At 72.3% G+C, this 56,587-nt stretch carries 52 protein-coding genes, 1 tRNA gene, 4 pseudogenes and 1 riboswitch (1 of these 58 cut by a window edge); of the genes and pseudogenes, 33 read left to right on the forward strand and 24 right to left on the reverse strand.

All coding sequences use genetic code 11. The features are described 5' to 3' along the window. The 4 genes from BJF79_RS24045 to phoU all read right to left on the reverse strand — a co-directional run. Positions 1-887: serine/threonine-protein kinase (locus BJF79_RS24045; RefSeq protein ID WP_143220122.1), on the reverse strand; the 887-nt coding region annotated here is incomplete at its 3' end. Beyond that, the gene (locus BJF79_RS24050; protein ID WP_075900652.1) at positions 874-2,139 is read right to left on the reverse strand and encodes a PQQ-binding-like beta-propeller repeat protein; all 1,266 of its coding nucleotides are present in this window, start codon (positions 2,137-2,139) and stop codon (positions 874-876) included. The genes BJF79_RS24050 and BJF79_RS24045, both read right to left, overlap by 14 nt. 101 nt (positions 2,140-2,240) lie before the next feature. Next, positions 2,241-2,816 (reverse strand): protein kinase domain-containing protein, encoded by a 576-nt coding sequence (locus BJF79_RS51420; RefSeq protein ID WP_187357048.1) that lies wholly within the window; start codon positions 2,814-2,816, stop codon positions 2,241-2,243. A gap of 212 nt (positions 2,817-3,028) precedes the next feature. Continuing rightward, complete coding sequence (gene phoU, locus BJF79_RS24065; protein ID WP_075900658.1) at positions 3,029-3,691, reverse strand: phosphate signaling complex protein PhoU; 663 nt, start codon at positions 3,689-3,691, stop codon at positions 3,029-3,031. Positions 3,692-3,871: 180 nt separating this feature from the next. On the opposite strand from phoU, the pseudogene BJF79_RS24070 reads away from it, so the two are divergent. Then, a pseudogene (locus tag BJF79_RS24070) lies at positions 3,872-5,052 on the forward strand (sensor histidine kinase). Beyond that, entirely contained in the window at positions 5,049-5,729 is a 681-nt protein-coding gene (locus BJF79_RS24075; protein ID WP_075900660.1) for a response regulator transcription factor, read from the forward strand. The pseudogene BJF79_RS24070 and the gene BJF79_RS24075 overlap by 4 nt, the downstream one beginning before the upstream one ends. Positions 5,730-5,833: 104 nt before the next feature. Here the strand turns inward: BJF79_RS24075 and BJF79_RS24080 are convergent, their stop codons facing one another. The 3 genes from BJF79_RS24080 to BJF79_RS61325 all read right to left on the reverse strand — a co-directional run bounded on the left by BJF79_RS24080 (position 5,834) and on the right by BJF79_RS61325 (position 7,607). Then, positions 5,834-6,709 carry a hypothetical protein gene (locus BJF79_RS24080; protein WP_143220124.1) on the reverse strand — a complete coding sequence of 292 codons (876 nt, stop codon included), beginning with the start codon at positions 6,707-6,709 and terminating at the stop codon, positions 5,834-5,836. Between the two features lie 152 nt (positions 6,710-6,861). Then, positions 6,862-7,380, reverse strand: coding sequence for a hypothetical protein (locus BJF79_RS24085; protein ID WP_262402491.1), 519 nt, complete (start codon positions 7,378-7,380; stop codon positions 6,862-6,864). Further along, entirely contained in the window at positions 7,374-7,607 is a 234-nt protein-coding gene (locus BJF79_RS61325; protein WP_262402492.1) for a hypothetical protein, read from the reverse strand. The genes BJF79_RS24085 and BJF79_RS61325 overlap by 7 nt, the downstream gene beginning before the upstream one ends. Before the next feature lie 390 nt (positions 7,608-7,997). Between BJF79_RS61325 and BJF79_RS24090 the strand changes: the two genes are divergently transcribed. Together BJF79_RS24090 and ispF are read left to right on the forward strand one after the other, a co-directional pair. Further along, the gene (locus tag BJF79_RS24090; protein WP_026404819.1) at positions 7,998-8,480 is read left to right on the forward strand and encodes a CarD family transcriptional regulator; all 483 of its coding nucleotides are present in this window, start codon (positions 7,998-8,000) and stop codon (positions 8,478-8,480) included. Positions 8,481-8,502: 22 nt separating this feature from the next. Then, positions 8,503-8,973, forward strand: a complete 471-nt coding sequence (gene ispF, locus BJF79_RS24095; RefSeq protein WP_083733781.1) for a 2-C-methyl-D-erythritol 2,4-cyclodiphosphate synthase — start codon at positions 8,503-8,505, stop codon at positions 8,971-8,973. Positions 8,974-9,002: 29 nt separating this feature from the next. Here the strand turns inward: ispF and fahA are convergent, their stop codons facing one another. The 3 genes from fahA to BJF79_RS24110 are packed head-to-tail and all read right to left on the reverse strand — an operon-like array spanning position 9,003 to position 12,520. Further along, positions 9,003-10,217: a fumarylacetoacetase gene (fahA, locus tag BJF79_RS24100; protein ID WP_075900666.1), complete on the reverse strand. Its 1,215-nt coding sequence runs from the start codon at positions 10,215-10,217 to the stop codon at positions 9,003-9,005. Further along, positions 10,214-11,059, reverse strand: a complete 846-nt coding sequence (locus BJF79_RS24105; protein ID WP_075900668.1) for a hypothetical protein — start codon at positions 11,057-11,059, stop codon at positions 10,214-10,216. Before BJF79_RS24105 ends, fahA begins: the two co-directional genes overlap by 4 nt. A 9-nt stretch (positions 11,060-11,068) precedes the next feature. Then, the gene (locus tag BJF79_RS24110; RefSeq protein ID WP_075900670.1) at positions 11,069-12,520 is read right to left on the reverse strand and encodes a DUF2637 domain-containing protein; all 1,452 of its coding nucleotides are present in this window, start codon (positions 12,518-12,520) and stop codon (positions 11,069-11,071) included. A 200-nt stretch (positions 12,521-12,720) separates the two neighbouring features. Here BJF79_RS24110 and BJF79_RS61330 point away from each other — a divergent pair, with 200 nt between their 5' ends. The 6 genes and pseudogenes from BJF79_RS61330 to rlmB all read left to right on the forward strand — a co-directional run bounded on the left by BJF79_RS61330 (position 12,721) and on the right by rlmB (position 17,674). Then, the gene (locus tag BJF79_RS61330; protein WP_143220125.1) at positions 12,721-13,497 is read left to right on the forward strand and encodes a DUF6585 family protein; all 777 of its coding nucleotides are present in this window, start codon (positions 12,721-12,723) and stop codon (positions 13,495-13,497) included. 139 nt (positions 13,498-13,636) lie between these two features. After that, complete coding sequence (locus tag BJF79_RS24120) at positions 13,637-14,002, forward strand: YciI family protein (protein ID WP_262402499.1); 366 nt, start codon at positions 13,637-13,639, stop codon at positions 14,000-14,002. A 38-nt stretch (positions 14,003-14,040) separates the two neighbouring features. Continuing rightward, positions 14,041-14,187, forward strand: a pseudogene (locus tag BJF79_RS65780) (RNA polymerase sigma factor); the annotation flags it as partial. 211 nt (positions 14,188-14,398) lie between these two features. After that, a complete protein-coding gene (locus tag BJF79_RS24125) occupies positions 14,399-15,268 on the forward strand; it encodes an RNA polymerase sigma factor (protein WP_316043426.1) in 870 nt (289 codons plus the stop codon). Between the two features lie 60 nt (positions 15,269-15,328). Then, positions 15,329-16,714 carry a cysteine--tRNA ligase gene (gene cysS, locus BJF79_RS24130; RefSeq protein WP_075900676.1) on the forward strand — a complete coding sequence of 462 codons (1,386 nt, stop codon included), beginning with the start codon at positions 15,329-15,331 and terminating at the stop codon, positions 16,712-16,714. Between the two features lie 63 nt (positions 16,715-16,777). After that, complete coding sequence (rlmB, locus tag BJF79_RS24135) at positions 16,778-17,674, forward strand: 23S rRNA (guanosine(2251)-2'-O)-methyltransferase RlmB (RefSeq protein WP_316043425.1); 897 nt, start codon at positions 16,778-16,780, stop codon at positions 17,672-17,674. A 29-nt stretch (positions 17,675-17,703) separates the two neighbouring features. On the opposite strand, the gene BJF79_RS24140 is transcribed toward rlmB, so the two are convergent. Beyond that, positions 17,704-18,048: a YciI family protein gene (locus tag BJF79_RS24140; protein WP_075900734.1), complete on the reverse strand. Its 345-nt coding sequence runs from the start codon at positions 18,046-18,048 to the stop codon at positions 17,704-17,706. 114 nt (positions 18,049-18,162) lie between these two features. Between BJF79_RS24140 and BJF79_RS24145 the strand changes: the two genes are divergently transcribed. Continuing rightward, a tRNA-Thr gene (locus BJF79_RS24145) sits at positions 18,163-18,235 on the forward strand. A 979-nt stretch (positions 18,236-19,214) separates the two neighbouring features. Here BJF79_RS24145 and BJF79_RS67210 read toward each other — a convergent pair. Beyond that, positions 19,215-21,010 (reverse strand): annotated as a pseudogene (locus tag BJF79_RS67210) (IS481 family transposase). Between the two features lie 1,540 nt (positions 21,011-22,550). Between BJF79_RS67210 and BJF79_RS24160 the strand changes: the two are divergent. Continuing rightward, positions 22,551-23,111 (forward strand): GNAT family N-acetyltransferase, encoded by a 561-nt coding sequence (locus tag BJF79_RS24160; RefSeq protein WP_075900680.1) that lies wholly within the window; start codon positions 22,551-22,553, stop codon positions 23,109-23,111. Here the strand turns inward: BJF79_RS24160 and BJF79_RS24165 are convergent. From BJF79_RS24165 to BJF79_RS24185, 6 genes are all read right to left on the reverse strand, one after another. After that, positions 23,108-24,118: a phosphotransferase gene (locus tag BJF79_RS24165; RefSeq protein ID WP_083733785.1), complete on the reverse strand. Its 1,011-nt coding sequence runs from the start codon at positions 24,116-24,118 to the stop codon at positions 23,108-23,110. The genes BJF79_RS24160 and BJF79_RS24165 overlap by 4 nt on opposite strands. Positions 24,119-24,204: 86 nt before the next feature. Next, on the reverse strand, positions 24,205-25,080 hold the full coding sequence (locus BJF79_RS61340; protein WP_262402493.1) for a hypothetical protein: 876 nt from the start codon (positions 25,078-25,080) through the stop codon (positions 24,205-24,207). Between the two features lie 712 nt (positions 25,081-25,792). Further along, on the reverse strand, positions 25,793-26,686 hold the full coding sequence (locus BJF79_RS24175; protein WP_075900684.1) for an ABC transporter ATP-binding protein: 894 nt from the start codon (positions 26,684-26,686) through the stop codon (positions 25,793-25,795). Between the two features lie 53 nt (positions 26,687-26,739). Further along, positions 26,740-26,874: a hypothetical protein gene (locus BJF79_RS61345; protein WP_262402494.1), complete on the reverse strand. Its 135-nt coding sequence runs from the start codon at positions 26,872-26,874 to the stop codon at positions 26,740-26,742. Further along, positions 26,867-27,511 carry a TetR/AcrR family transcriptional regulator gene (locus BJF79_RS24180; protein ID WP_262402495.1) on the reverse strand — a complete coding sequence of 215 codons (645 nt, stop codon included), beginning with the start codon at positions 27,509-27,511 and terminating at the stop codon, positions 26,867-26,869. Before BJF79_RS24180 ends, BJF79_RS61345 begins: the two co-directional genes overlap by 8 nt. Positions 27,512-27,623: 112 nt before the next feature. Next, complete coding sequence (locus BJF79_RS24185; protein WP_083733787.1) at positions 27,624-28,295, reverse strand: RDD family protein; 672 nt, start codon at positions 28,293-28,295, stop codon at positions 27,624-27,626. A gap of 544 nt (positions 28,296-28,839) precedes the next feature. Here BJF79_RS24185 and BJF79_RS24195 point away from each other — a divergent pair. The 4 genes from BJF79_RS24195 to BJF79_RS24210 all read left to right on the forward strand — a co-directional run bounded on the left by BJF79_RS24195 (position 28,840) and on the right by BJF79_RS24210 (position 34,327). Beyond that, positions 28,840-30,942 (forward strand): sodium:solute symporter family transporter, encoded by a 2,103-nt coding sequence (locus tag BJF79_RS24195; protein WP_158079276.1) that lies wholly within the window; start codon positions 28,840-28,842, stop codon positions 30,940-30,942. 180 nt (positions 30,943-31,122) lie between these two features. After that, a complete protein-coding gene (locus BJF79_RS24200) occupies positions 31,123-33,252 on the forward strand; it encodes a S8 family peptidase (protein WP_143220126.1) in 2,130 nt (709 codons plus the stop codon). Between the two features lie 283 nt (positions 33,253-33,535). Continuing rightward, positions 33,536-33,883 carry a hypothetical protein gene (locus BJF79_RS24205; protein ID WP_075900692.1) on the forward strand — a complete coding sequence of 116 codons (348 nt, stop codon included), beginning with the start codon at positions 33,536-33,538 and terminating at the stop codon, positions 33,881-33,883. A gap of 138 nt (positions 33,884-34,021) precedes the next feature. Then, positions 34,022-34,327, forward strand: a complete 306-nt coding sequence (locus tag BJF79_RS24210) for an SHOCT domain-containing protein (RefSeq protein ID WP_143220127.1) — start codon at positions 34,022-34,024, stop codon at positions 34,325-34,327. A 4-nt stretch (positions 34,328-34,331) separates the two neighbouring features. Here the strand turns inward: BJF79_RS24210 and BJF79_RS24215 are convergent, their stop codons facing one another. Next, a complete protein-coding gene (locus BJF79_RS24215) occupies positions 34,332-34,931 on the reverse strand; it encodes a MarR family winged helix-turn-helix transcriptional regulator (RefSeq protein WP_075900694.1) in 600 nt (199 codons plus the stop codon). A gap of 684 nt (positions 34,932-35,615) precedes the next feature. Between BJF79_RS24215 and BJF79_RS24220 the strand changes: the two genes are divergently transcribed. The 3 genes from BJF79_RS24220 to BJF79_RS24230 all read left to right on the forward strand — a co-directional run bounded on the left by BJF79_RS24220 (position 35,616) and on the right by BJF79_RS24230 (position 37,999). Next, positions 35,616-35,942 carry a DUF3263 domain-containing protein gene (locus BJF79_RS24220; RefSeq protein WP_075900740.1) on the forward strand — a complete coding sequence of 109 codons (327 nt, stop codon included), beginning with the start codon at positions 35,616-35,618 and terminating at the stop codon, positions 35,940-35,942. A gap of 233 nt (positions 35,943-36,175) precedes the next feature. Then, the gene (gene otsB, locus BJF79_RS24225; protein ID WP_262402500.1) at positions 36,176-36,799 is read left to right on the forward strand and encodes a trehalose-phosphatase; all 624 of its coding nucleotides are present in this window, start codon (positions 36,176-36,178) and stop codon (positions 36,797-36,799) included. A gap of 147 nt (positions 36,800-36,946) precedes the next feature. Beyond that, entirely contained in the window at positions 36,947-37,999 is a 1,053-nt protein-coding gene (locus tag BJF79_RS24230) for a hypothetical protein (protein WP_075900696.1), read from the forward strand. 53 nt (positions 38,000-38,052) lie between these two features. On the opposite strand, the gene BJF79_RS24235 is transcribed toward BJF79_RS24230, so the two are convergent. From BJF79_RS24235 to BJF79_RS67215, 3 genes are all read right to left on the reverse strand, one after another. Continuing rightward, positions 38,053-38,469, reverse strand: coding sequence for a PadR family transcriptional regulator (locus BJF79_RS24235; protein WP_316043427.1), 417 nt, complete (start codon positions 38,467-38,469; stop codon positions 38,053-38,055). Between the two features lie 373 nt (positions 38,470-38,842). Beyond that, a complete protein-coding gene (locus BJF79_RS55795; RefSeq protein WP_158079277.1) occupies positions 38,843-39,424 on the reverse strand; it encodes a hypothetical protein in 582 nt (193 codons plus the stop codon). Between the two features lie 11 nt (positions 39,425-39,435). Beyond that, positions 39,436-40,926, reverse strand: a complete 1,491-nt coding sequence (locus BJF79_RS67215; protein ID WP_410050133.1) for a serine/threonine-protein kinase — start codon at positions 40,924-40,926, stop codon at positions 39,436-39,438. An 11-nt stretch (positions 40,927-40,937) separates the two neighbouring features. Here BJF79_RS67215 and BJF79_RS24245 point away from each other — a divergent pair, with 11 nt between their 5' ends. Together BJF79_RS24245 and BJF79_RS24250 are read left to right on the forward strand one after the other, a co-directional pair. Continuing rightward, positions 40,938-41,489, forward strand: a complete 552-nt coding sequence (locus BJF79_RS24245; protein WP_075900700.1) for an RNA polymerase sigma factor — start codon at positions 40,938-40,940, stop codon at positions 41,487-41,489. A gap of 178 nt (positions 41,490-41,667) precedes the next feature. Next, positions 41,668-42,696 carry a sulfotransferase family protein gene (locus tag BJF79_RS24250; RefSeq protein ID WP_075900702.1) on the forward strand — a complete coding sequence of 343 codons (1,029 nt, stop codon included), beginning with the start codon at positions 41,668-41,670 and terminating at the stop codon, positions 42,694-42,696. Positions 42,697-42,715: 19 nt separating this feature from the next. Here the strand turns inward: BJF79_RS24250 and BJF79_RS24255 are convergent. After that, positions 42,716-44,190: pseudogene (locus BJF79_RS24255) on the reverse strand (trehalose-6-phosphate synthase). Positions 44,191-44,300: 110 nt separating this feature from the next. Between BJF79_RS24255 and BJF79_RS24260 the strand changes: the two are divergent. From BJF79_RS24260 to BJF79_RS24290, 7 genes are all read left to right on the forward strand, one after another. Continuing rightward, on the forward strand, positions 44,301-45,245 hold the full coding sequence (locus BJF79_RS24260; RefSeq protein ID WP_075900704.1) for a cation diffusion facilitator family transporter: 945 nt from the start codon (positions 44,301-44,303) through the stop codon (positions 45,243-45,245). Positions 45,246-45,358: 113 nt separating this feature from the next. Next, a riboswitch (SAM riboswitch) is annotated at positions 45,359-45,500 on the forward strand. 16 nt (positions 45,501-45,516) lie between these two features. Beyond that, a complete protein-coding gene (gene thrC, locus BJF79_RS24265) occupies positions 45,517-46,764 on the forward strand; it encodes a threonine synthase (protein ID WP_075900706.1) in 1,248 nt (415 codons plus the stop codon). 23 nt (positions 46,765-46,787) lie between these two features. Then, complete coding sequence (locus tag BJF79_RS24270; protein WP_075900708.1) at positions 46,788-47,114, forward strand: MoaD/ThiS family protein; 327 nt, start codon at positions 46,788-46,790, stop codon at positions 47,112-47,114. A 35-nt stretch (positions 47,115-47,149) separates the two neighbouring features. Next, positions 47,150-47,521, forward strand: a complete 372-nt coding sequence (locus BJF79_RS24275; protein ID WP_143220128.1) for a hypothetical protein — start codon at positions 47,150-47,152, stop codon at positions 47,519-47,521. A 251-nt stretch (positions 47,522-47,772) separates the two neighbouring features. Further along, on the forward strand, positions 47,773-49,044 hold the full coding sequence (locus BJF79_RS55800) for a hypothetical protein (RefSeq protein ID WP_262402496.1): 1,272 nt from the start codon (positions 47,773-47,775) through the stop codon (positions 49,042-49,044). Between the two features lie 242 nt (positions 49,045-49,286). After that, positions 49,287-49,691 (forward strand): DUF5959 family protein, encoded by a 405-nt coding sequence (locus tag BJF79_RS24285; RefSeq protein WP_075900714.1) that lies wholly within the window; start codon positions 49,287-49,289, stop codon positions 49,689-49,691. Positions 49,692-49,829: 138 nt separating this feature from the next. Continuing rightward, positions 49,830-50,171, forward strand: a complete 342-nt coding sequence (locus tag BJF79_RS24290; protein ID WP_075900716.1) for a hypothetical protein — start codon at positions 49,830-49,832, stop codon at positions 50,169-50,171. 21 nt (positions 50,172-50,192) lie between these two features. Here BJF79_RS24290 and BJF79_RS24295 read toward each other — a convergent pair whose 3' ends face one another. Then, entirely contained in the window at positions 50,193-51,155 is a 963-nt protein-coding gene (locus BJF79_RS24295) for a threonine/serine dehydratase (RefSeq protein WP_075900718.1), read from the reverse strand. 119 nt (positions 51,156-51,274) lie between these two features. Between BJF79_RS24295 and BJF79_RS24300 the strand changes: the two genes are divergently transcribed. The 5 genes from BJF79_RS24300 to BJF79_RS24315 form a co-directional block, all read left to right on the forward strand. Beyond that, the gene (locus tag BJF79_RS24300) at positions 51,275-51,763 is read left to right on the forward strand and encodes a hypothetical protein (RefSeq protein ID WP_075900720.1); all 489 of its coding nucleotides are present in this window, start codon (positions 51,275-51,277) and stop codon (positions 51,761-51,763) included. A gap of 355 nt (positions 51,764-52,118) precedes the next feature. Beyond that, positions 52,119-53,747 (forward strand): chaperonin GroEL, encoded by a 1,629-nt coding sequence (gene groL, locus BJF79_RS24305; protein WP_075900722.1) that lies wholly within the window; start codon positions 52,119-52,121, stop codon positions 53,745-53,747. Between the two features lie 150 nt (positions 53,748-53,897). Beyond that, the gene (locus BJF79_RS61355; protein WP_262402497.1) at positions 53,898-55,073 is read left to right on the forward strand and encodes a hypothetical protein; all 1,176 of its coding nucleotides are present in this window, start codon (positions 53,898-53,900) and stop codon (positions 55,071-55,073) included. A 92-nt stretch (positions 55,074-55,165) separates the two neighbouring features. After that, positions 55,166-56,089 (forward strand): DUF4132 domain-containing protein, encoded by a 924-nt coding sequence (locus tag BJF79_RS24310; protein WP_262402502.1) that lies wholly within the window; start codon positions 55,166-55,168, stop codon positions 56,087-56,089. A 182-nt stretch (positions 56,090-56,271) separates the two neighbouring features. Beyond that, positions 56,272-56,587: the 5' portion of a phospholipid scramblase-related protein gene (locus tag BJF79_RS24315; RefSeq protein WP_075900726.1), read on the forward strand. The gene runs 272 nt beyond the window's last position; 316 of the gene's 588 nt are visible here — the first part of the coding sequence; it begins with the start codon at positions 56,272-56,274; its stop codon lies off the right edge, out of view.

The following is a 56,587-nucleotide window of genomic DNA, read 5'->3' on the forward strand; positions in this document are numbered from 1 at the left end:
CGACCGGCGGGTGCTCGGCCTCCTTCGCGCGCCCGGTCGATCTCGCCCGCGATCGCGGGCGGCCAGGCGACCGGCTCGGCGCCGAGGCGGTCGACGAGCCGCGCGGCGGTCGGGCGGCGGGACGGGTCGCGGTCCATGCACTCGGCGATCAGCGCGCGCAGCTCCTCGTCGGGGACGCGGTCGAGGCGCGGGCGTTCGGAGCGCAGCCGCAGCACCTGTTCGTGCCAGGTGCCCGTGCCGAACGGTTCGCGGCCGGTGGACGCGTACATCAGCGTGGCGCCGAGCGTGAAGACGTCGCTCGACGGGCCGATCGGGTCCCCGGCGGCCTGCTCGGGGGACATGAAGCCGGGCGCGCCGAGGGGCGTCTCGGAGTTCGTGATCGTGGCGGCGTCCAGGGCGCGGGCGATGCCGAAGTCGATCACGCGCGGCCCATCGGCGGTCAGCAGGACGTTCGCGGGGGTGAGGTCGCGGTGCACGATCCCGGCGCCGTGGATCTCGGCGAGCGCCTCCGCGACCCCGGCCGCCAGGTACCGGACGGCGGCGGGCGGCAGCGCACCGGACGTCCGGACGGCGTCGCGCAGCGGCACCGAGGGCAGGAACGCCGTCGCCAGCCAGGGCGCCGGGGCGTCCGGGGCGGCGTCGACGACCGGCGCGGTGAACCCGCCGCCGACGGTCGCGGACAGTTCGGCCTCGCGCCGGAACCGTTCCCGGAACCGCTCGTCGGCGGCGAACTCCGGGTGCACGATCTTGATCGCCACGGCCCGTCCGGCGGCTGAACGCCCCAGGTAGACGGTGCCCATGCCGCCGGAGCCGAGCCGCGCGAGGAGCCGGTACGGGCGTCCGGACGTCTCGACCGAGCGGGGGTCGCCGGGGTCAAGGGCCTGCACGTGATCCTCCGGGGGTGTCCGGCGGGGCGAGCGCCCGGACGTGCCCGTCCTTCGTCGCGACGCACACGAGCCCGGCGGCGCCGACGGGAGGGGTGAGCCGGATCGCCTCCGCCTGGTAGGTCCAGCGGACGCGGCCGTCGGCCGCGCCCAATGCGTACAGTGTGGCGTCCCTGCACGCTGCGTACAAGGTTCCGCCGTCGAGGCACAGCATGGTCGCCTGGGCGCGGGGGTCGTCGTCGAAGTGCGCGATCCGGCGCGACCAGGCGGGACGTCCGGTCGCGGTGTCGAGCGCGACGACCACGCCGTCCGCTTCCTCCAGATAGACGTGGTTTTCGTCGAGGAGGATCGTCAGCGCGCTCGTGTTCCGGTGTTTCCAGGCGGGACGCCCGTCGGCGGCGCGCAGCGCGTGCAGGGTGCCGAGGCGGTCCCAGGCGAGGACCAGGCCGCGGTCGATGACCAGGTGCGCGCCGTTGTCGATCCGGTACGTCCAGCGGGGCCGTCCGGTCTCGGCGTCCAGCGCGGTCAGTCCGGTGGGCGCGGCCGCCACCACGAGGTCGTCGCCGGCGAACGCTTCGGCGAGGCGGTCGAACGGCTCCGACGTCCAGCGGCGGCGCCCGTCCTTGCTGCTCAGCGCCCCGATCCGGGACTGTTCGCCCGAGATGCCGAAGCAGACCACGGATCCGGACGCCGCCTGCACGCCGCCCTCGCCGAACGCGAAATCGTACGTCCAGCGCGTGTCGCCCGAGGATGCCCGGACGGCCCGCACCCGGTCGTCTTCGGCCAGGTAGACGTCGTCACCGGCCACCGTGGCGTAGGCGTTCGCGCGTTCCCAGAGCACCTCGCCGGTGCGCGGGTCCAGCGCGTGGACGGCGCGGGCGTCGTCCTCACCGGTGCTCGCGAGGACCACGCCGCCCGCCGGGCGCAGGCCGACGCTCTCGCCGGGGAACCGCCACTTCCACTTCGGGACGCCCCGCGGCGGCGGCTCCGGGGGGTCCGCGGCGGCCTCCGTCTCGCCGCCGTCGGCCGTGCCGCCGGTCAGCGGGACGCTCGCCGCCGCCGCGACCGTCTGCACCCCGGCGCCGATCCCCGTGATGAACGTCCGGCGCCCCGGACGCCACGGCGCGGCCGCGACGGCGGCCGGGACGACTTCGGTGGTGCGGCGCTCGACCACGGCGGCCACCGGCGCGGGCAGCCACCCGACGCCCTGCAGGGACGGCTCGTCCGGGCCCGGCCGCCCGAGCGCGTCCAGCACCTCCGCCGCGGACGGGCGCGCCTCCGGTTCGAGCCGCAGGCAGGACGCGAGGAGGTCGCGCGGCCACGGCCCCGGGACGGCGCGCAGGTCGGCGTCGCCGGTCAGTACCCGCAGGTGACGGGCGCGCGCCGGGCCCGTCCCGAACGGTTCGACGCGCGACGCCGCGTACGCGATCGTCGTCCCAGGGCGAAGACGTCGCCGGGCGGGCCGACCCGCTCGCCCCGCACCTGCTCGGGGCCCATGTACCCGGCCGTGCCGATGGGCGCGCCCGCCCGGGTGATCGCGGTGGCGCCCTCCGGCCGCGCGATCCCGAAGTCGATCACGCGCGGGCCGTCCGCCGTCAGCAGCACGTTGCCCGGTTTCAGGTCGCGGTGCACGAGGCCGCCGCGGTGGATCGCCGCGACCGCCTCGGCGAGCCCGACGGCGAGCCGCCCAGCGCGTCCGGCGGCAGCGGGCCGAACCCGGTCGACCGCCTCCCGCAGCGACGGGCCCGGCAGGTAGGCGGTGGCGAGCCAGGGCGTGGCGGCGTCCGGGTCGCGTCCAGCACCGGCGCGGTGAAGGCGCCCGCGACCGCGCGGGCGGCGTCGACCTCGCGGCGGAACCGGGCCCGGTACCGCTCCTCGCCGACGAACCGGCGGTGCACGACCTTGACCGCGACGGGCCGCCCGCCGCGCGATCGTCCCAGGTAGACGACGCCCATGCCGCCCGCGCCGAGCCGCGCCGCGATCCGGTACGGGCCGATCCCGCGCGGATCGTCCGGCTGCAGCGGCTCCACCGGCCCTGACCCTCCGTGCAACGTCCGATACGGCTCCGAAAGGCTAACGGCCCCCGGGGCCGCCCCGCGGGCTTTCCGGAGGCCGTTCGCGGAGCGCGCCGCGCCGTGCGCGCGTCAGGCGATGTCGTTGATCTCCTCGGGCCGCTGGCCCGTCACCAGGTACACGACGTTCTCGGCGACGTGGACGGCGTGGTCGGCGAACCGCTCGAAGTACCGGCCCGCGAGGGTGATGTCGACGGCCGGTTCGACGCCGTGCTTCCACTTGGGGGAGAGCAGCTTGTCGAACAGCCGCCGGTGCAGGCGGTCCATCTGGTCGTCGTCGGCGTCGAGCTCCAGGCCCATCTCGACGTCCTGCGACGCGATCACGCTGCCCGCCTTGGCGATCATGCGCTCGGCGATCTGCCCCATCTCCAGGACGGTCGCCTGCAGCTCGGGCGGGACGGCCGGTTCGGGGTGGCGGCGGCGCGCGGTCTTGGCGATGTGGACGGCGAGGTCGCCCATCCGTTCGAGGTCGCCGCTCATCCGCAGCGTGGTGATCAGGGTGCGCAGGTCACCGGCGACCGGCTGCTGCCGCGCCATCAGGTCGAACACCGTCTGCTCGATGTCGGCGTCGATCTTGTTGACGTGCTCGTCGGCGCTGATGACCTCCTCCGAAAGCCGCAGATCGGCGTCCAGGAGAGCGGTCACCGCGCGGGCCATCGCGGACCTGACGAGCCGCGTCATCTCGACCAGCTGGTCGCTGAGGGCGTCGAGCTCCTCGTGGTAGGCGTCGCGCAATTGGGATCCTCTGGGAGAAAACGGCGGAGGGTTGGGGGCGGTGAGCGGACTCACCCACGCAACAGCATGCCTTGCCGGCGTGAATCCGTCCGTATAAGAAGGTGAACTTTCGGGGAACGACACTGCGTTGACCTGCACGTTGGGACTACTTGGGCTCGATGCCCGCTTACCATCCGAGGTGTGGAGGTCGAGATTGTCGCGAGCCTGGTCGGGCTTGCCGGGCTCGCGATAGGGCTCGCGACGGGATTGGCGGTGCGCGTGAGCGAGCGAGCCCAGCGGACGGTGGCCCCGGCGACGCCCGTGAGCGGCATGCCGCCGGGCATCGCGTCGGTCCTCAGCGTGCTGCGTTCCTCGGCGGTCGTCGTGGACGGCGAGGACCGGGTCCTGCGCGCCAGTTCCGCCGCCCGGGCGTTCGGCCTGGTCAGCGGCGACCGGCTCGTCGTCGACGAACTGCTCGCGATGGCACGCCTCGTGCGCCGCGACGGGGAGATCCGCGAGACCGAGATACAGGTCGTCCCGTCCCGTCTCCGCGCGCGCGCCGAAGGACGCTGGTTCGCCGTGCGCGTCGCGCCCCTCGGGACGCACGGACTGGTCCTCGTCCTCGCCGAAGACCTCACCGACATGCGGCGCACCGAGCGATCCGCCGCGACTTCGTCGCCAACGTGAGCCACGAGCTGAAAACGCCCGTCGGCGCGCTGTCGCTGCTCGCCGAGACCGTCGAGGGCGCCGCCGACGACCCGGACGCCGTGCGCCGGTTCGCCGGGCGGATGCAGATCGAGTCCGTCCGGCTGAACCACCTCGTGCAGGACCTCATGACCCTCTCCCGGGTGCAGGGCGACGAGCCGCTGCCCGACCTCGGGCCGGTCCCGCTGGACGACGTCACCGCCGAGGCCGTCGACCGCTGCCAGATCAAGGCGTCCAGCAAGGACATCGAACTGGCCATCGGCGGCACCGAGGGCCTGCGGGTCCGCGGCGACACCGAACTGCTGATCACCGCGCTGCGCAACCTCGTCGACAACGCGGTCGCCTACAGCCCCGAACACACCCGCGTCGTCGTGTCGACGCGCAGGTGCGAGGACCGGTTCGTCGAACTCAACGTGACCGACCAGGGCATCGGGATCCCCGAGGCCGAAGTGGAGCGGATCTTCGAGCGGTTCTACCGGGTGGACCCGGCCCGCTCCCGCCAGACCGGCGGCACCGGCCTCGGTCTCGCCATCGTCAAGCACGTCACCAGCAAACACGGCGGGGAGGTTACGGTGTGGAGCAAGGAGGGCTCCGGGTCGACGTTCACGATCCGGCTCCCGCTGCTCGACCCGTTCGTTCCCGCCGCCCTGAAAACCGCCCGGGAGGCAACACCGTGACCCGCGTTCTCGTCGTTGAAGACGAGGAGTCGTACAGCGACGCATTGGCGTACAACCTGCGCAAGGAAGGCTTCGAGGTGGCCGTCGCCGCCACCGGCCCCGACGCGCTGGACATCTTCGAGCGCAACGGTGCCGACCTCGTGCTGCTCGACCTGATGCTCCCCGGGCTGCCCGGCACCGAGGTCTGCCGGGAGCTGCGCACGAAGTCCAACGTCCCGGTGATCATGCTGACGGCCAAGGACAGCGAGGTCGACAAGGTCGTCGGGCTCGAACTCGGCGCCGACGACTACGTCACCAAGCCGTACTCGCCGCGCGAGCTCATCGCCCGCATGCGCGCCGTCCTGCGCCGCCAGGGCGACGAGCCCGAGCCGATGCCCGCGACGCTGGAGGCCGGGCCCGTCCGGATGGACGTCGAACGGCACGTCGTGAGCGTCGGCGGCGAGCCCGTCCAGCTCCCGCTGAAGGAGTTCGAGCTGCTGGAGGTGCTGCTGCGCAACGCCGGCCGCGTCCTGACCCGCATGCAGCTCATCGACCGGGTGTGGGGCGCGGACTACGTCGGCGACACCAAGACCCTGGACGTCCACATCAAGCGGCTCCGCGCCAAGATCGAGGAGGCGCCGTCCACGCCGCGCTACATCGTGACCGTGCGCGGTCTGGGCTACAAGTTCGAGCCCTGATCGGCGGGCCTCGCGCCCGGGCGGCCCCGGCCGCCGCGAACGTGAAGAGGCCCGGACGGCGATGCGCTCGCCGTCCGGGCCTCTGTCGTGCCTTCGCGCGTCCGTCAGTGACCGGCCGCTTCGCCCTCGCCCGTGGCGGGGGTCTCCGACCCGTCGGGCGTCTGCTCCGTGCCCGGCGTCTGCTCCGTGCCGGGGGATTCGGTGCCGCCGGGCGTCTGCTCGGTGTTCGGGGACGGGCTCTCGGTGCCCGGCTGCGCGGGCTGCGTCGGGCTGACCAGCGGGTACGTCGCGTACTCCTCCTGCTGCGCGACGATCGGGACCCGCAGCTCGATCGCGCCCGCGTTCTTGAACTGCAGGCGGATCGGAACCGGCGAACCCGCGAGCTGCTGCTGCTTCAGGCCCTCCAGCACCACGATCGGGTGCGTCGCGCCCGACGGCTGCGGGGTCGGGGGCGGCTCGGCGGTGTTCTCCGACGTCGGCGACTGCGTGGGCTCGGCGGTCGAGCCGGGGCCGGTGGGCTCGGACGTCGGGGACTGCGCGCCGCCGGGCTGCTGCGGGTTCGTCGGGCCCGGCGTCGGGGCGCCCTGGCCGAGCAGCTTCGCCGTGCCGCCCAGGCCGTCCGGCGCCGCGGCCGGCAGGTCCAGCGAGCCGCCCTCGATGCGGGCGCCGGAGAACAGCGGAGAGCTGACCGAGACGAGCGTGTCGGCCTTGCCCTCGACCTGGTTGATCAGGACGCCGTACAGCGCGAGGGACGTGCCCTGGGGCACGGGCGCGCCCGCCTGCGGGCCGAGGACGAACATGTTGCGGAGGGAGATCTGCGCGGCCCCGTCCGCGGGCAGCTGGGCGTTCACCCCGTCGGTGAGCCGCGTGGGCGCGGCGCTCTGCGGTGTCGTGCCGGCGCCGCAGCCGGAGATCACCGGCGCGATGGCGACGGGGCCCGCGACGGCGAGCGTGGCCACTCGACGGCTGTTACGGATCACGGCGACGGTCTCCTCGTGGATAAGGCGTTGAGATCGGAAGATCGGCGTGAGATACGCCAGAGGAAGCGTAGCGAGGCCCGCCCGCGACCCCCGCTTCGGGGTACCGACACGCCGACGACGCCCGCCCCGGGTCGTCCGGAATGCCGGAGATCTCAGCCGACCGTCAGATCCTTGATCTTCTGGTCCAGATCCTTGCCCGATTTCTGGTTCGGAACCACATCGGCGACGACGCCGTCCGGTTCGACGAAAACCGTGGTGATCGCGGCGCCCGGCTTCGGCGTGTACGTACCGGCCAGCAGGCCGCGCTCGTCCTCGACGACCAGCGGGGTGCCCCGGTGCGCGGTGCCCGCGCACTCCCTGACGTCCTTCACCGGGACGGGCTCGCGGTCGCCCGCGGTGCGCGGATCGGCGACGAGCCAGAAGTTGAGCTGGTTCGCGCGCGTGCGCGCGGCGATGTCGGCGACCAGCGGGCCGCACCGGTAACCGGGCGGGACGATGCCGATCACCCCCGGACGCATCTCGCGCAGCGGCTTCACCGACCCGTCCGCCAGCGTGACGTTCCCCGCGGGCAGCAGGCCGCCGACGTCGCCGGGGCTCGCCGTCGGGTCGGGGGCGAGCCGCGCGGTCGTCGGGCGCGGCGCGGGCTGCGGGCCGAACACCGTCATCAGCACGCCGCTGACCAGCGCGACCAGCAGCGCGCCCGCGATGAGCGGGACGGCGACGCCGAACCGGGTGAACGGACGGGCGACCCGGCGGGCCCGGGCGCGGCGGCGTCGCCGCGCTCCTCGCGGCGGTAGGCGACGACGTCGCGGTCGAGCTCGCGGGCGTCGTCGGGCACCACGATGTCGACCCGGGGGAGACCGTAGTCGTCCGGGTCGGGGTCGCCGTCCGACCTCACGCCGCCATCACCATCCTCGATCCGCCGGGGACCGTCGGCCGCCTCCGCGGGGATGTCCCGTTTGGGGCCCTTCCGGCGCTTCGTACCCGCGCCACGCGGGAGGCTCACCTTCCAGTATGGGGTGCTTGCGGCCGAACCATCGAAGCCTTCTTCCGGCCTCGTCCGGCCGGGGGTCTTGCCGTCCGGGCGGCCCACCCGATAACGGCGCCCGGGCCGCGGCGGAGTCACCGCGCGGTCGCGTTCGGTGGGCGGAACAGGAGGCCGATGCATCATCAACGGGCTTTGTCAATGGCCCAATATGGGGGTTGACCTGGGCATATGCCATCAAGGCCGGTACGGCCTCACCGGTTTCCGTGCTATCCTGGTTGCAGCGGAAGGGGTACTTGTCACATGACTTTCCAGGTCGGCGACACCGTCGTCTACCCCCACCACGGGGCTGCTCGGATCGAGGCCATCGAGACTCGCACCATCAAGGGTGAGGAAAAGACCTATCTGGTCTTGAAGGTCGACAAGGGCGACCTGACAGTACAGGTTCCGGTTGAGAACGTCGAGGACGTGGGTGTCCGCGACGTCGTCGGCCAGGAGGGTCTGGAGAAGGTGTTCGAGGTGCTGCGCGCACCCTACACCGAGGAGCCCACCAACTGGTCGCGCCGGTACAAGGCGAACCTTGAGAAGCTCGCGTCCGGCGACGTGAACAAGGTCGCGGAGGTCGTCCGCGACCTGTGGCGGCGGGACAAGGAGCGGGGCCTGTCGGCCGGCGAGAAGCGCATGCTCGCCAAGGCGCGGCAGATCCTGGTCAGCGAGCTCGCGCTCGCCGAGAAGACCAACGAGGACAAGGCCGAGGCGCTGCTCGACGAGGTCCTGGCCGGCTGAGTTGAACGCACGGTTTCCCCGGGTGGGCGTCGGTGTCGACGTCCACCCGTTCTCGTCGGAACCCCGACCGCTGTGGATCGCCGGGCTGGAATGGCCCGGCGAAGGCCACGGCCTCGCCGGGCACTCCGACGGCGACGTCGCCGCGCACGCCGCCTGCGACGCGCTCCTGTCGGCCTGCCGCCTCGGCGACCTCGGCGCCGTCTTCGGGACGGACGACCCGCGCTGGTCCGGCGCGTCCGGTGCGACACTCCTGCGCGAGGTCGCCCGGCTCGTCGACGAGGCCGGATACGACATCGGCAACGTCGCGATCCAGATCATCGGCAACCGCCCGAAGATCGGCAAGCGGCGCGACGAGGCCGAGAAGACCCTCGCCGAGGCCCTCGCGGGCGCCGACGTGTCGATCTCGGCCACCACCACCGACGGGCTCGGCCTCACCGGACGCGGCGAGGGCCTCGCCGCGATCGCCAACGCCCTCGTCGTCCCGCGCTCATAGCGGCGGTCGCACCGTCGGGACCGGCACCGTCATAGCGGCGGGTGCACCGTCCCCGACACCTCGCCCAGCGAGATCGTCGCGCCGCCCGCTCCCGGAGCGGACGCCCGCACGGTCACCGTGTCGCCGTCCTCCAGGAACGCCCGCCGCATCCCGCCGTCGAGCTCCAGCGGCTCCCGGCCGTTCCAGCTCAGCTCCAGCAGGCACCCGCGCTGGGCCCGCTCCGGGCCCGACACCGTCCCGGACGCGAACAGGTCGCCCGTCCGCAGCGGCGCCCCGTTCACCGTCGCGTGCGCGAGCTGCTGCGGCGACGTCCAGTACATCGACGCGAACGGCGGCCGCGCCGCGACCCGTCCGTTGATCAGCACCTCCAGGCGCAGATCCAGCCCCCACGGCTCGTCGCACCGCAGATACTGCAGCGGCTCCGGATCCTGCGCCGGAGGCTCCACCCGCGCCGCCTCCAGCGCCGCGACCGGCACCACCCACGGCGACACCGACGTCGCGAACGACTTGCTCAGGAACGGCCCCAGCGGCTGCGACTCCCACGCCTGCAAGTCCCGCGCGCTCCAGTCGTTCACCAGGACGAACCCGAACACGTGGTCGCGGAACGCCCATGTCGGCACGCCCCGTCCCGTCCCCGACGGGACGCCGGCCACGAACCCGACCTCCGCCTCGAAGTCCAGCCGCAGCGACGGGCCGAACACCGGCTCGTCCTCGTCGCCGGTCCGCCGCTGCCCGGACGGCCGCACGATCGGCGTCCCCGACGGGTACACCGTCCCCGCACGTCCGTGGTAGGCGACGGGGAGCCGCTTCCAGTTCGCCCCGAGGGCCGCCCGGTCCGGGCGGAGGATCCGCCCCACGTTCGTCGCGTGATGCTCGGACGAGTAGAAGTCGACGTAGTCGGCCACCTCGAACGGCCGCAGCAACTCGACGTCCCCGAGGGGCACGAGATGCGGTCGCACCCGCTCCCGGAAGGCCGCGTCCGTCAGCAGCTGGACCAGCCTGTCCCGGTTCGCCCGCCATGCCGGACGTCCGGCGGCCATGAACGCGTTGAGCGACCCGGACGCGAACCAGCGGCGGCCGTCGATCGTCCCGTCCGCCGCCAGCCCCGCCAGATCCAGCACCCGGTCGCCGATCGCCACCCCGACGCGCGGCAGTTCCCGAGGCCGCGCGAACACCCCGTACGGCAGATTCTCGATGCCGAACCCGCCGTCCGCGGCGCTCTCCACCCACGATTCGGTCGTCATGGAGACAGATGTTCCCCAATGTCGCGCGTTCTGACCGGCCCGAGATCATCGAGCCCCCGGAGGAACGCGGCCACATCCGGCACCGCGAACCCCACGAACACCCGCCGCACCGCCCCCACGGCATCGCGATCAAGCCCCCGAACCCGCTCCATCAGCCCCTCGCAGCCGTCCGAACGGGCTCGGAACGAAGCGTCCGGCGCGGCGGCCGTCCGGTCGTTGTGCGGCGAGGCGCGGTCGGCGCGTCCGTCCTGTGCAGACGGCCCGGGGGACGTTCGGGCGTTCGCGGTGAGGAGGAGGACGCGGAGGAGGAGCGCTGGCGAGGCGTCGGCGGCGGTGCACGTGAACGGGAGGTCGCGCTCCAGGCAGGCCGGGACGAACTCGGCCGCCTCCTCGGCCCGGAACTCGACCCCGAGCGGAACGCCCCGGGCGCGGGCGGCGGCGATCCGGTCGAGGGACGCCCGCCGGCCGGGGCGGTGCCGGACACCGATGAACACGGGCGCGTCCCTGGGCAGCCGCGCGATCGCCACGGCGGTGGCCCGCGCCTGGTCGGCGTCCGGCGGCAGCGCCGCGTGCACCGACACCGGGCGCACCCGCGGCTCGCCGCGCACGCCGTCCAGGACGCCCGGCAGCGCGTCGTCCGTCCGGGCGTCGGCGACGACCGCGAGATCGAGCAGGTCCTCCGGGACCAGGTGCCGCCGCAGCTCGGCGAGCCGCGACACCGGGCACCGCAGCCGTCCCGCCGGGGGACGCTCCGCGAATGCCCGGTACGCGCGCAACGCCTCGTCCGCGGGCGTACCGGGCGCGGCGAGCGCGGCGTCGTCGACGAGCCGCTCGAACACCATGCCGGAGACCTACCCGCGATGGCGCCCGTGAACGGGCCGCGGGCGGCCGTCAGCCGGCGGGCGGAGTGGGGCCGCTGCGGAAGTTCTCGGACGGCGGCGGGTGCGGCTCCCAGCGGTCGTCCGGGTCCTCGTCCACGGGCCCACCGGCGTCGGGGTCTTCCGCGGTCGGCGCCGGGGGTTTCGGAGTCGTGATCGTCCAGCCCCGTTACGACGATGTCGGGACGGGTCGTGCGGGCGGGCGGGCGCGCGTCGCGGGGCGGACGCCGGCGGCGCGGGCCACCTCGACGTCCGTGGGGAGCAGCGCCGGGGCGGGGCGCGGCGGCTCCGCGGGTTCGGCGGCGGGTTCGGCCGCGGGCTCGTCCGTCCACGCGGGTTCGTACCCGGGCGTCCGGTCATGTCCCCGGGGCGCCTCGGGCTCCGGGTGCGGATCTTCGTCCCACGCCGCCCCCTGCTCCACCGGGAGTGCGTCGTCCCGCGCGGGGTCGTCGACGTGTTCGGCTTCGGGCCTCGGTGCGGGGACGTGCGCGCGCGGCGGTTCGTCCGTCCACGTGCGGTCGTGCGGCGTGCGGTCGTGCTGCGCGGGTTCGGGCTCGGGTTCGGCCGGGGGTTCGAGCGCCGGACGGGTCCGCGCCCCCGCTCGTCGACGTGCGGGCCCACGGGCCCGAAGGCGCGGTCGAACACGGGTTCCGGTTCGTCGAACGCGAGTTCGTCCGGTGCGAGGTCCGGAGCCGGGGCCGGTGCAGGCACCCGGGCGACATCGACGTGCGCCACATCCATACGCGCCACGTCCATACGCTCCACCTCCCCGCGCCCCATATCGAAACCGGCATCGCCCGGTGCGGGCGCCACGCCCGGCAGGATGTCGAGACCGGCCGACCGCGCGGCCTCGTCGGCCCCGGCGGCCTCGTCGGGTTCGGCGGGCCCCTCCAGCGCGGGCAGGACCTTGACGTGGCCGCGCTGCGTCTCGACGACCTCGACGGCGTCGCCCCCGGGCCGGGCCAGCCGGATCTGCTTGAACAGCGTCATCCACAGCCAGACGGCGATCATCAGCGTCACGTGCGGGGCGATGGCGACGCCCGCGCGGACCCGGTCGTCGGGCAGCGGGTCGAGGCCCCACACGGCGTCCTGGACGGCCAGCGCGGCGAGTCCGGCGGCGAGCAGCAGGAGCAGGGCCCAGCGCAGCAGCCGCGTGAACCAGCGGGCGCCCCGGGTGATGGCGAGCGACAGCAGCGTCATCGTGATCAGCGCGTCGGCCATCGCGGGGTAGATCGGCGCCCAGCGTTCGTCCACCCGCCCGGCGACGGCCAGGTCGCGCAGCGTGTCGTAGGTGAGCGCGAAGGCGCCGGCGGCGAGCGCGGCGACGACGAGCCCGGCGAGCGCGGTGAGCAGCCGGCGCTGGCCCCGCGTGTAGCGGGGGCCGCCGGACCGGATTGTGGCGGACGTGGCGGGGTCGGTTGGCATGGCTCTCGTTCCGGGGAGGTGCGCCTTGTGGGTGATCCTCCAGCGAGGTTAGCCAGCCCGGGCGCCGCAGACTGCCCACTTCACCGTGATCATCTCGCGCTGCGTACGTTATGGGCCTCGACGTACGGTATGGAGAAACGTTCAGTAGGGAGGGGCGATCCCGTGCAGCGTGCAGTAGATCGCAGGCGCGGGGCGCGCGCATGCCCGCGGGTCCGGCGCCGTCCGGCCGGGTAGCGCGGTGGTGGTCTCCGGGGGAGCCGGACGGCTCGGCGCACCCGTCCGGACGTTCGACGCGGCGTCCGGCCCGGCGCGCCGCACTGGGCTGGCTGCCGCGTCCCGGTGCTGGCCGCGGCGCTGCTGACCCCGCTCGCGGTGTGGGCGCTGGTCACCGGCCGGTGGGGGCTCGGGACGGCCGCGGCGCTGCTCGGCATGGCGTACGCGGGCGCGCGGGCTGGATCGCCGGACGGGACGGCCTGTGGTCGGGCGTCCGCGTGGCGGTCCTGCACATCGAGGGCGTGGCCGTCCGGATGCGAAGCGACGCGGTCGAGTACGGGTGGGACGAACTGGTGTCGGTGACGGTCTCGGGCGTCCAGTACGGTTCGCGCGTCCGTTGGCGGTTCACGGTCGCCGCGGCGGACGGACGCGTCCTGTGGCTCGGCGATCCGCTGCCCGACGTGCGGGAACTCGGTGAGGCGGTCGCCGCGGAGGTGACCGACCGGACGGTCGCGCGGCATCTGGAATCGGTCCGGACGGGCGAGATCGTGCGGCTCGGGCCGTTCACGGTCGATCTGGACGGTGTGGAGAAGGACGGCGAGCGGCTGCCGTGGAGATCCGTCCGGGACGTCGGGATCGACAACGGGCTCGTGTCGGTGACGGCGCCGGGCGCGACGCTGGCCGCGCTCGCCGGGCAGGTGCCGGACGCGCTCGCCTTCACCGCCCTGTGCGCCGAGGTCGGCGGCCTGCACGACGCGTCCTAGAAGATTTTCTGGAGAGAATGTCGAGGACGCGGCCCCGGCTCCGATCCTTCCGTGCCGGCCGCCGAAACGCGGCGGCCGGACGTGCCGCCGGGCCGCGGCGGCACGACGCGAACAAAGGAGACGATGACTCGTGAAGTACATGCTGCTGATCTTCAATCGGCCCGGTTTCGTCGAGGAACTGACCGAGGACGAGCGCACCGCGCTGTTCGGCGAGGTCGACGGGCTCATGAAGGAACTCGCCGACTCGGGCGAGTGGGTCGGCGGGGAGGCGCTGGCCGACCCGTCCGAGACCCGGACGGTCCGTGCGGCCGGCCCCGCCGGGGCGCCGCCCGTCGTGACCGACGGGCCGTTCGTCGAGGCCAAGGAGCAGTTCGCCGGGTACCTCACCGTCGACTGCGACTCGCTCGACCGGGCCGTGGAGATCGCGTCCCGCTGGCCGGACGTCCGGTTCGGCGGCCGCATGGAGGTCCGGGCGGTCATGGGCGAATCAGGGACGGAGATGTGACGTCCCCGGGGACGCCCCGAACCGCCGCGATCGAGGAGGTGCTGCGGGAGCTCGCGCCGCAGGTCCTCGGCACGCTCGTCCGGCGGCACGGCGCGGGCGCGTTCGGCGCGTGCGAGGACGCCGTGCAGGAGGCGCTGCTCGCCGCGGCCGTCCAGTGGCCGGAGCGGGGCGTCCCCGAGCAGGCGCGCGGCTGGCTGGTGACCGTCGCGTCCCGGCGGCTCACCGACCAGTGGCGCAGCGAGCGCGCCCGCCGCGACCGCGAGGCGGCGGCCGCCCACGAGGCCCCCGCGCACGACGACTCCCGCCGACGCCGACCGGGTCGCCGACCGCGACGACGCCCTCACCCTGCTGTTCCTCTGCTGCCATCCGGCGCTGACGCCGTCGTCGCAGGTCGCGCTGACCCTCCGCGCGGTCGGCGGGCTCACCACCGCGCAGATCGCCCGCGCGTTCCTCGTCCCGGAGGCGACGATGGCGCAGCGGATCAGCCGCGCCAAGCAGAAGATCAAGGCGGCCGGGGCCCGGTTCGCGCCGCCCCCGCCGGACGAACGGGACGCGCGCCTCCGCGCCGTCCTGCACGTCCTCTACCTGATCTTCAACGAGGGGTACACCGCGTCCGGCGGCCCCGACCTGCAGCACGCCGACCTGACCGCCGAGGCGATCCGGCTGACCCGCGGCCTGCACCGGCTGCTGCCGGGCGACGGCGAGGTCGCCGGGCTGCTCGCGCTCATGCTGCTCACCGACGCGCGCCGCGCCGCCCGCAGCGGCCCCGGCGGCGCGCTCGTCCCGCTCGCCGAGCAGGACCGGACGCGCTGGGACCGCGCGGCCATCGCCGAGGGGACGACGCTGATCACCGACGCGCTCACCTGGTCGCCGCCCGGCCCGTACCAGCTGCAGGCGGCGATCGCGGCCGTGCACGCGGAGGCGGAGCACGCCGACGACACCGACTGGCGGCAGATCCTCGCGCTCTACCGCGTGCTGTCCCACCTCGCGCCGAACCCGATGGTCACCCTGAACGAGGCGGTGGCGCTCGCGATGGTCGACGGTCCCCGCGCCGGGCTCGACCTGCTCGCCGGACTCGACGGCGACGAGCGCGTCGCCGGGCACCACCGGCTCGCGGCCGTCCGCGCCCACTTGCTGGAACGGGCCGGCGACCCGGCCGCCGCCCGCGCGGAGTACCGGCGGGCCGCGCGCGCCACCACGAGCCGTCCCGAACAGCGCTACCTGCAAGCCCGGATCGCCGGGCTCGCCCATGGCGGAGAAGACTGACTCCACGCGGTCTTCTCGTGGGGCCCGCACGGGTCGACCCTGATCCAATAACCTGGGCCTGTGAGTCTGCGCCTTTACGACACCGGTACCCGTAGCGTCCGCACGTTCAAGCCCCTGGAAGAGGGCCGTGTGGGGATGTACGTGTGCGGTGCCACGCCGCAGGCCGCACCCCACATCGGCCACCTCCGCTCCGGCGTCATCTACGACGTCCTGCTCCGCTGGCTGAACGCGTCCGGCTACGACGTGACGTTCGCGCGCAACGTCACCGACGTCGACGACAAGATCATCGCGGTCGCCGCCGAGCAGGGCGTCCCGTGGTTCGCCGTCGCCGAGGGCAACCAGCGCACCTTCAACCGCGGCTACGACCTGCTCGGCTGCCTCCCGCCCACGATCGAGCCGCGCGCCACCGGGCACGTCCCGGAGATGATCGTGCTGATGCGGCGGCTGATCGACGCCGGGCACGCCTACGCCGCGGACGGCGACGTCTACTTCGACGTCAAATCCTGGGCCGATCAGTACGGCGAACTGTCCAACCAGCGGCTCGACAACATGCGCTCGGCCGGGGACACCCCCAACGAGGACCTCAAGCGCGACCCCCGCGACTTCGCACTGTGGAAGGGCGCGAAGCCCGGCGAACCGTCCTGGGAGACGCCGTGGGGCGACGGCCGTCCCGGCTGGCACCTCGAATGCTCCGCCATGGCGACCAAGTACCTCGGCGCCACGTTCGACATCCACGGCGGCGGCGTCGACCTGATCTTCCCCCACCACGAGAACGAGATCGCCCAGTCCCGCGCCGCGGGCGACGACTTCGCCCGCTACTGGCTGCACAACGGCCTGCTCACCGTCGACGGCGAGAAGATGAGCAAGTCGATCGGCAACGTCGTCCTGCTGACCGACCTGCTCGGCCGGGCCCGCCCCGCCGAGATCCGCTACTACCTCGCGTCGGCGCACTACCGCTCCCTCATGGACTACACCGACGCCTCGCTCGCCGAGGCCGTCTCCGCCTACCAGCGGATCGAGGGCTTCGTCACCCGCGCCGCCGAACTCGTCGGCCCGGGAGAACCCGGCGAACTCCCCGAAGCCTTCGTCGCCGCGATGGACGACGACCTCGGCGTCCCGCAGGCGCTCGCCGTCCTGCACGACACCGTCCGGCAGGGGAACAACGCGCTCGCGCACGACGCCGACGTCCGCGGGCACCTCGCGGCCGTCCGGGCGATGTCCGGCGCGCTCGGCCTCGACCCGCTCTCGGACGAGTGGGCGCGGACGGACGACGACCTGCGGCCCGTCGTCGACGCCCTCGTCGGCGTCGCCCTCGAACAGCGGCAGGCGGCGCGCGCGCGGAAGGACTACGCGGCCGCCGACGCCATCCGCGACGGCCTCACCGCCGCCGGGATCGTCGTCGAGGACACCCCGCACGGCGCCCGCTGGGAACTCAAGAAGGACTGAGCCCCCGCTCGCCCCGGATAAACTGGGACGTTGGATTTCGGCGACGTCGCGAGGGGCAGGACCATGGCCAAGGGCAAGGGCAAGGGACCCACACCGAAGGCCGAGGACCGGCACTGGCACGGCAAGCGCCAGAAGGCCCGGGCCGTCAAGAGCGCCAAGCGCACCGGCACGCCCACCGTCGGGCCGGGCGCCCGCAGGCCCGCGGCCGACGACCGCGCCCGCCCGTCCCGTCCGGCCGGGGCCCGCCGCGCCAACGGCGAGGTCCCCGAGCTGGTCACCGGCCGCAACCCGGTGCTGGAGGCGCTCCGCGCCGGCGTGCCCGGAACGGCCCTCTACGTCACCTCCGGCACCGACGACCGCGTCCGCGAGGCGATCCAGCTCGCCGCCGACCGGAACGTCCCGCTCCTCGAAACCGGCAAGAACGAACTCGACCGGCTCACCGACGGCGCCGTCCACCAGGGCATCGCCCTCCAGGTGCGCCCCTACCGGTACGCGCACCCCGACGACCTCCTCAAGGGCGCCGCGCCGCTCATCGTCGCGGTGGACGGAATCACCGACCCCCGCAACCTCGGCGCGATCGTCCGCTCCGCCGCCGCGTTCGGCGCGTCCGGCGTGGTCGTCCCCGAACGCCGCGCCGCGGGCGTCAACGCCGGCGCCTGGAAGACGTCCGCGGGCACCCTCGCCAGCGTCCCGGTCGCCCAGGCGACCAACCTCACCCGGCAGCTCAAGGCCTACCAGAAGGCCGGCTGCTTCGTCGCCGGACTGGACGCGCGCGGCGGCGTCACCGTCGCCGACCTCGAAGTCGCCGGGGGCCCGTTCGTCCTGGTCGTCGGCTCCGAGGGCAAGGGCCTCGGCCGGCTCGTCGCCGACACCTGCGACATGCTCGCCACGATCCCGATGCCCGGCGCCGCGGAGTCCCTCACGCGGGCGTCGCCGCGGGAATCGCGCTCTACGAGGTGAGCCGCCGCCGCTCGTGAACCTCGACGGGATCAAGGCAAGACGCTGACGGGCCGGACCTCGATCGGCAACCCCGTGACCTGCGCGTACCGTGCGGCCAACCGCAACGCCGCGTCCCGGTCCACGGCCTCGACCACCGCGAAGCCCCCGACGCACTCGTCCGCCTCCGCGTAAGCCCCGTCCCTGGCCACGCACTCGTCGCCGCGCATCCGCACCACCGTGCTCTCCCGCGGCGCCTCCAACCCGGCCCCGAAGATCCAGTTCTCCGACAGCTCCAGGTCCCGCCGCAGATCCTTCAACTCCGCCATGATCAGCTCCAGCTCGTCCGGCGGCGGCGTCACACCCACGGGCTGGATGATGTTGAGCACGAACCGCACGACACTGCCCCCCTCGAACCGGCCGACACCCCCACACTCCCCGGCTCGCGCCCGTCCAACCCCGATCCCGCCGCGCACACTCGTCCCGCGTCGACTACGATGCGGGAGAGCCGCGCCGGCGTAGCTCAATTGGCAGAGCATCTGTCTTGTAAACAGAAGGTTAGGGGTTCAAGTCCCCTCGCCGGCTCCCACGTCAAAGCCCCCTTCCGATCTTGGAAGGGGGCTTTTTGCTAACAGGAGCGTCTACGCGGCGCCGGGTTGTCCGCGTTGCGCCGAGTGATCAGCGTCGCCATGACCGAGGAGACCGTATCCGGGTGGATAGGTTCGCCCCACCCACTAGCGAAGACGTAGCCGTCATTCGGGCCCTTCCAGGCATCACCGACCTTGAGCTTGTCGGCGTTCTGACCAGCCCGATGGCATCGACGTCACCGCCATATGGGTGCACAGCGACCTCGACACGATGCACGAGTACATCGAGCTACGCGACGCCCCGCGCCACGGACGAAAGCTAGCCCACTGGGACGAGTACGCCAGCACCCTCAACACCACCGCCCCACCCGAGGCCGCACACCGCACCACCGACAACCACCAAGGCGTAGCCATCAGCCTCGCCGACCAGCCCAGCCCAGCTAACGCCTTGACTGTCGAGCAGAGGTAGGTAGCCATCGGTGGTGGAGGGCTAGGACGAGGATGGAGAGCGTCGAGATGATCGATGCGGCGATGCAGACCCCAAAGCCACCGAACGCCATCGCTGCCTGCCCCGCCCCAACGGTGATGAGGGTAGAAGCAAGTACCACACGGAGGTCGTACCGCAGCACGAAGGTCGACCTATGACGCACGACGCAGAGCACGACGACCCAGGTAGCCGCCGCCAACACCAGCAGGGCAAGCGCCCACCACGCGTCCACCAACCCGAATAGCGGCACCAAGCCCAAGGGGAGCATGCACGGTACCCACCACCAAGGCGCTTGATTGCTACGGGTGGGGGCAGGCATCGGCCGAGCATAACGATCAGCGAAGGCGACCGTCCAGGTAGCGATTCCACCAGCCGTCCCGTGCTCAGGCAGGGCAACGCTGCCCTGCAGCACACGGACAAGAGCACTGTCTAGTCCCGGGAGATGGTTGACGTATTGGTCCCAGGACATGCTTGACGGATGCTCTAGAAATCATGGGGCGGCCTTGCGGGGCCGGTGAGCCTTGATGCTGCGGACGGGCTGGGTGGTGGTCCGCCGGACGGTCCGTGTGTCGTCGTCGCCGAGTTCGATGGTCAGGGTCGTGTCGGCGACGTGGACGGTGACGACCTGTCCGGCGTGCAGGCGGCCCAGGGCGATCTTTTGCCCGGCGACCATGATCACGCCGGTGTTGCTGGCCCGCTGCTGGACGGTGACCGGCTCGGTGCGGGGCCGTGGCGGCGGACCGGCCCGCCGCAGACCGCGCAGCGCCCGGACCTGCTCGGGCGTGAACGGGTTGGGTCTGGTCCGCAGCAGTTCACGGCTCTGCAGGTCGAAGAACATCAGCGTGGCGGGCTCGATGCGGATGCCGACCCGGCGGCTGCGCAGGATCTCGGCGGCCAGGACGATCCGGCCGCCCAGGCCGACGTTGCCGTCCTTGTTCACGGTCCGGTCGACCCCCACCGCCTGGCCGTCCTCAGGCTTGGGCAGTGGTGGCGGCCCGGCCTTGCGGGCCCCGCGAGCGGCGAGTGCGGCCAGGTCGGCGGTCGACAGGTGCGAACGCACCGACTTGAGCCGGGCACCGGCCTTGAGCAGGTGGATGACGTCGGTGTCGGCCCAGAACGTCACGCTCACGCCCGCCTGGGCGGGACCGAGCCAGAACTGCTGGCCCGCCACGAACATGTTCCCGCTCGCGGGCACGGTCCGTTCGAACTCCACCGGCCCGCCGGTCCACGCACCGGGTTGCGGGCCGGGGACGGCTGCGTCCGGCGGATCGACGGTCACGGCATCGGCGGGCTCGACCGGTTCGGGTTCGGGTTCACGGGCCGGCGGGACGGCCGCCAGCCGGACGGTGGCGGGCAGCCGCAACGGCAGCACCTCCTGCTCGTCGCGGGCGGCGCGGGTGTCGAACCGGTCGGCCGGGCAGGCCATGCCCAGCGACTGATGCGGCCGCCGGGTGTTGTATTCGACCACCCAGCCCGCCACCGCCGCCCGGGCCGCGGACAGATCGTCGAACGGCACCGCGTCATCGAGCAGCTCACGCCGCAGACTCTGGTGGAACCGCTCGACCTTCTCGGTCCTGGTCGGCAAACGAGGCCGCGTCAGCCGGTGCACGATGCCGTTGTCGCGGCAGATCCGGTCGAACAGCACCTCACCGCCATGCCCGAACCGGTCGGTGAACTGCTTGCCGTTGTCGGTCAGCACCTCGCCCGGCACCCCGAAGGCGCGCAACGCCGCCGCGAACGCCAGGCACACCGCCCGCCCCGTCGCCCGCGGCACCACCGCCGCGATCACACAGAACCGCGAATGGTCATCGACCCCGGTCACGACCTTGCACTCGGTGCCGCCGGCGAGGAACACGCCGCCGACGATGTCCATCTGCCACAACGCCATCGGCTCGTCCCGCTCCCACCGGACGAACTCGCTGCGTTTGCGGCGGCGGCCCGGCTCGATCAGCCCATGCCGCACCAGCGCCCGATGCACGCTCATCCGCGAGGCACCGGCACCACACCCAGCCGGGCGACCTCGTGCACGATCCGCACCGGCCCCCACCGCGGATGCTCACGCCGCAGCTCGCACACCACGACCTCCACCTCCGCAGGCATCTGCCCGGGCGAGGACCTTGGACGCTTGGACCGGTCGGCCAGACCCGCCAGGCCCTCGGTCCGATAGCGCTTCGCCCAGGCATGCACGCTTTGGCGCGACACCCCGAAACCGGCCGCGACCTCGGTCACCGGCACCCCCGCCTCGACCTGCAGCACCGCGCGATACCGCTGCTCGACAACCGACAACTCCACCAGGGCCAATCCCGGCCTCCCTGACGCACGCCACCCGCAAACGACGCACGACAGCCAAGCCGAACAGGCACCCGTCAAGCATGTGATGGGACAGACGTGTCAAGCATGACCCGGGACACGACAACAGGCCGAGCGACCAGCCGGATGAGAACTTTCTCTACGTCTTCAAGGGCGCCGCTCCGCGCCGCCAGGCGGCCGCACGCCCGGCGCGCCGGGCGTGCGGCCTCTCCGGTCCGATCCCGCCGCGCCGGGGCGCGGCCACTTCCTGCCAGACAGACCAGAGATAAATCTTCTCAGGACTCCTACAATCAGATGCCCTACATCGTGGACGCAAGGTGGTTCGCGTGGGTCAGATCGTCCGACATGCATCGCTGGGGAGTACCCGAGTACTCCGCGGGGAGTCTCGCCGCAACCCGTACGAACGACCAAGTGCAGCAGAGTTCTACGAACCTGAATTTCCCGATAAGCAGAAGAAAGCAAAGAAGGCCAAGCCGAAACGGCCGCGATCAAAACAGTCAAAAAAGTCGAAGCCGACCGAAGAGCAACAGCGGTCGAAGCCGCTGAAGCAGTCAGGGCGGTCCAGGGCACCCAAGCAGTCAAGGCCCGTAGAGCAGCCGGAACTAGTGGATGCTCCGCCCGAGGGGCCAGACATCGGCTGCCTCTGCGGCTGGCGGGGACCATCTTCCATCTTCGAAATTCATACCCTGTTTCCGGCCGAGCGCAGCCGTGAACACGAACGCGTGGAACTTTCGGTCTGGTCTCAGATAAGGGAAGCGAAGCGAGTCGCGCCCGCAGCAGTTCCTAGCTCCGTCGACTAAGTAAGCGCGAAGCTTGATCTCGTGCCCCCGCCCCCGGCGAGCCGTAGGAGCCTCCCGCGTTGACGGTAACGACGGCAACCGCGGAGCACTACGAGCGTACGTTGGGCTCCGTGTGACCTCGGTGGGCGTAGTGAGCGCAGGGCGGGTTGGTACTTCTGAAAGCGGATGGTTCAGTGGGGCCAGCCGGTTGAGCGAGCGCTTACCAAGGGGCCTCGCGGCCTCCTGGACCCCCGCGGGCCGGAGGATACTCCCGCGCGAAACGCCCCTTTAGTGGCTCATGCCGTTCGCGCGGGAGCACCCTCCGGGTCGGTGTGTCTGCTAACGCGAGTGCTAACAACAGGGTCGGATGATCTTGGACGGTATGGACGTGCGGGGCGGTTGCCTTGCAGGTGGAGGACCTGTAGGGACGTGCCTGGACAGTCCTGATCTTGCTTGTAAACAGAAGGTTAGGGGTTCAAGTCCCCTCGCCGGCTCCAGTGCGAAGGCCCCTTCCCGTCTCGGAAGGGGCCTTTGACCTGGGAGTGCCTGCGCGGCGCCGTCCTCCGGTCGGCGATGGCCGTGGCCGTTGTCGGCACTTGTCGCCGTTGCGGGCGGCGACCACGTTCGTGTAGCTCTTGGACGACGGCGCGTGCGCCCTCTTGGGGTCGGGTGCGTCCCGCCGAGCGCCGCCGGACATCACCATGTTTCTTCAACCGGATTGTTGAGCATCGAGTCTCATGCCGACCGATTTTCGGCGGGTTACGCTGCGGGCCCTCGATGAGAGTGATCAGGGCGAGTTCCTGGAATTGGCGCGCGCCAGTGCGGAGCTTCATCATCCGTGGATTTCGCTGCCTTCGGATGTGCGAGAGTTCCGGGAGTATCTTGCGCGGTATGTGGGGGCTGACGAGGAGTGTCTCCTGGTCTGTGTGCGCGGTAGTGGCGATATCGCCGGTGTGGTCAATGTGAACAGTGTTATTCGGGGGCGGTTTCAATCCGCCTCTCTTGCGTACGCTGCTTTCGCTCGCACTGCCGGGATGGGGTACATGGCCGAGGGGGTCGGGCTTGTGGTGCGCCATGCCTTCGAGCGGTTGCGGCTTCATCGGCTTGAAGCCCAGATCCAGCCCGGCAACCACGCTTCCCTGAGGTTGGTTCGGCGGGTCGGCTTTCGTCGGGAAGGGTATTCGCCCGAGTTGCTGTTCATCGATGGGGCCTGGCGGGACCATGAACGGTGGGCGATAACGAGTGCGATGGTCGACATCGCGCCGACGGCTCCGCATTCGACGCTGCCGGAGCGCTAGATCTGCCGCTGGAGGTCTTTCAGGGCCGTTTCCGTGTTCAGGTCGACGAATGCGGTCGCGTAGCGTTCGGCGAGGGGCAGCGAGATTTCGTGGGGTTGGTAGCCGTCGGTGCCGAGGGTGGAGAGCCAGATCGCCAGTCCGTAGGCGGCCGAGGCCCGGTAGCGGAGCCGGGCGTCGTCGGCGGACGGGCGGGTCTCGACGTCGAGGGCCGTGCGGTAGTCGGCGAGGAGGTCGGATTCGTGGCGGCGCCGGTCCTCGGTGGTGAGTGCGCCGATCAGGAAGTAGCCGACGTCCTGGCTCCAGTTTCCTCGGCGGACGACCTGCCAGTCGAGGAAACCGACGTCGTCGTCGGGCAGCACGTAGGTGTTGCCGATGTGGGCGTCGGCGTGCAGGAGGGTCGTCGGTTCGCGGTGCAGGGTGGAGACGAAGTCGGCCCAGAGGTCCACGATGCCTTCGGCGCCGTGTGCCGCCACCTCGGACGGGACGTGCGCCGCGCCACGCGCGAGCCCCTTCGGCGTGTGGGCGCGTAGTCCGGACTGGAAGCCTTCGGTGGGAGCCCACGTCTTCACCCAGTCGAGTCGCGGGTCCGGTGGGAAGCCCCAGTAGCGGCTGTGCAGGCGGGCGAGTCCGCGCAGGCCGTTGGCGACCTGGTCGACGGTCAGCGGACGGGTCGCGTTCCGTGGGGCGGCGCCGCGCGCCGTCACGTCCTCCATGACGATCACGTAGTCGAGCCGGGGCCGATCGGTGATGACCTTGTAGACGAGGGGGTGATCGAGGGGGAGGGGGACGTGCGAGTCGTAGAGGTCCGACTCGTTGAACAGGTTGCCGTTGCGGCTGTGCACCTCGCGGTGTTCGCCCTCGGCCTTGAGGAAGACCCGCTCCGGTCCCGAGCCGGTCGTGTAGGTGAGGGCGAAGCGGGCGCGGCGATTGGTGCCGTCGTCGCGGGTCAGCAGGGTCACGCCGCCGACGACGGCCCCGGGGTGGTGGTCCGCCAGGGCCGCCGTCATCCAGCGCGGTGTCACGTCCGACCAGTGGACGGGTACCGTCGGCTCATCGCTCACAGTTGAGAGTGTGTATTCACTTAATTGGTTCGTCAACCGGCGAAGGACAGGTCCCGTCGGCGGAAGGTCGCCAGGCCGAGGGCCGCCAGGGCCGCCGTCAGGGCGAGGAGGGCGACGAACGGGGTCGCGGTGAAGTCGGCGCCCGGGAGCTTCGGGAGGTGGGTGAAGGGCGAGAGGTCGAGGGCCCATTGGCCCAGGTCGAGCATGGGGCCGATGAGCGTGACGAGGGTCGCGACGGCCACCGCGGCCCAGCTCGCGGGGGTCAGGCGCGGGACGAGGCCGTAGAGCGCGAGGGCGATCGCGGCGATCAGCCAGACGGCCGGGAGCTGGGCCAGCGCGGCGGGCAGGAGGTCGGGGAACCGGCCGATGTCGTGGACGAGCGCGGCCAGCAGCGCGCTGACCGTCAGGCCCGCGACCGGGCCGGCGAGGGCGAACAGGAGGTGGCTGGACGCCCAGCGCAGCCGTCCGGTCGGGGTGGCGAGGAGGGGTTCGGCGTGCAGGGCCGACTCCTCGGCGCGGAGTTTGAGGGTCGCGGAGACGGCGTAGCCGGCGGCGAGGAGGCCGAGCATGTTCATCACCATCGCGAAGTACGCGTCGGTGATGGTGGCGGCGCCGCCCAGGTCGGCGATGATGTCCCGCAGGTCGGGGTTGTCGTTGATCAGGTCGTTCATCCCGCCCGCGACGCCGCCGAAGACGAGACCGAGGACGGCGAAGCCCGCGAGCCAGCCGTAGAACGGACGGCTCTGCAGGCGCCACGCGAGTCCGAACGGGCCGTTCAGCCGGGGGGACGCCTCGGCCGGGCCGGGGCGCGGGGGCAGGATGCCGGCGGCGACGTCGCGGCGGGTCGACAGGCGCACGCGGCGGCGGCGAGGGCGAGGGTGAGGACGGCGACCGGGACGAGCAGCCACCAGCGTTCGTCGCCGAAGGGGCGCAGGCGCTGGGCCCAGCCGAGGGGCGACAGCCAGCCGAGCCACGACAGGGAGTTGCCTTCGCCGCCGGTGTCGGCGGCCATCCGCAGGACGAACGCGCCGCCGAGCGCGGCGAACGCGAGCCCGCGGGCGGTTCCGGCGCTCTCGGAGAGCTGGGCCGTGACGCCCGCGACGGCGGCGAAGACGACGCCGCCCGCGGCCATCTGCAGGCCGAGCGCGAGGGAGCCCGCGAACGGCTGCCCCTGCGCGGCCGTCGTCGCGGTGATGAGGACGGCGACCGCGAGGTTCGCGGCGCAGGTCACCAGAAGCGCGGCGGCGAGGGCCGCCTGGCGGCCGACGACCGTGGAGCCGAGGAGTTCGCGCCGTCCGGCCTCCTCCTCGACGCGGGTGTGGCGGATGACGACGAGCGCGGAGATCAGCCCGAGGGCGATCGGGATGAACCCGGACCGCTGGGTGACCAGGCCGCCGATGCCGGTGTCGTAGAGCGGTCCGTACATCGCGAGGAACGTCGGGTTCGTCCCGCTCGTGCCGGCGTAGCCGAGGCGGTCGGCCGCGGTGGGGTAGAGGCCCTCGAAGGTCGCGACGAAGTTCGCCGGGAGCACGGCGACGATGAGGACCCAGAGCGGGAGGAGGATTCGGTCGCGGCGCAGGATCAGCCGGATCATGCCGCCGGTGCCGACGAGCGCGGTCGTCACGCCGCCTCCTTGTAGTGCCGCAGGAAGAGCTCTTCGAGCGTCGGCGGGCGGCTGGTGAGGCTCCGCACGCCGGTGGACGTGAGGTGCTTCAGGACGTCGTCGAGCCGGTCGGTGTCGACCTCGCAGCGCACCCGCGCGCCCTCGACGCGCAGGTCGTGGACGCCGGGGAGGCGGGACAGCCCGTCCGGCGCGGCGGCGAGTTCGGCGTCGATGGACGTGCGGGTCAGGTGCCGCAGGTCGGCCAGGGTGCCGGTCTCGACGGCGGCGCCCTTACGGATGATCGTCACCCGGTCGCACAGCGCCTCGACCTCGGACAGGATGTGGCTGGACAGCAGGACGGTGCGGCCCTTGTCGCGCTCCTCGCGGACGCACTCCTGGAAGACCTCCTCCATCAGGGGGTCCAGGCCGGAGGTGGGTTCGTCCAGGATGAGCAGGTCCGCCTCGGACGACAGCGCGGCGACGAGCCCGACCTTCTGCCGGTTGCCCTTGGAGTAGGTGCGGCCCTTCTTGCGCGGGTCGAGCTCGAACCGGTCGAGCAGTTCGGCGCGGCGCGGGCGGTTCAGCCCGCCGCGCATCCGGCCGAGCAGGTCGATGACCTCGCCGCCGGAGAGGTTCGGCCACAGCGTCACGTCGCCGGGGACGTACGCGAGGTGGCGGTGCAGTTCGGTCGCGTCCCGCCACGGGTCGCCGCCGAGGAGCCGGACGGTCCCGGCGTCGGCGCGCAGCAGGCCGAGCAGGACGCGGATGGCCGTGGACTTCCCGGCACCGTTCGGGCCGAGGAAGCCGTGCACCTCGCCGGGACGGACTTCGAGGTTCAGCCCGTCGAGGGCGCGCGTCCGTCCGAAATTCTTGACCAGGCCGGACACCTGGACAGGGGTCGTCTGTTCCACCGGTTCTCCTTGTTCGGGGGTTTCGACGGCACGCGTGCCACCGCCCCCGCGGATCACGCGGTGCGGTGCGGGGCGCGTGCCAGGACGAGGGCGCGCCGGACGGGAGGATCGGAGTCGGCCTTGCGGGCCGCCGCGCGGCTGGTCGACAGCCGCGGGGAGGCGGCGGCGGAGCGGGACGCGTCAGGCATCGGCGTCTCGCAGCTTCTGCAGGGCCGCGCGGCTCTGCGCCTCCAGCTCCGGCGTGAACAGGTTGTCGGTGTGGATGTCGATGAGCGCGAGCGCGAGCCGGGGGTAGCCCTCTTTGGTGAGGATGTCGGAGCCCAGCGCGCGGGACAGGTGCTCGTTCAGCACGACGAGGCCGAAGTTCATGGCGGTGATGACGGCCGCGTAGGCGTGCAGGTCGTCGGTGGTGGGGCTCCGCGTGTCGGGCGTTCCGCGCGTGAGGATGTCTTCGGCGAACGTCACGGCGTCGTCGAACAGCGCGCGCGCCGCGTCGGAGTCGTCCACCAGCGCGCGCGCCATGTACTGCTGGACGGGCAGCGCGGTCTGCATCGCGATCTGCAGGAAGTTCGGGTTGGCCATGCCGCCGGACAGCGCCTCTTCCTTGACCCGGCGGATCGCGTCGATCGCGTAGGCGTCGCACGCCTCGCGCAGCGCCGCCTTGTTCTTGAAGTGGTGCTGGACGAGCGCGGGCGAGACCCCGGCGGCCTTCGCGATCCCCCGGATCGTCGCGCCCTTCTCCCCGAGCTGGGCGAACTGCAACATCGCGACGTCCCTGATCCGCGCGCGCGTGGTCAGGTCTTCCGGCTCCCGCCGCTCGTCCACCCGTAGCCCCCTGTACATCCGTTCAGTTCCCTGTACGTTTGTACACTGTACGCATGTACACACCCCGGCGCAAGACCCGTCGTCGCGAGTCGGGCGAGGGGCGGAGGCCGGTTCAGCCGGTGACGGCGGAGAGCGTGATCGAGGCGACGGCCAGGACGGTCGCGAGCCCGCCCATGACGAGTATCTGCGGGGCGCGCCGGGCCGGGTGCCGGTCCCGGACGACGATCGTCCGCGCCATCTTGTCGTGCAGGCACCGCCGGTGCGGGCGGTCCCACAGCGTCCACAGGAGGTTGACGAGCGCGAAGATCCCGATGACCGATCCGATGAGCGTCCAGAGGAAGGGATAGCAGGCCGCGCGTCCCATTCCGCGGAAAGGCATCAGGGGCTCGTCGGGTGCGTCCACATCGGCGACCCGCGTCTTCAGCAGGCACTTGCCGAGCGTGCGTCCCCAGAAGGCCAGTTGCAGGGCCTCGCAGAGGTAGAACCAGGTGAAGCCGAACAGCGCCAATGAGACGCCGACCGGAAGCGGGATCTCGGTTTCCCCGTAGATGTTCTCCTCGCTCGCCAACGCCAATGCGCCGAACACGACCGCGAAGATGATCGTCATGACGACCGCCTGGTCGATGAGCCGTGCGGCGACGCGCCGTCCGAATCCGGCCAGGTCGAGGTCCGTCGCCCGCTCCCCGGGCGGCAGCCAGGCGGCGGGCGCCCCTTCCGGCGGCATGTACCAGTCGGGGGAGGGGCCGGGGGCCGGGCCGGCCTTGTGGGAGGCGCTTTCATGCATGGCGTCGACTTTCTGTTGGTGAATACGAGTTGAGTGCTGTCATTAGTGAGTCAGATGGCCTGATGTGGCCATTTTGGTGTTGTTCTGCTCGAATGGCGCGAGCGACATTATCCAGTCGCCGTGATGCTGTCCATTCGATGGACGACCGTGGCGGCGAGGGGCGAATCGTCCCGGCTCCGGACGGTGCGTGGCCGGAGACGGCCATCGCCGGACGCCGACTGCACAGCGTGAAACGGTGGATACCGGCTGCACTCGTCCGAGATCAGGCCCAGGTGGCCGATCCGGACGCGAGACGGCCGGACGCGCGGGCTTCGAGGGGGCCGTGCAGGCGCCTCACCAGGGGAGTGACGGGCGGCGGGCAAGGAATTGTTCTGGTTCTCGTCAATTGCGCACCGGCGACCTTGGTCCTTTGGTCTCATGGTGTCGCCAAATCGATACATAGAGTCATGTCGCGGATAGGGGCAGGATGGTCGGGGGAACGGACTCGACGGGACGCCGGGGGGTCGAACGGGGCGGAAGGGGGCAACCGGGGCGTTATGCGCCGGTGGCCGCGGACGAGCGGTTCCGGCGGCTCAACCGCCGATTCCGCCGGACGGCGGCCGTCGCCGCAGGCGGTTTTCTGGGGTGGTATTTCCTCTATGTCGCCCTGTCGGCGTTCGCCCGGGGATTCATGGCGCGGCCGGTGGCCGGGCACGTCAACGTCGCGATGGCGCTCGGCGTCCTGCAGTTCGCCTCGACGTTCGTGCTGGCCGCCGCGTTCGTCGGCTACGCCCGGCGGCGCCTCGACCCGCTCGCGGACGAACTGCGCGCCGAGGCCGAGGAACCGCCGCCGCCCGGACGGCCCGGACCGTCCGCCGCGTCCGCCCGCCGTGCCGTCGCCGTCCGCGACGCCCGCGGCGTCCGCGCCCGTCCGCGCGTCCGGCACCGCCGCGCGGGTCGCGCCGCGCGCGTCGGACGGGCGCTGGGACGTCCGGATGGGGGATGTGCGGTGACGGAACTGACCTTCGCGGTGTTCGTCGTCTTCGTCCTGATCACCCTCGGCATCACGGTGTGGGCGCGCGCGAACACGCGGGGAGCGGACGACTTCTACGCGGGCGGCCGGAAGTTCTCGGGCGCGCAGAACGGGACGGCCCTCGCGGGCGACTACATGTCGGCGGCGTCGTTCCTCGGCATCGCGGGGCTCATCGCACTGTCCGGATACGACGGGTTCCTGTACTCGATCGGGTTCCTCGTGGCGTGGCTGCTCGTGCTCCTGCTGGTCGGGGTCGTGCGCAACGCCGGACGGTTCACGCTCGCCGACGTCCTCGCCCAGCGCGTCCGGCGGGAGCCCCCGGTCCGGCGCGCGGCCGTCGTCTCCACCGTCACCGTGTCGGTCTTCTACCTGCTCGCCCAGATGGTCGGGGCCGGGGCGCTCGTCACGATGCTGCTCGGTGTGCACCCCGGTGAGCGGTTCCTGGGGATGCCGGCCGATGTCGCCGAAACGGTCACGATCGTCGTGGTCGGCATGCTGATGATTTGTTACGTCGTGTTCGGGGGGATGAAGGCCACGACGTGGGTGCAGATCGTCAAGGCCGTCCTGCTGATGGCGGGCACGGTCGTCCTGACGGTCCTGGTCCTGAGCCGGTTCGGGTTCAGCCCCAGCGCCATGCTCGGGTCGGCGGCGGACGCGAGCGGCCGCGGCGACGCGTTCCTGCAGCCCGGCCTCCGGTACGGGCAGGACGTCGAGGGCGACGCCTACCGGACGATCATCGGCAAGCTCGACTTCTTCAGCCTCGCCCTCGCCCTGGTCCTCGGCACGGTCGGCCTGCCGCACATCGTCACGCGGTTCTTCACCGTCCCGGACGCCCGCGCCGCGCGCGCGTCGGTGTCCTGGGCGATCGGGCTCGTCGGCGCGTTCTACCTGATGACGCTCGCGCTCGGGTTCGGCGCGGCCGCCCTCGTCGGACGGGAGAAGATCGCCGCGCAGGACCCGTCGGGCAACACCGCCGCGCTGCAGCTCGCGCACGCCGCCGGCACCCACGTCGCCGGGAAGGTCGGCGGCGACGTCCTGCTCGCGTTCACCGGCGCGGTCGCGTTCGCGACGATCCTCGCGGTCGTGTCGGGCCTGGTGCTCGCGTCGTCGACGTCGCTGGCGCACGACTACTTCGGCCAGGTGCTGATGTTCGGCCGGCCGCGCGAGTCGCAGGAGGTCGCGGTCGCGCGGGTCGCCGCGTTCCTCGTCGGCGCGCTCGCGGTCGTCCTCGCGGTCGTCGCCCGCGACCTGAACGTCGCGTTCCTGGTGGCGCTGGCGTTCGCGATCGCCGCGTCGGCGAACCTCCCGGCGATCGTCCTGTCGCTGTTCTGGCGGCGGTTCAACTCGGCGGGCGCGGTCGCCGGGATCTACGGCGGGCTCGGCAGCTCGCTGCTGCTCGTGATCCTCTCGCCGGTCGTGTCGGGCAAGACCGACCCGGTGACCGGGCGGAGCCTGTCGCTGTTCCCCGCGGGCGTCGACTTCCACCTGTTCCCGCTGGAGAACCCCGGGATCGTCTCCGTCCCCATCGGCTTCGCGTGCGCGGTCGCCGGGACGCTCCTCGCCCGCGAGAAGACCGACCCGCTCCGCTACGACGACCTGTCCGTCCGGGCGCTCACCGGCACCGGCTCGCACTGACCGCCCGTCCGGTGGCCGTGTCCGGCCGTGAGGCGAAGCCCACAACGGTGCGCCGAGGCGGGCCGTTCCCCGCCGCCCGGAGCGTGCCCTAATGTGCCGTGTGCCCGGGCGGCGTGATGATCCCGTGGCACAATTGGCTCGCCGTGGAGCACGGTCGACACCGGGAGGAGGTGCGGCAGGGTGTCCCAAGCCGGTCGGCACCGTTCCCGGCGTGCTCGTCCGGCCCCGCGGCCGGTGCTGCGCCCGTGGCCGCGCTCGGCCCGGACGACCGCCGCCCTCACCGCCGTGACGCTCGCGGCCGCCGCGACCGTCCCGATCGCTACGGCCCCCGACGGCTCCGCCCGCACGTCCCGTCCCGTCCGCGGCGCCGCCGCCGGTGCCCCGATCGCCGCCGCCGACCAGATCCGCGCCCGCGAATGGCACCTGGAGACGGTCCGCGCCGAACGCGCGTGGAAGTGGTCCACCGGACAGGACGTCGTCGTCGCCGTCCTCGACACCGGAGTCGACGCGAACCACCCCGACCTCGTCGGCAGCGTCGTGAACGGACCCGACCTGACCGGCGGCGGACGGCCCCCCGGCAGCCGCTACTGGGGCCTGCACGGCACCTCGATGGCCAGCATCATCGCAGGTCACGGGCATGGCCGCAGCAACTCCGAGGGGATCATGGGGGTGGCGCCGCAGAGCCGGGTGCTGTCCATCCGGGTCACCCTGGAGAACGACGACCCGCTGCGCCGCGACCAGCGGCAGCGCGCCGAGGACGGCGACGCGATCGCCCAGGGCATCCGGTACGCCGTCGACCACGGCGCCGACATCATCAACATGTCGCTGGGCGGCGGACAGCAGTACTACAACGGCACCCCGGCGCAGGCGGGCGCGATCCGGTACGCGCTCAACCGCGGCGTCGTACTGATCGCCTCCGCCGGGAACGACGGCTCCACCGCGAACCGGAAGAACTTCCCCGCCGCCTACCCGGGCGTGATCGCCGTCGGCGCCCTCGACCGGCGGTTGCGCCTGTGGGACGACAGCAACCGGCACTCGCACGTCTCGGTGTGCGCCCCCGGCGTGGACATCGTCAGCGCCGACAACGGCAAAGGCTACGTCGTCGGGACGGGCACGAGCGCGTCGTCCGCGATCGTCGCGGGCGTCGCCGCGCTCGTCCGCGCCCGCTACCCGAAGCTGACCCCGGACGAGGTGCGGCGCGCGCTCGTCCAGGGCTCGCCCGCCCGGGCCGGACACCCCACCGGCTTCACCGGCTGCCAGGGAACCGTGGACGCCGTCCGCACCCTCATCGCCGCGCACGGCCTGAACAAGGTCTCGACCGGCCCCGTCGAGACCCCGACGCCCGTCCCGACCCCGGAACCGGCCGCCGAACCGGACGACACGGGCACGGGGATCCTGCTGCCGCTCGTCCTCGGCGGCGGCGGGGTGCTGCTCCTGCTCGGGGTGACGCTCGGCTGGCGGCAGCGCGGACGGCGCGAAGACGACGAGCCGATGCCCGAGTACGGCCTGTCCGGGCCGCCGCCCGACCCGGCACCCGTCACGCCGTCGGGCGAGGCGGTGCCGCCGGTCAACGCGCCGCTGTGGCAGAACAACCAGGTCCAGCCGCCCGGCTACACCGACCCCGGCGAGCCGGTGCGCTTCGAGCCCCACCCCGCCGTCCGGCCGGGGGACACCGGCCCCGCACCGCGCCGGACGCCCCCGCCCGCGAACCGCCCCCCGGTGGCGAACGGCCACGACGTGGCGGTCGGCGCGACTTCCTCGACGGCGACGCCCCAACGGCACCGCGGGCCCCGCACAGAACGACCCCTCCGCCGGCACGACAGGCGCCGCCGCCGCCCGTCCGGGCGTCGCGGGCGGCGGACCGCACGCTGGAGCCGCGCGGGGTGGGACGTTCGACGGTGCTGCGGGGGCCGGTGCCGCGCGTCCGGGCGTGACGCCCGACGGGCCGTTCGGCGGTGCGCGGGTGGTGCTTCGCACGGTGCTCCCGCGCCGGGCGGGACGTTCGGCGGCCCTTCGAGTGAGGCGACCGTGCCGGGTGGGACGTTCGACGGTGGTGCCGGGGGTGGCGCCGCACGTCCGGGCGGCGCGTCCGGTGGTGTGGCGGGTGGGGCCTCGCGTGTGGTCCCGTGCCGGGCGGGCCGTCCAGCGGTGTTGCGGGGGACGGTGGCGCGCTCAACGGGGCGTCCGGTGGTCCTCCGCGTGAGGCGACCGCGCCGAGCGGGATGCCCGGTGGCGCCGCGCGTCCCGCGGCGCGTCCGGTGGTGTGGGTGGAGTTGCGCCTGGTGGGCCATTGGGCGGGGCCGCGCGTGAGGGAGCCGCGCCGGGCGGGATGTCCGGCGGTGGTGCCGGGGTTGGTGGCGCGCGTCCGGGCGTGTCGCCCGACGGGCCGTTCGGCGGTGCTGCCGGTGGTGCTACAGGCGAGGCTTCGCCTGGTGGCGTCGCGCCGGGTGGGACGTTCGACGGTGGTGCCGGTGGTGGTGTTGCGCGTTCGGACGGTGCGTTCGGTGGTGCTGCGGGTGAAGCTGCGCCTGGTGGGCCATTGGGCGGGATGTCGGACGGTGCTGCGGGGAGTGGCGTCGGGCGTGAGGGCGGCGTGTTCAACGGGACGGCTGCGGGCGTGCCCCAAGGGGGCGAGACGGGCGAGATTCCGATCTTCGACGACGAGGCGTGGGAACGCTTCCGGCGCAGCGCCCTTGAGGGGACGGGCATTCTGGACACCGCGCCGCGACCGGCCGTCCCGACGCCGCTGCCGTCCGGCGGCCCCGAGGCGGTTCGTCCGCCCGCGAACCCGGGCGAATCCCCGCAGGACGGTCCGGGTGGCGCGCCCTCGCCGTCCCCGGTGATGCCCCCGGCGCCGGACGATCCGTCGCCGAGCGTCCCCTCGGCGCGGGGCGACGCGACACCGGGCGAGGACGAGGAGTACCGGCCGCCCTGGTGGTGAGCCCCGCGGCCCGGTCCAGGGCGCAGGTTTTGAGCCGGGTCGTACTCCGCCGGGCGTACGGCAGGAGTCTCCGGTCGGGCGATTACGTGGCGTGAACCCGTCGCCGAGCATCGAAGCATCCGATGAAACAGGAGGTCGATGACGATGTGGACGACGCTCGCGACGCAGATGCACCCGGGCGGCTGGGGCGGGGACGCCCCCGCGTTCTGGCCCGTGTTCCCCGTCATGTTCGGGCTGTTCTGGCTCGCCGTGCTGGCGACCGGGTTCTACTTCATTCGCCGCCGCGTCACCAAGGGCGGTCCGCTGTTCGGCAGTGGGGCGTCGCACGGTGGCGGCGATCCGCTGAACCAGGCGCGGACGATCCTCGCCGAGCGGTTCGCGCGGGGGGAGATCGACGAGGACGAGTACCTGATGCGCACGTCGGCGCTGCGCACCGACACTTGACGGATCAGTCGGCGCCCGCTTCTTCGAAGATCCGTTCAACGCCGCCGTCCGGGTACAGGGGGGCCTGGGCGGCGGCCGCGTCGGCGAACCGGGTGAGCAGGCGCGCGAACTCGGTGCGCTCCTCGTCCGTCCAGCCGGACATGAGTTCGTCGTAGTAGCTGCGGCGGAAGCGGTCGGCGACCTGCTTGACCCGCGTCCCGGCCTCGGTGAGCCCGAGGTTGGCGCGGCGCGCGTCCACGGGGGAGGGGCGGCGCGAGACCAGCCCGGCGTCGATGGCGTGCCCGACCAGTCGGCTCGCGGTGGACGGGTCGACCTCCAGCCGGTCCGCGACGGCGCCGACGGTGATCTCGGGGCCGTCGTCGCCCTCGCCCGCCGCGGCGAGGAGCGCGGCGACGGCGTTGACGACCATCAGGTTGGACAACTGCAGGGGCCGCCCGTCGGGGCCCGCGGCGGTCTGCGCACGGACCCGCTTCATCAGATCGGGCTTGGCCCAGACGCGCCGCAGGTGGAACAGCGCCGCCCCGATCTCGGTCAGGGCGTCGTCGGGGACGTCGCGGTCGGACGACTCGGCGGGCCGTTCGGTGGCGGTGGTCTCCGTCGCCATGCAGTTGTCTCCCGTTCGGTCGGCGTACCTTCAACCCTAACGGATGTACCGTGCATACGATCTTTATATGAGCCTTATCTCGCCCGGTGTTTCCACTGGGGTCGCTGTACCGTCCTGGGACACGGGGCAAATGAAGATCTCCAGGTGAGCGGGGTTGTGATGCACTGGAACGGCGGCGGCCGGTTCCCCGCGAACCACCGGTGGCCGTCCCCGCGGGCGCGTAGCATGGCACCCTGCCGAACCGGACGAGCCGGGATCAGTGACCACAGAGGGGATCTCATGTCGGCGGCAGACACCCCCCGTGACGCCCTCCGACTGGACGTGAGCATGGACGAAGGCGCCCCCCAGCGACCCGTGACCGACGACCCCGCCCCCGAGGACTCTTCCGAATCCGGGGTGCCACGGCCCCGTGCCTCCGAGTCCAAGCCGGGCACGACGTCCCGAACGTCCGAGGCGGGCACCGCCGCCGGGCGCGGTGTTCCGGCCCCCCGGGGCCCGAAGCGCAAGCCCGCCGCCCGCGCCGACGCCCCCGAGCCCGCCGACCCCGATGACGGCCCTGCGCTCGCCGAGTCGGACGCCGCTCTTGTGCCCGGCACCGTTGAGGTCGCCGAGCCGGGCGTGTCGGCCGATTTCGACGACGGCCCTGTGCCCGCCGGTTCGGGCGCTGCTCCGGTGCCCGGCACCGTGGAGTCCGGTGCCGTCGGGGGCGACGGGCTTGCGGACGGGGGCGTCGGGGACGACGACGTCGCGTTTCCGGGCGGGGGGCTTTCGGAGCGCGACCGTCAGATCCTCGCCTTCGAACGGCGCTGGTGGAAGTACGCGGGCGCCAAGGAGCAGGCGATCCGTGAACTGTTCGACATGTCGGCGACGCGGTACTACCAGTTGCTGAACATCCTGATCGACCGGCCGGAGGCGCTGGAGTGCGACCCGATGCTGGTCAAGCGCCTGCGCCGGATGCGGACACAGCGGCAGCGCCGCCGTGCCGCGCGCCGCCTCGGCATCCGGCCCTGACCCGGCGACACTGGTCCGCGTGACTACTCCCCGCTCTGCGAAACGACCCGTGACGCCCGCCGGAGCCGAGGCGCTCGACGCGATCCGGCGCACCCCGGGACGGGCCGTGCTGGCGTTCGACTTCGACGGCACGCTCGCCCCGATCGTCGCCGACCCCGCCGAGGCGCGGGCCGACCCCCGGGCCGCCGGGGCTGCTGGCGCGGCTCGCGGCGCGGGTCGGCGCGGTCGCGATCATCACCGGACGGCCCGCGGCGGTCGCCGTCGAGTACGGCGGGTTCGCCGGGATCGACGGGCTCGTCGTCCTCGGCCAGTACGGGGCCGAACGGTGGGAGTCGGGCGTGCTGACCACGCCCGAACCGCTGCCGGGCGTGGCCGAGGCGAGGGCGAAGCTGCCCGGTGTGCTGGACGCGGCCGGGGCGCCGCCCGGGACGTTCGTCGAGGACAAGAAGCACGCGCTCGTCGTCCACACGCGGCGGTGCGCCGAACCCGAGGTCGCGCTCGAACGGCTCCGCAGCATCATCGCCGCCCTCGCCGAACGCACCGGTCTCGCCCTCGAACCCGGACGGTTCGTCCTCGAACTGCGGCCGCCCGGCATGGACAAGGGCGTCGCGCTGCGCTCGTTCGTGGACGAGCGCGGCGAGCGGCCGTCGGCCGTCCTGTTCGCGGGCGACGACCTCGGGGACCTCGCGGGGTTCGACGCCGTCGAGGCGCTGCGCGCCGACGGCGTGCCCGGCGTGACGGTGTGCAGCGGGTCGGAAGAGGTCACCGAGCTCGCAGAACGCGCCGACGTCGTCGTGGACGGACCGGCCGGCGTGGTCGACCTCCTCGACGGCCTGCTGGACGACGGTTCGTCCTAGCTCGCGACTATCTGCGAGTGATAAGAGCGTCGCCCGGTTTTGTTGGATCTCGCTCGACTACGGGGGCGCCTGTGGAAACGGGATCCATCTGCGTAAAAATGTGTGCTCACAGGGGGAAACCGCGCGAGGCTCTGGGGAGGCTGACCGGTGAACATGGACCCGACGGTGCCGCGTCGTCCGGACGGGACGACGCCGCCGAACCCTTTTCCGGGCGTTCGGCAGCCTTCGTCCGGCAGCCCGATCCCGCCCGACGCGCCGACGAGCCCGATCGTCCACGGGGCGCCGCCGGGACGGCCGGGCGATGAGCCGGGGACGTACCGGGCGGGCGGCACGCCCCGGGACGACTCGTCGTTCGCCCCCCAGGACGCGCCGGCGTCGACGACCGGCCCCATGGGGACGCGCGAGACGAGCGGCGTCCAGGTCCGGCTCGGCACGCAGGGCAGCCGGCGCCGAGCGCGGGCGGTCGACGAACGGCCGGGCGGGCGCCCCGGAGGCCCCGGAGGCCCCGGAGGCCCCGGAGGCCCCGGAGGCCCCGGGCGCTCCGGCAAGGGTCGGCGTGCGGGCATCGTGGCGGCCGCGGTGGTCGGGCTGGGGGCCCTGGTGATGGCCGGGGTCGTCCTGTCGTCGAGCAGTCGCGAGGACGATGCCGGGAACGCCGCGTTCGGCGGCGGTGAGCGGCCGAACGGGTCGGCGTCCGTCGCGCTGCCGGTGGCGGGGACGCCGGTCGAGGTGGGGACGGCCGACGGTTCGAGCTACCGCCTCGCCGCGGTGTCGGCGGGCGCGAGCGACGGGACGACGCGCGCGAAGGCGCCGTCGGGGCTGTCGTATCCCTACATCGATTACATCCTGACGAATCCCAAGGACGAGAAGGTCCTGCTGGACTTCCCTGGGGACGTGTTCGTCAAGGCGGAACTCGTGGCGGCGAACGCGCGGGGGCGTTGCATGCCGCAGGCCGGGGTGCCCGAGGACATGTGCACGCCCCCGACCAAGAGCCGCGTGGTCAAGACCCTGGCGGGCGAGGATCTGGTCCCGGGTGAGGGCGGCGACAAGTGGATGCCGCCCGGCTCGTCCTACATGGTGCGTGCGACGGTCAGTGTTCCGGTGGACCGCCGCATAGACGGCAAGGACATGGGCCTATACATCTGGAGGCAGCTCTACGTGAGCGACCAGCTTGCCAAGCCGGTCCCCTTCCCGAACTGAGCGAACCGAGAAAAGGGGCCGCCGTGCCATCGCACGACGGCCCCTGACCGGGGTCACTCCGCTTCGGGATCATCGGCGAGGATCCCGTAGAGGCGACGGCGGGCGTCGTTGACGACGTCCAGCGCGCGCGCCTTCTGCGTCTCGCTGCCGACCGCCATCACCTGCTGCAGGGCGCCCATGAGCTGCCCGACGGCCTCGCGTCCCCGCAGGACGTTCTCGCCCGCGGCGTCGGTGACCTCCTCCCAGGGGGCGGTGGTCTGCTTCGACACCTCCTCGCGGCCCGTGTCGGTGAGCGAGAACAGCCGCTTGCCGCCGTCCTCGCGGCTGGTGACCAGGCCCTCGTCCTCCAGCATCTGGAGGGTGGGGTAGACCGAGCCGGGGCTCGGCCGCCAGACGCCGCCGGTGCGCTCGTCCAGTTCCTGGATCATCTCGTAACCGTGCATGGGCCGCTCGGCGAGCAGCGCGAGCAGGGCCGCGCGGACGTTGCCGCGCCGGGTGCGGCGCCCGCTCCGGCCACGGCCGCCGCCCCGGTGGCCGTGCCCCCAGGGGCCGGGACCACCGGGCCCGAAGGGGCCCGGGCCGCCCGGCCCTCCGGGGCCGAAGGGGCCGCGCGGTGCGCGCGCTGTTCGGGATTCTGGAAGGGGCCTGGGCGGCCCCGCATGTTGTGTGCATGCATCGCTTCTCTCCTTCTATGATCGGTTGCGATGCATTAACGATATATCGGAAGCCTGTCGTTGGCAACTCGCGGGCGAAAACGAAGCGCCCGGGCCCGCTCGTGGGGACGAGCGGGCCCGGGCGCGACGGTCCGTCAGCGAGGCCTGGTCGGGGCCCGGTCGGGGCCGGTCAGGGGCCGGTCACCTGAAGGTGGTCGAGGATGTCGGTGGTCGCCTTGCGGTCGTCGGTCTCCTTCACCCGGATCCACAGCCCGAACTTCCCGGACGTGTGCGCCAGCCCGACCTCGGTCACCGACGACGTCCCGGACGTGCAGCCGGTGAACCGCGTGATCGTCCCGGTCAACGTCTTGTCCGGCGACGTGTAGCTCTCGGGTCCGGACTTCTGGCACTGCGCGTGCCGCGCGGCGGTCGGCGGCGGGAGCTGCCCCTGCCGCATGTCGGTGGTGACGCCGATGAACACGCCGGGCACGGTCCCGTTGCCCTGGAAGCCGTCGACGTCCTCGGTCGCGCGGAGCACGGGACGCTGCTGCGGGTCGTTCAGCCCGACGACCGACGGGGACCACGCCTGTTCCGGCTGCTGCGGCCACGCCTTCGGCACCGCGGCCTTGATCTTGCCGCCGTTGTTGGTGATCTGCACGAAGTCCTTCGGGATCGCGTTCTTCTCGCCGCCGCCCCCGTCCGTGCCGTCGCCGTCGCCGGAGAACAACGTCCCGAGCAGGAGTCCCGCGACGACCGCGACCGCCAGCACCACCGCGGTGATGATCAGCGGCGTCCCGTACTTGCCGCCGATGCCCTTGAGCCCGCCGCCCTGGCCCTGGCCTTGCCCCTGGCCCTGCGGCCGTCCGCCCTGGACGGGCGGGGGCGGCTGGAACCCGGTCGGCGGCGGCCCCTGCCCCGAATGCGGCTGCATCGGGCCGGGCGGGACGGGCCCGGGCGGCTGCCCCGCCGGGAAGGCGGTGTGCTGCTCGTCGTCGGGGCTCTGCCCGGACGGCGGCTGCGGCGCGGGCGCCGGCATCGCGACCGTGGAGCCGTCGGCGGGCGCGGGCGGCTGCGACGGCGGCTGCGACGGCGGACGCGAACTCGGGTGGTCGACGATCGTCTGGTCGCCTCCGCCGCCACCGGCGGCCCCGGCCCCTGCCGACGAGGACGGCGGCGGGTCGAACCGCGTCTGCAGGCTCGGCGGCACGGCCTCCGGCTCGGCCCCGGACGGAGCGGGCGCGGGCATCTCGTCGCGCCGGAAGTCCTGGACGGTCGCGTCCGGATCGACGGACGGCGCGGACGGCGCGCGGCCGCCGCGGACGGCGCCTCGTCGATCATCGTCGCCTGAGGCGGCGGCTTCTGCGCGGGCGCGGGTGCAGGTGCGGGCTCGGGGGCGGGCGCGGGCGCCTGCGGGCTCGCGGCGGCGATCCGCTCCGACGACGGGATGAGCGTGGAGAGGGCCTCGGCGAAGTCCTCGGCGGTCGGCCAGCGGTTCTCCCGGTCGACCTCCAGCGCCCGCAGGACGACCTGGTCCATCGCGGCGGTGACGCCCTCGCGCAGCTCGCTCGGCGGCGCCTTCACCGGCGCCGGGCCGGGGGCGCGCCCCGCGAGCATGTGGTAGGTCAGCGCGCCGAGCCCGTAGACGTCCGCGCGGACGTCCAGGCCGCCGCCGAAACGGGCCTGCTCGGGGGACATGTAGCCGGGGGTGCCGACGGGCAGGGTGAACGCGCCGGACGCGTGCGCCAGCGCCTTGGCCAGCCCGAGGTCGGCGATCAGCAGCTTCTCGCCGCCGTCGGCGGTCGACTGGAACAGCACGTTGGACGGCTTGAGGTCGCGGTGGATCACGCCGAGGGCGTTGATCACCTCGACGCCGTACGCGATCTCCTCGGCGAGCGCGATCGCCTCGTTGACCGGAAGTGGCCGTTCGCGCATCCGGTCGGCGAGCGTCCCGCGATCCGCGTACGACATGACGAAGTATGGGCGTCTGTCGGGCAGTTCGCCGATGTCGTGCACTCGCACGAGACGCTCGGAATCGGCGCGGCGCAGGATGCGCGCCTCCTCAAGGAACCGGTTGCGCACATCGAGGTCGTCGATGAGGCTGCCGGACAGGACTTTGATGGCGACCTGCGATTCCAACGCGTCGTCGTGCCCGAGCCACACGGACGCGAAAGCCCCGGACCCCAGGGCGCGATCGATTCGGTAACGGTCGACGTTCGGTGGGAAGGACACTCCCGTATCATGCCCAACAAACGGGGTGAGTGTGCGATCGAGCATTGAGGCACGGCATGGCATTCGATGAACGGACCGAGGAGCTGGCCCTCCGGGCCGCGCAGGGCGATCAGACCGCCCTCAACGAGCTCCTCCGCAAGATCGAGCCGGACGTGCTGCGGCACGCCGCCCGGTTCCTGCCCTGCCGGCAGGACGCCGAGGAGGCGTGCCAGGACGCGTTGCTGCAGGTCGCGCGGAACATCCACCGCTTCGAGGGCCGCTCCCGGTTCAGCACGTGGCTGCACGTCGTCGTCGCGAACTCGGCCCGCTCCACCTACCGGTCGCTGAAGCGCCGCTCCGTCGAGCAGGCGGGCGAGCTGCCGCAGCAGCGCCCCGACCCGCGGCGCACCAGCGTCATCGCGGGCTCGCGCGTCGACATCCTCGACGCCATGGAGGACCTGGAGGCCCGCAAGCCGGACCTCATCCAGGCGCTCGTCCTGCGGGACGTCTCCCAGCTGGAGTACGCGGAGATCGCCGAGCAGCTCAAGCTTCCGCTCGGGACGGTCAAGTCGCGCATCCACGAGGCGCGGCGGCAGGTGCGGCAGACCCTCGGCGAGTCCTACACCTGAGCCCGGAGGCGTGAAAGCACCCCGGACGCGGGACCGCGCGGGGTCTCGCCCGTAGTGCGACGTAACCGGAAACGTCCGGATTCTCGCAGGTCGGCGGGCGTCAAGGCTCGGTAACCGCCCCGCAAGGATCATCCAATCCGCCGGGCGCGGCGCGCGCGTCCCGGCGAGCATTCGGGCCATGTCATCAGGTCCCGCCGCCCGCACCGAGCGGCCGATCTTCGTGGTCGGCTGCCCCCGCTCGGGGACGACGATGCTCCAGCTGATGCTGCACTCGCACCGGCGCATCGCGATCGCCCCCGAGACCAAGTTCGTCCTCCCCTGCTATACGCAACGGTGCGAATTCGGTGACCTGGCCGACAGTGCGAACAGACGGGCGCTGGCCGAGTGGATCACCGGCCGCAAGCAGACGAAGTTCCACGAGCTGGGCCTGGACGCCGCGGAGATCGCCGCCGAGATCGTCGCCGCGCCGCCCACGATCGGCTCCGCGTACGGCGTCGTCTTCCGCGCGTACGCCCGCCGGTTCGGCAAGCCGCGCTGGGGCGACAAGCGGCCGAGCTACGCGCGGCACACCGGCACGCTGCTGCGGATGTTCCCGGACGCCCAGTTCGTCCACCTCGTCCGGGACGGGCGCGACTGCATCGCGTCGCTGCAGGAGATGCCGTGGTACACCCGCGACATCCACCACGCGATCTCCGCGTGGCGGGAGGCGATCGACCAGGGCCACCGGCTCGCGTCCCGGCTCGGCCCCGAGCGCTACTACGAACTGCAGTACGAACGTCTCGTCGCCGATCCCGGGGACGAACTGGTGCGGCTCTGCGCGTTCCTCGGCGAGGAGTTCGACCCCGCGATGACCGCCCCGCAGAGCCTCGCCCGCCGGACCGTCCCGCTGCGCAAGCGCTGGCACGGCCGCACGCACGACGCCGTCACGTCCAGCCAGGTCGGGTCGTGGGCGCAGCGGCTCGACTCCTGGCAGATCAGCCTGGCCGAGGCCGCCTTCGGCGACCGGCTCGCCGAGTACGGGTACGAGCCGAGCGGGCTGCCGCGGCCCGCCGCCGCGCACCTCGCCCGCTACGCCAAGGTCAGCGCGCACCGCCGGATGGCGCAGCGCAAGCAGGCGGTCCGGGAACGCTGGCGCCGCCACCACGAGCCGAACCCGGTCGAGTGCCTGCTGCCGCCCGCGCCCGTCCTGCTGCCGTTCGAAGCGTGAGGTACCCGCGCCCCTCGGGTCAGCCGAGGGCGGCGAGCTGGTCGGCGAACCAGCGCTGCGGCGGCAGGGCCGTCGCCGCGGCCGCGAGACGGCCGCAGCGCGCCGCGCGCTCGTCGCGCGGCATCAGCAGCGCCCGGTGCAGCGCCTCGGCCGTCTGCGTCACGTCGTACGGGTTCACCATGAGCGCGTCCTCGCCCAGTTCGGCCGCCGCGCCCGCCTCCCGCGACAGCACCAGCGCGCAGCCGCGGCGCGACAGCACCGGCCCCTCCTTCGCGACGAGGTTCATGCCGTCCCGGATCGGGTTCACCAGCAGGACGTCCGCGACCCCGTAGGCGGCGAGCGAGCGCGGATAGTCGTCGTTGACCTGCAGGATCAGCGGCTCCCAGGTGGCGGTGCCGAACTCCTCGACGATCCGGTCCGCCAGCCGCCCGACCTCCGCCGTGTACTCGCGGTACTCGGGCAGGTCGTACCTGGACGGGTACGCGAACGCCAGGTGCACCACGCGTCCGCGCCACTCCGGATGGTTCACGAGCAGTTCCCGGTAGGCCGCGAGCCCCCGCACGATGTTCTTCGACAGTTCCGTCCTGTCGATGCGCACGATGAGCCGACGGTCGCCCACCTGTTCGGTCAGCGCGCGCGCCCGTTCCAGGACGTCGGGCTCGGCCGCGCGTTCCCGCAGCGCCGTCCCGTCCACACCGAGCCCGTGCACCCCGACGCGCGTGACGTGCCCGCCGCACGTGACGGTCCGAGCTCGCGGTCGATGCGGGCGCCGGGCAGCAGCGCGCAGCAGTCGAGGAACGCCGACGCCCACCGCTCGGTCAGGAATCCCGCGTGGTCGGCGCCGAGCACGCCGAGCAGGAGCTGCTCGCCGATGTCGTCGGGGAGCAGCCGGAAGTACTCCGGCGGCGCCCACGGCGTGTGGGAGAAGTGCGCGATCCGCAGGTCGGGGCGCCGTTCGCGCAGCAGCCGGGGCGCCAGCGACAGGTGGTAGTCCTGGATCGCGGCCTTCGCGTCCGGCGCCGCGTCCCGCGCCAGCGCGTCCGCGAACGCCGTGTTGTACGCCTCGTACGACTGCCAGTCCCGGCGCGCGCGGGCGTCGAAGTGGGGTCGGCGCGGCGTGTCGTACAGCAGGTGGTGGACGAACCACAGCGTCGAGTTCGCGACCTCGTTGTACGCGCGGTGGAACGTCGACGCCGGGATGTCGAGCATCCGCACCGCCGCGCCGCCGGTGTCGTGGCCCGCGCGGTCGAGGCGTCCGCCGGGGGCCCGCCGCGCGGCCGTCCGCCGCGTCGCCGAGCGCCGCGCGCACCCACAGGACGCCGGGGTCGGCGGCCCCCGCGGATGCTCGCCCGCGGCGCCGGGCGCGGCCGTGCCGGTGACGCCCGCGAGGCCCGAGACCAGCCCGCCGCCCCCGCGGCGCATCGTCAGCGCGCCGTCGTCGGACAGCGCGAACGAGACCGGGCCGCGGTTCGACGCCACCAGCACTTGGCTCATACCGGCAGGGTCTCAGTTGGTGCCGCGGTGCTTCAACGTGACCCGGGAGGTAGGGGGAAGGTGGCGCGATCGCCCGGATTAAGGGGGTTTGCGGCGGGTAACCGGCCCGGATGAGCAGGTCCGAGACGACGAAGACGGTCCTGGTCGCCCTCACCGCGAACCTCATCCTGGCCATCGCCAAGATCATCGCCGGGCTGGTCTCCGCGTCCAGCGCCATGCTCGCCGAGGGCGCGCACTCCGTCGGCGACACCCTCAACCAGGCGTTCCTCCTGATCTCGCTGCGGCGCAGCGCCCGCCGCCCCGACCCGCGCCACCCCTTCGGCTACGGCAACGAACGGTACTTCTGGACGCTGCTGGCCGCCTTCGGCATCTTCGTCGCCGGTGCCGGGTTCTCGATCTTCGAAGGCGTCCTCACCATGATGGGGCGCGGCGGCACCGGCACCGGCGTCGTCCTCGCCTACGCGGTCCTCGGGCTCGCCGCCGTCCTGGAAGGGACGTCGTGGATCCGCGCCTTCCACCAGGCCCGGATGGAGACCCGGCAGAGCGAGCACGACATGGTCGAGCACGTCCGCAGGTCGCCCGACATCACGTTCAAAACCGCCCTGTTCGAGGACTCCGCCGCCATGGTCGGCCTCGTGCTCGCCGCCGCCGGGCTCACCCTCCGCGAGATCACCGGGTCCGACTTCTGGGACGGCCTCGCGTCCGTCCTGATCGGGGTGCTGCTGGTCGGGCTCGCGTTCGTCATCGGCCGGGAGAGCAAGGGGCTGATCATCGGCCGGGCCGCCGACCCCGCCGTGCAGCGCGGGATCCGCGCCGAGATCGCCGCGGCGCCCGGCGTCACCGGCATCGAGGCCCTGCTGACCATGCACTTCGGCCCGGAGGAACTCCTCGTCGCCGCGAAGGTGCACTTCTCCGACCACATCAGCGCGGACGAGGCCGAGGACGTCGCGGGCGCGATCGACCGGCGGCTCCGCGAGCGGTACCCGCTCGTCCGGCACGTCTTCCTCGACCCCACGCAGGCGCCCGCGTCCCGTCCGCAGAAGGAGGGCGCGTGATCAAGAGCACGTCCGGGTAACGTCTCAACCCGTGGAACCCGCCTGTCTGCGATCCGGTCAGGTCATGTAAAGTCACGCATACGAGCCCATAGAGCGCTCGAACAACTGAATACCGCTCATCCAGAGGGGTGGAGGGACCGGCCCTGCGAAGCCCCGGCAACCACCTGGTCAGTGTGCGTTCGCGACCCCGCGAGGCCGACCGGGAGAAGGTGCCAACTCCGGCCTGCGACCAAGGTGGCGCAGGAAAGATGGGGAGAAAGGTCTCGCCCTCATGGCAAGCACGCCTGTCAACACCGATCTCGGCCCCGCGACCGCCCTCGTCTGCCGCGAATGCGGCGCGTCCCGCGAACTCGGCCCGTTCTACGCGTGCGAGGAGTGTTTCGGCCCCCTCGAGATCTCCTACGACTTCGGCGGCATCACCCGCGCCGACATCGAGGCCGGGCCCCGCAACATCTGGCGGTACCGCGGGCTGCTGCCCGTCCCGTCCGACGTCGCGTCCACGCCCAACACCGAGCCCGGCCTGACCCGGCTCGTCCGCGCCGACAACCTCGCCGAGTCCCTCGGCCTGCAGAAACTGTGGGTGAAGGACGACAGCGGCAACCCGACGCACTCGTTCAAGGACCGCGTCGTCGCCGTCGCGCTCGCCGCCGCCCGCGAACTGGGCTTCAAGGTGCTCGCCTGCCCGTCCACCGGCAACCTCGCGAACGCCGTCGCCGCCGCCGCGTCCCGCGCCGGGATCCGCTCCGCGGTGTTCGTCCCGTCGAACCTCGAATCGCAGAAGATCATCACCACCGCCGTCTACGGCGGCACGTTCGTCACGGTCGACGGCAACTACGACGACGTGAACCGGCTCGCGTCCGAGATCGCCGGCGAGCAGGACGACTGGGCGTTCGTGAACGTCAACGTGCGTCCGTACTACGCCGAGGGCTCCAAGACCCTCGGCTACGAGATCGCCGAGCAGCTCGGCTGGCGGCTGCCCGACCAGATCGTCGTCCCGATCGCGTCCGGCTCCCAGCTCACCAAGATCGACAAGGCGTTCCAGGAGTTCATCAAGCTCGGCCTCGTCGAGGACCGCCCCTACAAGGTGTTCGGCGCGCAGGCCGCGGGCTGCTCCCCGGTGTCCGCCGCGTTCAAGGCCGGACACGACGTGGTCCGCCCGGTCAAGCCCGACACCATCGCCAAGTCGCTCGCCATCGGCAACCCCGCCGACGGCCCGTACGTCCTGGACGTGGCCCGCCGCACCGGCGGCGCCATCGAGGACGTCACCGACGAGCAGGTCGTCGAGGGCATCCGTCTGCTCGCCCGCACCGAGGGCGTCTTCGGTGAGACCGCGGGCGGCGTCACCGTCGCGACCCTCCGCAAGCTGGTCGAGGACGGGCGGCTCGACCCGTCCGCCGAGACCGTGATCATCAACTCCGGGGACGGCCTGAAGACCCTCGACGCCGTCGCCCCGGTGGTCGCGCCGAGCGCGAACATCGCCCCGTCCCTGGAGGCGTTCCGCGCCGCGGGCCTCGTCTGACAACCGATCGAAGGAGCCGAGCAATGAGCAGCGTGTCCGTGCGGATCCCGACGATCCTGCGCACCTACACCGGCGGCGAGTCGGAGGTGAAGGCCGAGGGCGAGACCCTGCGCGCCGTCGTCGCCGACCTGGAGGCGAACCACTCCGGCATCTCCGCCCGCATCCTCGACGACGCCGGCAAGATCCGCCGTTTCGTCAACGTGTACGTGGGCGACGAGGACGTCCGGTTCGCCGAGGGCCTCGACACCCCGACCCCCGCGGGCACCCAGATCTCGATCATCCCGGCGGTCGCCGGAGGCTGCGCCCCGCCCCCCGCCCGGCGCACGCCCCGTGCGCGGGCGGAGGTCTAGAATCGCCGCCGATGACCCCCGGATCGCGATTGGGCGTGCTCCCGCCCGCTCTGACCGCGCTGTGCGTCGGCGGCCTGTTCCTCATGACCCACCTGGAGGGTCGTGCGGACGCCGCCCGCGATCGCGCGTGCGCGCTCGACCGCTCGTCCGTGCACTGGAGCCACGGCTACGACGCCTGGCTGCCCCTGACGACCGTCGCCGCGGGCATCGCGGCCGTCGTCTTCGCGGTCGCCGTTCTCCTCGTCCACCGCGAGGGCGATCGAAGCCGGTTCCGCGCGCTTTCCGTGGCCGCGATCCCGATCGTACTGATCGCCCTGTTCCCCGCGGCCCTCGCCGTCGAGGCGTACTACAGCTTCCCGGGCCCCGACGTCTCGACCGTCGGCACCCACCCGTGCGGGTCGGGCTGAGCCCTCCGCCCGGCGCGCGCCCGGGACGGCAATCCGACCATTGTCGGCAAGTTGCCCAGCCGAAATCGGCATTAATCGCGTAATCATTTTACGTGCCGTAGATGATCTACCGCGGGTCCATGCTTTACCGTCATTGTAGTCCGCTGCCGTGATCTTGGTGCGCGATGTCTGGAAGCTTAAGTCTTTCCTCTGGAAGGGTGATCGTTAGGCGGCTCATTAGGGGGCGCCGATCACGACAAGAGAGGAATGGTATGAATCGCATTGCTCGTGCGGTGGTGGTCTCCGGGATCGCCATGGGGGCATCTGTCCTCGCGGCTCCGGCGGCTATGGCCGACATCAACTTCTTCGTAGTGGAGAAGGGCAACGTCGGCCACAACGGCCCCGTCTACATCGTCGAAGAGGGCCCGGGCGACCTCTCGTACAGCAACGTCACCGGCTCGCCCAAGGCGTCGCCGAAGGTCGGGAACGAAGCCGTGAAGACCGGGGACTTCAAGACGTCCCTCCACGGCAAGGGCAACACGGCCGTCAACGAGGTCGAGGGCTCCGAGCAGGACCAGGGCGAGAAGGACTCGGGCAAGGCCGAGTCCGCCCAGGCGGAGGCCAAGGGGACGGACGCCAAGGCGGCCGAGGGCAAGGCGGCCGAGGCCGAGGCGGCGGAGGCCAAGCCCGCGGAGGCGAAGCCTGCGGAGGCCCAGCAGGCCGAGGCCAAGCCGGCGGAGGCCGAGCAGGCCGAGGCCAAGCCGGTCGAGGCTCAGCAGGCCGAAGCCAAGCCGGCGGAGGCTCAGCCGGTCGAGGCCGCACAGGCCGAGGCGAAGCCCGTCGAGGCCCAGCCGGCCGAGGCCCAGGAGGCCAAGCCGGTCGAGGCTCAGCGGTCGAGGCCGAGCAGGCCGAGGCGAAGCCGGTCGAGGCCGCGCAGGCGGAGGCCAAGCCGGCCGAAGCCAAGCCGGTCGAGGCGGTCGAGGCCGAGCAGGCCGAGGCGGCCGAGGGCCAGAGGCCAAGCCGGTCGAGGCTCAGCGACCGAGGCCAAGCCGGTTGAGGCCGCGCAGGCCGAGGCGAAGCCCGTCGAGGCTCAGCCGACCGAGGCCAAGCCGGTTGAGGCCGCGCAGGCCGAGGGCCAGGAGACCGAGGCGGCCGAGGGCAAGCAGGTCGAGGCGCTGCAGGCCGAGGGCCAGCCGACCGAGGCCAAGCCGGTCGCAGCTCAGCCGGCCGAGGGCAAGGCGGCCGAGGGCCAGGAGGCCGGCGCGCGTGAGGCGCAGCGGCAGCACGGTCACGACAAGGGGAAGCAGCCGAAGAACGTCTACGCGGTGAAGCACGCGAACGTCGGCCACAACGGCCCGACCCTGATCGCCGAGTCGGGCCCTGGTGACCTCTCCTACAGCAACGTCACCGGTTCGCCCAAGGCCAAGCCGGTCGTCGGCAACGAAGCGGTGCAGACCGGGGACGTCAAGACGGCCGTCCGCGGCAAGAACAACACCGCGGTCGCCGAGGTCGAGGGTGCCGAGCAGGACGCGGGCGAGCAGTAGTCCGCTCCGTTCGACGAGCGTCGGCCGGTACGCCACCCGAAATCAGTGAAGGCGGCGAGATCCGGACACGCCAGGCGCTCGGGCCGGTGGAACGCGCCGGTCCGCCATGAATACCCGACGGCCGCTCCGGACAACGGTTTACCCCGGTCCGGAGCGGCCGTTCATCTTTCCCACCGGCGATCGGCCCGATATGTGCGCCGATTCCCGCGCGGCAGTGCGTCCGCCGTGTCTAATATGTGGCAATGACAGATCGCGATTTTCCCGACCTGATTCATTTGGCGGACGAGAACGGCAGCAGCCTCGTGCACAGGTTCACCGACCGGCACCCCTCCGGCCTTGAGGGCGAGATCGAAGTCCGCAGCACGTTCGTGAACGGGCGGACCCGCAGCTTCGTGTTCCCCGAGGACCTCGACGAGTGGGAAGCGGTCCTCGACGACCTCGACCGCGGCGACAACACCGCGTGGCGGGAAGACAAGAGGGCGAAAGAGATCTGGCTCGAACTGGACGACAACGACCGGGTGTGCGCGACCGTGGTCGATCACCTGTCGTCCCTCGTCGCGGTGGAACTCACGATCAAGGTGCCCGACGGGTGGCTCGACGACCACTACGACCGCCTGCAGCGGGTTCGCGACGCGATCGGCACGTAGCGTCCGGTCGACCCCGGACGGCCCCGGACCTGCGAGCATGCGTTCCAGCACGCCGTGACCGGGGCGCCCGCTCCGCGACACCGTCCGCCGGAAGCAACCGATGTAAAGTCGGACTCCGACCCGCGAGGGGGGCCGACGATGGCCGAGACGGATTACTGGCTCGAACTGGAGTACCGGGTCTGCCGGGAACTTCGGGGCTTCGCGGACGACCGGATCCGCTCCCTCTGGTGCGACGGCTTCATCCCGGAGGAGACCGACGTCCGAGCCCCGGACGCCTGCGTCCGGGGACGCGCGTGGATCGGCGATGACAGCGGTTCGCAGGAGCAGTGGACGTTCACGCTCCTCGTCGGCGACTCCAGATCCGAAGACGAGATCGACTGGTCGTCCCTGTTGCCCGCCGACGACACGACCGGCTGGCTCGTTCCGGACCCGGCGGCCAAGAAGCTGACCATGGACCCGCTCTCGGCCACCCCGGAGTAAAACCGCGTCGACCGCCCTGCATCAAGCGGCCGTGCCGACCCAGCGGCGATAGGCGTCCATGTCGACGTTCCCGCCGCACACGATGGTGACCACGTGCCGTCCGGCGAAGCGGTCGCGGTCTTCGAGCATCGCCGCGACGCCGAGCGCGGCCGACGGTTCGACGACGAGCCCGGCGTGGTCGAAGAGCATCCGCATACCGGCGATGATCGACGCCTCCCGGACCAGCACGGCGTCGTCGGCGACCAGGAGCAGGTCGTCCAGGACGGCCGGGATGGGACGCCGCCCGGCGACGCCGTCGGCGATCGTGTCGGCGGAGTCGGTGGTGACGACGCGCCGCCGGTGCCACGAACGCGTCATCGCCGGCGCGCCCAGCGGCTGGACGCAGATCACTTCGGCTCCGGGCGCCAGGGCCTTCACCACATGGCCCACGCCGGTGGCCATCGCCCCGCCGCCGAGAGCGATCAGCACGGCGTCGAACGGGGTGTTCACCAGCTCCAGGCCGATGGTCGCCGCGCCCTCGCACGTCTCGATGTCCAGGCTGTCCTCGACCAGCCGGACGCCGTCGTGCCGCGCGATGGCCGCCGCCCGCTCGCGTGCCGCCTCGAAGTCGCCGTCCACCAGCACCAGCCGGGCGTCCAGCGCGCGGATGCGGTCGAGCTTGGTCGCGGGCGCGAAGCGGGACGCCACGACGGTGACGTCGAGCCCCCGGCGGCGTCCGGACCAGGCGAGGGCCTGGCCGAGGTTGCCCGCGCTGGCGCACACCACGGCGGACGGACCGTGCTCGGCGAGCCGTCCGGCGATGACCTCGGTGCCGCGACCCTTGAAGCTGCGGACCGGGTTGGCGGTTTCGAGCTTGATGCTCACCGCGCACCCGAGGTTGGGCTCCAGCGTTTCGCACCGGTACAGCGGAGTATCGAGGAAAACCGGGTCGATCACCCAGCGGGCCGCCCGTATCCGGGCGGTGTCGAGGCGCGTCTCCTGCACGACATTGCAGCGTAGCGTCGACCGCCGACCGGCCCCGTTCCGTCCGTTCCGTGACGGTTCCGCGACTCCGGTCTGGAAGCCTGTCGATCCGATGGGCGGTGTTCGATCGAGGGGCAGGCGTGGCCTACAGACTCGTGTTCTTCTGCAAGGGGGCGGAGGAAGATAGCGCAGCGGGAGCCATGGACCGTGTGCTCGACACCCTGCTGGAGACCGGGCCGCCGTTGCTCGGCGAGTACCGGGGGCCTCCTGAGCCTCGACCGGGCGAGCGGCTGGAACCCGACATCGATGCCGTCCATAGCTTCAGGCTGGTCACCGGGACCGAACAGGAGGGCCCGACCCCCGACTACCTCTTGCTTGAAATCCGTGCCGGTGTGCGGTTCATCGCTGAAGACGTGATCGCGGCGGACCCCGATGACGACCACGGCGTGTGGGGCAGCGAACTCATGGCCATCGTCACTCTGACTGGTGCCCGTCCGGATTGGCCGCTGGTGGATCGCATATGGACGGTGCTGGAAAGCCTCTGGTCAGCGGTGCTATGGGACGAGACGTCGGGCTTCGCGGTCGCGGCCGAGACCCGCAGACCGCTTCGAGGCGACATCTCACCCTGAGGCGGGCCGACGGACACCGCATCGACCACGGAAACCGCCGACGTACGGCCGTGCACAGCGGGTCACAGCGGCACATTCCGGACGGTCCATCGGGGGACTCCGGGCCTGGTCAGGGTGGGGCTGGGGAGGTAGAAGAACCTTCCCTCGGCGAGGGTGCGCGTTGCTTGCACTCGACAGGGTAGAGTGCTAAAAAACGGTTGGCACTCCACTGTGGAGAGTGACAGCTTCACAGTCTGGGTCGGGGCGATGAGACCTCGGGATCGGCGGCGGAATGGCAGTCGTCGGCCGGGGTCGTCCGTCGCGGGCGTCGGCTCGATCCGTCTAAGCCACCTTGTTCCGGGAGGACTTGGAGCCTATGGCTGCAAAGATGATCGCGTTCGACGAGGACGCCCGTCGCGGTCTCGAGCGGGGCATGAACCAGCTCGCCGACGCCGTGAAGGTGACGCTCGGGCCCAAGGGCCGCAACGTCGTGCTGGAGAAGAAGTGGGGCGCCCCCACGATCACCAACGACGGTGTGTCGATCGCCAAGGAGATCGAGCTCGAGGACGCCTGGGAGAAGATCGGCGCCGAGCTCGTCAAGGAAGTAGCGAAGAAGACCGACGACGTCGCCGGTGACGGCACCACGACGGCGACGGTGCTGGCGCAGGCGCTGGTGCGCGAGGGTCTGCGCAACGTCGCCGCGGGCGCCAACCCGATGTCGCTGAAGCGCGGCATCGAGGCCGCGGTCGAGCGGGTCAGCGAGGAGCTGTCCAAGCTGGCCAAGGACGTGGAGACCAAGGAGCAGATCGCTTCCACGGCCTCCATCTCCGCCGGCGACCAGCAGATCGGCGAGATGATCGCCGAGGCGATGGACAAGGTCGGCAAGGAAGGCGTCATCACGGTCGAGGAGAGCCAGACCTTCGGTCTGGAGCTCGAGCTCACCGAGGGGATGCGCTTCGACAAGGGCTACATCTCGCACTACTTCGTGACCGACCCCGAGCGGATGGAGGCGGTCCTCGAAGACCCGTACCTCCTGATCGTCCAGGGCAAGGTGTCGGCGAACAAGGACCTGCTGCCGGTCCTTGAGGGCGTCATGCAGTCCGGCAAGCCGCTGCTGATCATCGCCGAGGACGTCGAGGCCGAGGCCCTGGCGACGCTGATCGTCAACAAGATCCGCGGCATCTTCAAGTCCGTGGCCGTGAAGGCCCCGGGCTTCGGCGACCGCCGCAAGGCCATGCTGGGCGACATCGCCACCCTGACCGGTGGCCAGGTCGTCAGCGAGGACGTGGGCCTCAAGCTCGAGAACACCACGCTCGACATGCTGGGCCGCGCCCGCAAGGTCGTCGTCGCCAAGGACGAGACGACCATCGTGGACGGCGCCGGTGACGCCAACGAGATCGCGGGCCGGGTCAACCAGATCCGTAACGAGATCGACAACACCGACTCCGACTACGACCGCGAGAAGCTCCAGGAGCGCCTGGCCAAGCTCGCGGGCGGTGTCGCGGTGATCAAGGCCGGCGCCGCGACCGAGGTGGAGCTCAAGGAGCGCAAGCACCGCATCGAGGACGCCGTCCGCAACGCCAAGGCCGCGGTCGAGGAGGGCATCGTCCCCGGTGGCGGCGTCGCGCTGCTGCAGGCCGGCACCAAGGCGTTCGACAAGCTCGAGCTGCAGGGCGACGAGGCCACCGGTGCCAACATCGTCAAGCGCGCGCTTGAGGAGCCGCTGAAGCAGATCGCCGTGAACGCCGGCCTCGAGGGCGGCGTCGTGGTGGAGAAGGTCCGCAACCTGACTCCGGGTGAGGGCCTGAACGCCGCCACGGGCGACTACGTCAACATGTTCGACTCCGGGATCCTCGACCCGGCCAAGGTGACCCGGTCCGCGCTGCAGAACGCCTCGTCGATCGCCGCGCTGTTCCTGACCACCGAGGCCGTCATCGCCGAGAAGCCCGAGAAGAACGCGGCCCCGGCCGGCGGCATGCCCGACGCCGGCGGCATGGACTTCTGAGCGAGTTCAAGCCTGCCCATATCGGGTGAACGGCTGCAGAAGGGGGCGGTCCCGCGGGACCGCCCCCTTTCGCATGTCCGAAAAACGAGTGAACCGATCTTCGAGAATGTGCGTCCGATCCCCGCATCCACCGTCGTCGGAAGGATCAGGATGAGCGACGCGCTGCCCCTGCTGCTGGTCGACCCGCCCTGGGAAAGGGACGCCCGCGCGTACCGCGAGGCGACCAAGGCCGCGGCGAAGGACGTCACGCTCGTCCCGGGTCTGGAGGCGCCCTCGGACCGGAGCCTCGTGTGGGCGGAGGGCGAGCGGGAGGAATGGCTGAAGCTGTGCGACAGGCCGTCCTATCTCGGTGACAAAGAGAAGGCGATCCTGGAGAAGGAAGGGTGGGAGGGTCTCGTCCGCGCCTACCAGGACGGCGCAGTCACCTACACGCCGAACCAGACGCACATGTTCGAGCGCGCTCCCGAGGAGCTCGTCCGTCCGCTGCTGGCGGACTGGAGCACCAACCCCAAGGGCGGCTGGGGCCCCAGGGGGGACGATCTCAAGGCGCTGCTCGCCCGCTTCGAACTCGACGTCCACCACATCGTGTTCCCGCACGCCAAGGTCGACCGCGCCCGGGGCGCCCGGGCCCTGCTGCCGGTGCTCGACCTGGAGACGGCCGTGCTGATGGCCCACTGGTTCTCCCAGGGGTCCGGCCACCGCATCGCCGTCGAGTGGCTCACCGGTCACGGCGCCGACGCGGTGCCGTTCCTGGTGCCGGACGCGCTGGCCAAGGCGCGGGTCCCGCGTGACAAGGCCCGGGCGGCGCTGGCCCACATCGCCTCCCGGCACGGAGTCCCGGCCGTGGTGGACGCCGCCCGCCGGTACGGCGACGACGCGGCCGCGGCCGTCGAGCAGTTCCTCACCGAGAAGGACGGCCCGAAGGCGGAGCCGCCCGCCAAGGCCGTCAAGCCTCCGAAGGTCACCTGGCTGAACCGGACCGAACTGCCCGAGGTCCGCCTGCTGGACGGACGGGTGCTGCCGCCGGCGGCGATCGAGAACCTCATCGGCGCCCTCACCTTCACGAGCCTCCCGTGGAACGCGACCTGCGGCCGCACCCCGAGCTCGGCGAGGTCCTGGACCGGTGCGACCGCGCGTCGCTGTCCGCCTTCGGCCGGGCGGTCTTCGAGTGCTGGATCGCCGCACGCACGCCGTCCCGCAGCGGCTGGGTGCTCGACCAGCTCGGCCTGCTGGCCGACGACGACGCCGCCCGGCGGCTCGGCGCCCTGCTGCTCAAGTGGCCGGGGTCGGGCACCGACAAGCACGCCGTGCAGGTGCTGCGGGTGATCGGCACCGACACCGCGCTGACCTGGCTGCACCGCATCTCCGAGAAGGCGTCCGCGCCCGGCCGCCGCCAGACGGCCGAGAACTGCCTGGCCATGGTGGCGAGGGCGCGCGGCCTGTCCGCGGACGAACTCGCCGACCGGCTCGTCCCCGGCTTCGGCCTCGACGACGCCGGGACGCTCGTCCTGGACTACGGTCCGCGCCGCTTCACGGTCGGGTTCGACGAGACGCTGACGCCGTTCGTGATCGACGAGGCGGGCAAGCACCGCAAGACCCTCCCGAAGCCGGGCGCGAAGGACGACGCCGACCTCGCGCCCGCCGCGTACGCGCGTTTCGCCGCGCTGAAGAAGGACGTGCGGGGCGTCGCGGGCGACCAGATCCGGCGCCTCGAACGGGCGATGGTGACCGGACGCCGGTGGAGCGCCGCCGAGTTCGAGCGGTACTTCGTCGAGCACCCGCTGCTGCGGCACATCGCCCGCCGGCTCGTCTGGACGACCGGCGACACCGCGTTCCGCATCGCCGAGGACCGGACGTTCGCCGACGTCGACGACGCGCCGGTGCGGCTCCCGGACGAGGCCCGGATCGGCATCCCGCACCCGCTGGAACTCGGCGACGCGAACACCGCCTGGGCCGAACTCTTCGCCGACTACGAGATCACCCAGCCGTTCCCCCAGCTCGGACGGCCCGTGGACGCGCTCACCGGCGCCGAGCGGCGCACCGGGCGGCTGGAGCGGTTCGAGGGCGGCACCGTCCCGGTCGGCGCGGTGCTGGGCCTGCACCGGCGGGGGTGGGAGCGCGGCCCGGTCGAGGACGGCGGCGTCTACCACTCGATCGTCCGGCGCTTCCCGGGCGACGCCCCCGACCTCGTGGTCGAACTCGTGCCCGGCGTCGCGGTCACCGCCGTCGACGCCCTCCCCGAGCAGACGCTCCGCGAGGTCGGCTTCGCCGAGCCGCCGGGCGAGACGCTGGACGCCGTCGCCGCGTCCGAAGCTCTGGCCGACCTTTCCGGCTTGGGATGACGCCCCGGATCCCGCACCGCCGGAAGGGGGTTCCGGCCGGACCCGAGCATGAAATGTAAGCCGTCCGGGTCCTTCCCCTTCCCGCCCGAACCCGGCAGGATTCGCGCTTGGACGGCGCGAGCCGCGCCGCAACGTCCACTGGATGCGGCCCACGGCCGCGGGTCGGGAAGGCGGGAGGACACGTGAGCGAAGCGTTCAGCTCCCCGGTGCTCAGGATCGAACAGCCGCGCAGGGGCCCGTTCGCGAAGTCGAAGTACCGGGTCATGGACGGGGACGGGACGACCGTCGCCGTGGCCGACGAGACCGACCGGCGGCGCGGCGACGCGATCCGTACCGCCTTTCCCGGCAAGTCGGACCTGGACGCGCGCGCGGTGCTGCTGAGCACGCCCGAAGGCGAACCGCTGCTCGTCGTCGACAAGCAGAAGGGACGCGCGCTGACGGAGGTGCGGCGCCCCGAGGGGGACGTCGTCGGCTCGTTCGTCACCCGGCGGGTCGGCC

This window comes from Actinomadura sp. CNU-125, assembly GCF_001942465.1.
Lineage (GTDB): Bacteria > Actinomycetota > Actinomycetes > Streptosporangiales > Streptosporangiaceae > Spirillospora.

What these genes read in the sequence shown, in the direction of transcription:
- BJF79_RS24090 (WP_026404819.1), top strand. Translation starts at nt 7,998, where the DNA reads ATGACTTTCCAGGTCGGCGACACCGTCGTCTACCCCCACCACGGGGCT.
- fahA (WP_075900666.1), bottom strand. Translation starts at nt 10,217, where the DNA reads ATGACGACCGAATCGTGGGTGGAGAGCGCCGCGGACGGCGGGTTCGGC.
- BJF79_RS24105 (WP_075900668.1), bottom strand. Translation starts at nt 11,059, where the DNA reads ATGGTGTTCGAGCGGCTCGTCGACGACGCCGCGCTCGCCGCGCCCGGT.
- BJF79_RS24110 (WP_075900670.1), bottom strand. Translation starts at nt 12,520, where the DNA reads ATGCCAACCGACCCCGCCACGTCCGCCACAATCCGGTCCGGCGGCCCC.
- BJF79_RS61330 (WP_143220125.1), top strand. Translation starts at nt 12,721, where the DNA reads ATGCCCGCGGGTCCGGCGCCGTCCGGCCGGGTAGCGCGGTGGTGGTCT.
- BJF79_RS24120 (WP_262402499.1), top strand. Translation starts at nt 13,637, where the DNA reads ATGCTGCTGATCTTCAATCGGCCCGGTTTCGTCGAGGAACTGACCGAG.
- rlmB (WP_316043425.1), top strand. Translation starts at nt 16,778, where the DNA reads ATGGCCAAGGGCAAGGGCAAGGGACCCACACCGAAGGCCGAGGACCGG.
- BJF79_RS24160 (WP_075900680.1), top strand. Translation starts at nt 22,551, where the DNA reads ATGCCGACCGATTTTCGGCGGGTTACGCTGCGGGCCCTCGATGAGAGT.
- BJF79_RS24165 (WP_083733785.1), bottom strand. Translation starts at nt 24,118, where the DNA reads ATGACGGCGGCCCTGGCGGACCACCACCCCGGGGCCGTCGTCGGCGGC.
- BJF79_RS61345 (WP_262402494.1), bottom strand. Translation starts at nt 26,874, where the DNA reads ATGCCTGACGCGTCCCGCTCCGCCGCCGCCTCCCCGCGGCTGTCGACC.
- BJF79_RS24185 (WP_083733787.1), bottom strand. Translation starts at nt 28,295, where the DNA reads ATGCATGAAAGCGCCTCCCACAAGGCCGGCCCGGCCCCCGGCCCCTCC.
- BJF79_RS24210 (WP_143220127.1), top strand. Translation starts at nt 34,022, where the DNA reads ATGACGATGTGGACGACGCTCGCGACGCAGATGCACCCGGGCGGCTGG.
- BJF79_RS24215 (WP_075900694.1), bottom strand. Translation starts at nt 34,931, where the DNA reads ATGGCGACGGAGACCACCGCCACCGAACGGCCCGCCGAGTCGTCCGAC.
- BJF79_RS67215 (WP_410050133.1), bottom strand. Translation starts at nt 40,926, where the DNA reads ATGCTCGATCGCACACTCACCCCGTTTGTTGGGCATGATACGGGAGTG.
- BJF79_RS24245 (WP_075900700.1), top strand. Translation starts at nt 40,938, where the DNA reads ATGGCATTCGATGAACGGACCGAGGAGCTGGCCCTCCGGGCCGCGCAG.
- BJF79_RS24250 (WP_075900702.1), top strand. Translation starts at nt 41,668, where the DNA reads ATGTCATCAGGTCCCGCCGCCCGCACCGAGCGGCCGATCTTCGTGGTC.
- BJF79_RS24260 (WP_075900704.1), top strand. Translation starts at nt 44,301, where the DNA reads ATGAGCAGGTCCGAGACGACGAAGACGGTCCTGGTCGCCCTCACCGCG.
- thrC (WP_075900706.1), top strand. Translation starts at nt 45,517, where the DNA reads ATGGCAAGCACGCCTGTCAACACCGATCTCGGCCCCGCGACCGCCCTC.
- BJF79_RS24270 (WP_075900708.1), top strand. Translation starts at nt 46,788, where the DNA reads ATGAGCAGCGTGTCCGTGCGGATCCCGACGATCCTGCGCACCTACACC.
- BJF79_RS55800 (WP_262402496.1), top strand. Translation starts at nt 47,773, where the DNA reads ATGAATCGCATTGCTCGTGCGGTGGTGGTCTCCGGGATCGCCATGGGG.
- BJF79_RS24285 (WP_075900714.1), top strand. Translation starts at nt 49,287, where the DNA reads ATGACAGATCGCGATTTTCCCGACCTGATTCATTTGGCGGACGAGAAC.
- BJF79_RS24290 (WP_075900716.1), top strand. Translation starts at nt 49,830, where the DNA reads ATGGCCGAGACGGATTACTGGCTCGAACTGGAGTACCGGGTCTGCCGG.
- groL (WP_075900722.1), top strand. Translation starts at nt 52,119, where the DNA reads ATGGCTGCAAAGATGATCGCGTTCGACGAGGACGCCCGTCGCGGTCTC.
- BJF79_RS61355 (WP_262402497.1), top strand. Translation starts at nt 53,898, where the DNA reads ATGAGCGACGCGCTGCCCCTGCTGCTGGTCGACCCGCCCTGGGAAAGG.
- BJF79_RS24310 (WP_262402502.1), top strand. Translation starts at nt 55,166, where the DNA reads ATGGTGGCGAGGGCGCGCGGCCTGTCCGCGGACGAACTCGCCGACCGG.